This is a genomic window from Nocardioides limicola (genome assembly GCF_016827675.1).
GTDB classification, from domain to species: Bacteria; Actinomycetota; Actinomycetes; order Propionibacteriales; family Nocardioidaceae; genus Nocardioides; species Nocardioides limicola.
The window spans coordinates 55,288-110,573 of sequence record NZ_JAERJA010000012.1 but is presented as its reverse complement, the minus strand read 5'-3'; the positions used below and the strand labels follow the sequence as shown (position 1 = coordinate 110,573).

59 protein-coding genes (1 of these 59 running past the window's edge) are annotated in these 55,286 nt (G+C 70.3%); 33 read left to right on the top strand and 26 right to left on the bottom strand.

The genetic code is table 11. The features are described from left to right. The first annotated feature begins 60 nt into the window (after window positions 1-60). Window positions 61-345, top strand: coding sequence for a GIY-YIG nuclease family protein (locus JKG67_RS16395; RefSeq protein WP_203338417.1), 285 nt, complete (start codon window positions 61-63; stop codon window positions 343-345). Between the two features lie 140 nt (window positions 346-485). On the opposite strand, the gene JKG67_RS16390 is transcribed toward JKG67_RS16395, so the two are convergent. Next, entirely contained in the window at window positions 486-1,415 is a 930-nt protein-coding gene (locus JKG67_RS16390) for an LCP family protein (protein WP_203338416.1), read from the bottom strand. Beyond that, a complete protein-coding gene (locus JKG67_RS16385; protein WP_203338415.1) occupies window positions 1,412-2,011 on the bottom strand; it encodes a hypothetical protein in 600 nt (199 codons plus the stop codon). Before JKG67_RS16385 ends, JKG67_RS16390 begins: the two co-directional genes overlap by 4 nt. Before the next feature lie 217 nt (window positions 2,012-2,228). On the opposite strand from JKG67_RS16385, the gene JKG67_RS16380 reads away from it, so the two are divergent. From JKG67_RS16380 to JKG67_RS16370, 3 genes are read left to right on the top strand one after another with little or no spacing between them, the layout of a single operon-like run. Then, entirely contained in the window at window positions 2,229-5,906 is a 3,678-nt protein-coding gene (locus tag JKG67_RS16380) for a multifunctional oxoglutarate decarboxylase/oxoglutarate dehydrogenase thiamine pyrophosphate-binding subunit/dihydrolipoyllysine-residue succinyltransferase subunit (RefSeq protein ID WP_238998605.1), read from the top strand. Between the two features lie 10 nt (window positions 5,907-5,916). Continuing rightward, window positions 5,917-6,093, top strand: a complete 177-nt coding sequence (locus tag JKG67_RS16375; RefSeq protein WP_203338414.1) for a DUF6104 family protein — start codon at window positions 5,917-5,919, stop codon at window positions 6,091-6,093. Window positions 6,094-6,097: 4 nt separating this feature from the next. Next, window positions 6,098-6,700, top strand: coding sequence for an acetoacetate decarboxylase family protein (locus JKG67_RS16370; RefSeq protein ID WP_203338413.1), 603 nt, complete (start codon window positions 6,098-6,100; stop codon window positions 6,698-6,700). Window positions 6,701-6,718: 18 nt separating this feature from the next. Here the strand turns inward: JKG67_RS16370 and JKG67_RS16365 are convergent, their stop codons facing one another. The 4 genes from JKG67_RS16365 to JKG67_RS16350 form a co-directional block, all read right to left on the bottom strand. Then, window positions 6,719-7,159 (bottom strand): DUF6653 family protein, encoded by a 441-nt coding sequence (locus tag JKG67_RS16365; protein WP_203338412.1) that lies wholly within the window; start codon window positions 7,157-7,159, stop codon window positions 6,719-6,721. Window positions 7,160-7,229: 70 nt separating this feature from the next. Continuing rightward, complete coding sequence (locus tag JKG67_RS16360; RefSeq protein ID WP_203338411.1) at window positions 7,230-7,478, bottom strand: hypothetical protein; 249 nt, start codon at window positions 7,476-7,478, stop codon at window positions 7,230-7,232. Between the two features lie 48 nt (window positions 7,479-7,526). Further along, window positions 7,527-8,693, bottom strand: a complete 1,167-nt coding sequence (locus JKG67_RS16355; protein WP_203338410.1) for a fatty acid desaturase family protein — start codon at window positions 8,691-8,693, stop codon at window positions 7,527-7,529. Between the two features lie 18 nt (window positions 8,694-8,711). Further along, on the bottom strand, window positions 8,712-9,785 hold the full coding sequence (locus JKG67_RS16350; RefSeq protein WP_203338409.1) for a ferredoxin reductase: 1,074 nt from the start codon (window positions 9,783-9,785) through the stop codon (window positions 8,712-8,714). A 133-nt stretch (window positions 9,786-9,918) separates the two neighbouring features. Here JKG67_RS16350 and JKG67_RS16345 point away from each other — a divergent pair, with 133 nt between their 5' ends. Together JKG67_RS16345 and JKG67_RS16340 are read left to right on the top strand one after the other, a co-directional pair. Further along, on the top strand, window positions 9,919-10,548 hold the full coding sequence (locus JKG67_RS16345) for a TetR family transcriptional regulator (protein ID WP_203338408.1): 630 nt from the start codon (window positions 9,919-9,921) through the stop codon (window positions 10,546-10,548). Between the two features lie 73 nt (window positions 10,549-10,621). Continuing rightward, complete coding sequence (locus tag JKG67_RS16340; RefSeq protein WP_307816607.1) at window positions 10,622-11,671, top strand: alpha/beta fold hydrolase; 1,050 nt, start codon at window positions 10,622-10,624, stop codon at window positions 11,669-11,671. 50 nt (window positions 11,672-11,721) lie between these two features. On the opposite strand, the gene JKG67_RS16335 is transcribed toward JKG67_RS16340, so the two are convergent. From JKG67_RS16335 to JKG67_RS16325, 3 genes are all read right to left on the bottom strand, one after another. Next, the gene (locus JKG67_RS16335) at window positions 11,722-13,161 is read right to left on the bottom strand and encodes an MDR family MFS transporter (RefSeq protein WP_203338407.1); all 1,440 of its coding nucleotides are present in this window, start codon (window positions 13,159-13,161) and stop codon (window positions 11,722-11,724) included. Between the two features lie 127 nt (window positions 13,162-13,288). After that, window positions 13,289-13,972, bottom strand: coding sequence for an SDR family oxidoreductase (locus JKG67_RS16330; protein ID WP_203338406.1), 684 nt, complete (start codon window positions 13,970-13,972; stop codon window positions 13,289-13,291). Next, a complete protein-coding gene (locus JKG67_RS16325) occupies window positions 13,969-14,937 on the bottom strand; it encodes a zinc-binding dehydrogenase (RefSeq protein ID WP_203338405.1) in 969 nt (322 codons plus the stop codon). Before JKG67_RS16325 ends, JKG67_RS16330 begins: the two co-directional genes overlap by 4 nt. A gap of 84 nt (window positions 14,938-15,021) precedes the next feature. Between JKG67_RS16325 and JKG67_RS16320 the strand changes: the two genes are divergently transcribed. Genes JKG67_RS16320 through JKG67_RS19130 form a run of 4 tightly spaced genes read left to right on the top strand, consistent with a single transcriptional unit; the run spans window position 15,022 to window position 19,854 of the window. Continuing rightward, the gene (locus JKG67_RS16320; RefSeq protein WP_203338404.1) at window positions 15,022-15,606 is read left to right on the top strand and encodes an RNA polymerase sigma factor; all 585 of its coding nucleotides are present in this window, start codon (window positions 15,022-15,024) and stop codon (window positions 15,604-15,606) included. Then, window positions 15,599-16,030 carry a hypothetical protein gene (locus JKG67_RS16315; RefSeq protein WP_203338403.1) on the top strand — a complete coding sequence of 144 codons (432 nt, stop codon included), beginning with the start codon at window positions 15,599-15,601 and terminating at the stop codon, window positions 16,028-16,030. Before JKG67_RS16320 ends, JKG67_RS16315 begins: the two co-directional genes overlap by 8 nt. 3 nt (window positions 16,031-16,033) lie before the next feature. Continuing rightward, complete coding sequence (locus JKG67_RS16310; RefSeq protein WP_203338402.1) at window positions 16,034-17,476, top strand: S8 family peptidase; 1,443 nt, start codon at window positions 16,034-16,036, stop codon at window positions 17,474-17,476. 26 nt (window positions 17,477-17,502) lie between these two features. Beyond that, a complete protein-coding gene (locus tag JKG67_RS19130; protein ID WP_203338401.1) occupies window positions 17,503-19,854 on the top strand; it encodes a CHAT domain-containing protein in 2,352 nt (783 codons plus the stop codon). Between the two features lie 100 nt (window positions 19,855-19,954). Here the strand turns inward: JKG67_RS19130 and JKG67_RS16300 are convergent, their stop codons facing one another. The 3 genes from JKG67_RS16300 to JKG67_RS16290 all read right to left on the bottom strand — a co-directional run bounded on the left by JKG67_RS16300 (window position 19,955) and on the right by JKG67_RS16290 (window position 22,969). Further along, entirely contained in the window at window positions 19,955-21,226 is a 1,272-nt protein-coding gene (locus JKG67_RS16300; protein WP_203338400.1) for a S8 family serine peptidase, read from the bottom strand. Window positions 21,227-21,302: 76 nt separating this feature from the next. Further along, window positions 21,303-22,490, bottom strand: coding sequence for an NAD(P)-dependent malic enzyme (locus tag JKG67_RS16295; RefSeq protein ID WP_275403409.1), 1,188 nt, complete (start codon window positions 22,488-22,490; stop codon window positions 21,303-21,305). Between the two features lie 125 nt (window positions 22,491-22,615). Continuing rightward, window positions 22,616-22,969: a S24/S26 family peptidase gene (locus JKG67_RS16290; RefSeq protein WP_307816606.1), complete on the bottom strand. Its 354-nt coding sequence runs from the start codon at window positions 22,967-22,969 to the stop codon at window positions 22,616-22,618. Window positions 22,970-23,026: 57 nt separating this feature from the next. Between JKG67_RS16290 and sodN the strand changes: the two genes are divergently transcribed. Genes sodN through JKG67_RS16275 form a run of 3 tightly spaced genes read left to right on the top strand, consistent with a single transcriptional unit; the run spans window position 23,027 to window position 24,568 of the window. Beyond that, window positions 23,027-23,428: a superoxide dismutase, Ni gene (sodN, locus tag JKG67_RS16285; protein WP_203338398.1), complete on the top strand. Its 402-nt coding sequence runs from the start codon at window positions 23,027-23,029 to the stop codon at window positions 23,426-23,428. A 15-nt stretch (window positions 23,429-23,443) separates the two neighbouring features. Beyond that, window positions 23,444-23,824, top strand: a complete 381-nt coding sequence (locus tag JKG67_RS16280; RefSeq protein WP_203338397.1) for a hypothetical protein — start codon at window positions 23,444-23,446, stop codon at window positions 23,822-23,824. Between the two features lie 6 nt (window positions 23,825-23,830). Beyond that, window positions 23,831-24,568: a SigB/SigF/SigG family RNA polymerase sigma factor gene (locus tag JKG67_RS16275; protein ID WP_203338396.1), complete on the top strand. Its 738-nt coding sequence runs from the start codon at window positions 23,831-23,833 to the stop codon at window positions 24,566-24,568. 12 nt (window positions 24,569-24,580) lie between these two features. Here the strand turns inward: JKG67_RS16275 and JKG67_RS16270 are convergent, their stop codons facing one another. Further along, a complete protein-coding gene (locus JKG67_RS16270; RefSeq protein WP_203338395.1) occupies window positions 24,581-24,973 on the bottom strand; it encodes a hypothetical protein in 393 nt (130 codons plus the stop codon). 251 nt (window positions 24,974-25,224) lie between these two features. Here JKG67_RS16270 and JKG67_RS16265 point away from each other — a divergent pair, with 251 nt between their 5' ends. Continuing rightward, the gene (locus JKG67_RS16265) at window positions 25,225-25,476 is read left to right on the top strand and encodes a WhiB family transcriptional regulator (RefSeq protein WP_203338394.1); all 252 of its coding nucleotides are present in this window, start codon (window positions 25,225-25,227) and stop codon (window positions 25,474-25,476) included. Between the two features lie 21 nt (window positions 25,477-25,497). Here JKG67_RS16265 and JKG67_RS16260 read toward each other — a convergent pair whose 3' ends face one another. After that, window positions 25,498-26,970 carry a sensor histidine kinase gene (locus JKG67_RS16260; RefSeq protein WP_203338393.1) on the bottom strand — a complete coding sequence of 491 codons (1,473 nt, stop codon included), beginning with the start codon at window positions 26,968-26,970 and terminating at the stop codon, window positions 25,498-25,500. 33 nt (window positions 26,971-27,003) lie between these two features. Here JKG67_RS16260 and JKG67_RS16255 point away from each other — a divergent pair, with 33 nt between their 5' ends. The 4 genes from JKG67_RS16255 (at window position 27,004) to JKG67_RS19275 (ending at window position 30,140) form a co-directional block, all read left to right on the top strand. After that, window positions 27,004-27,846: a DUF2785 domain-containing protein gene (locus JKG67_RS16255; RefSeq protein WP_203338392.1), complete on the top strand. Its 843-nt coding sequence runs from the start codon at window positions 27,004-27,006 to the stop codon at window positions 27,844-27,846. 46 nt (window positions 27,847-27,892) lie between these two features. Continuing rightward, on the top strand, window positions 27,893-29,581 hold the full coding sequence (locus JKG67_RS16250; protein ID WP_203338391.1) for an acetolactate synthase: 1,689 nt from the start codon (window positions 27,893-27,895) through the stop codon (window positions 29,579-29,581). Between the two features lie 20 nt (window positions 29,582-29,601). Next, a complete protein-coding gene (locus JKG67_RS16245; protein ID WP_307816605.1) occupies window positions 29,602-29,952 on the top strand; it encodes a thioesterase family protein in 351 nt (116 codons plus the stop codon). Between the two features lie 113 nt (window positions 29,953-30,065). Then, the gene (locus JKG67_RS19275) at window positions 30,066-30,140 is read left to right on the top strand and encodes a 50S ribosomal protein bL37 (protein WP_370291352.1); all 75 of its coding nucleotides are present in this window, start codon (window positions 30,066-30,068) and stop codon (window positions 30,138-30,140) included. A 56-nt stretch (window positions 30,141-30,196) separates the two neighbouring features. Here the strand turns inward: JKG67_RS19275 and rsrA are convergent, their stop codons facing one another. From rsrA to JKG67_RS16220, 5 genes are all read right to left on the bottom strand, one after another. Beyond that, on the bottom strand, window positions 30,197-30,451 hold the full coding sequence (gene rsrA, locus JKG67_RS16240) for a mycothiol system anti-sigma-R factor (protein ID WP_307816604.1): 255 nt from the start codon (window positions 30,449-30,451) through the stop codon (window positions 30,197-30,199). Further along, on the bottom strand, window positions 30,448-31,086 hold the full coding sequence (locus JKG67_RS16235; protein WP_203338389.1) for a sigma-70 family RNA polymerase sigma factor: 639 nt from the start codon (window positions 31,084-31,086) through the stop codon (window positions 30,448-30,450). Before JKG67_RS16235 ends, rsrA begins: the two co-directional genes overlap by 4 nt. Before the next feature lie 84 nt (window positions 31,087-31,170). After that, entirely contained in the window at window positions 31,171-31,818 is a 648-nt protein-coding gene (locus JKG67_RS16230; RefSeq protein WP_307816603.1) for an alpha/beta hydrolase family protein, read from the bottom strand. A 265-nt stretch (window positions 31,819-32,083) separates the two neighbouring features. Continuing rightward, window positions 32,084-32,851, bottom strand: coding sequence for an SOS response-associated peptidase (locus tag JKG67_RS16225; RefSeq protein ID WP_203338388.1), 768 nt, complete (start codon window positions 32,849-32,851; stop codon window positions 32,084-32,086). Between the two features lie 17 nt (window positions 32,852-32,868). Beyond that, a complete protein-coding gene (locus tag JKG67_RS16220; RefSeq protein WP_238998577.1) occupies window positions 32,869-33,405 on the bottom strand; it encodes a hypothetical protein in 537 nt (178 codons plus the stop codon). A gap of 388 nt (window positions 33,406-33,793) precedes the next feature. On the opposite strand from JKG67_RS16220, the gene JKG67_RS16215 reads away from it, so the two are divergent. The 6 genes from JKG67_RS16215 to JKG67_RS16190 all read left to right on the top strand — a co-directional run bounded on the left by JKG67_RS16215 (window position 33,794) and on the right by JKG67_RS16190 (window position 39,567). Next, window positions 33,794-35,353 carry a sigma-70 family RNA polymerase sigma factor gene (locus JKG67_RS16215; protein ID WP_203338386.1) on the top strand — a complete coding sequence of 520 codons (1,560 nt, stop codon included), beginning with the start codon at window positions 33,794-33,796 and terminating at the stop codon, window positions 35,351-35,353. A gap of 57 nt (window positions 35,354-35,410) precedes the next feature. Next, window positions 35,411-36,724: a 3-phosphoshikimate 1-carboxyvinyltransferase gene (gene aroA, locus JKG67_RS16210; protein WP_203338385.1), complete on the top strand. Its 1,314-nt coding sequence runs from the start codon at window positions 35,411-35,413 to the stop codon at window positions 36,722-36,724. A gap of 4 nt (window positions 36,725-36,728) precedes the next feature. Beyond that, the gene (gene rsgA, locus JKG67_RS16205) at window positions 36,729-37,718 is read left to right on the top strand and encodes a ribosome small subunit-dependent GTPase A (protein WP_203338384.1); all 990 of its coding nucleotides are present in this window, start codon (window positions 36,729-36,731) and stop codon (window positions 37,716-37,718) included. An 88-nt stretch (window positions 37,719-37,806) separates the two neighbouring features. Then, window positions 37,807-38,673 carry an inositol monophosphatase family protein gene (locus JKG67_RS16200; protein ID WP_203338383.1) on the top strand — a complete coding sequence of 289 codons (867 nt, stop codon included), beginning with the start codon at window positions 37,807-37,809 and terminating at the stop codon, window positions 38,671-38,673. Between the two features lie 81 nt (window positions 38,674-38,754). Next, a complete protein-coding gene (locus JKG67_RS16195) occupies window positions 38,755-39,186 on the top strand; it encodes a CBS domain-containing protein (protein WP_203338382.1) in 432 nt (143 codons plus the stop codon). A gap of 12 nt (window positions 39,187-39,198) precedes the next feature. Continuing rightward, window positions 39,199-39,567 carry an FKBP-type peptidyl-prolyl cis-trans isomerase gene (locus tag JKG67_RS16190; RefSeq protein WP_203338381.1) on the top strand — a complete coding sequence of 123 codons (369 nt, stop codon included), beginning with the start codon at window positions 39,199-39,201 and terminating at the stop codon, window positions 39,565-39,567. A gap of 20 nt (window positions 39,568-39,587) precedes the next feature. On the opposite strand, the gene JKG67_RS16185 is transcribed toward JKG67_RS16190, so the two are convergent. Together JKG67_RS16185 and JKG67_RS16180 are read right to left on the bottom strand one after the other, a co-directional pair. Beyond that, on the bottom strand, window positions 39,588-39,833 hold the full coding sequence (locus JKG67_RS16185; protein WP_203338380.1) for an RNA-binding S4 domain-containing protein: 246 nt from the start codon (window positions 39,831-39,833) through the stop codon (window positions 39,588-39,590). Window positions 39,834-39,847: 14 nt separating this feature from the next. Next, the gene (locus tag JKG67_RS16180) at window positions 39,848-41,125 is read right to left on the bottom strand and encodes a DUF445 domain-containing protein (protein WP_307816602.1); all 1,278 of its coding nucleotides are present in this window, start codon (window positions 41,123-41,125) and stop codon (window positions 39,848-39,850) included. 60 nt (window positions 41,126-41,185) lie between these two features. On the opposite strand from JKG67_RS16180, the gene JKG67_RS16175 reads away from it, so the two are divergent. From JKG67_RS16175 to JKG67_RS16150, 6 genes are all read left to right on the top strand, one after another. Further along, window positions 41,186-41,584 carry an FAD synthase family protein gene (locus JKG67_RS16175; protein WP_203338379.1) on the top strand — a complete coding sequence of 133 codons (399 nt, stop codon included), beginning with the start codon at window positions 41,186-41,188 and terminating at the stop codon, window positions 41,582-41,584. Between the two features lie 109 nt (window positions 41,585-41,693). After that, window positions 41,694-43,241, top strand: a complete 1,548-nt coding sequence (locus tag JKG67_RS16170; protein ID WP_203338378.1) for an MXAN_6640 family putative metalloprotease — start codon at window positions 41,694-41,696, stop codon at window positions 43,239-43,241. A 128-nt stretch (window positions 43,242-43,369) separates the two neighbouring features. Beyond that, a complete protein-coding gene (locus JKG67_RS16165) occupies window positions 43,370-46,420 on the top strand; it encodes an MMPL family transporter (protein WP_203338377.1) in 3,051 nt (1,016 codons plus the stop codon). Next, complete coding sequence (locus JKG67_RS16160; protein WP_203338376.1) at window positions 46,417-47,064, top strand: TetR/AcrR family transcriptional regulator; 648 nt, start codon at window positions 46,417-46,419, stop codon at window positions 47,062-47,064. Before JKG67_RS16165 ends, JKG67_RS16160 begins: the two co-directional genes overlap by 4 nt. A 129-nt stretch (window positions 47,065-47,193) precedes the next feature. Further along, a complete protein-coding gene (locus JKG67_RS16155) occupies window positions 47,194-47,769 on the top strand; it encodes a TetR/AcrR family transcriptional regulator (RefSeq protein WP_203338375.1) in 576 nt (191 codons plus the stop codon). After that, window positions 47,762-48,091: an MGMT family protein gene (locus tag JKG67_RS16150; RefSeq protein WP_203338374.1), complete on the top strand. Its 330-nt coding sequence runs from the start codon at window positions 47,762-47,764 to the stop codon at window positions 48,089-48,091. Before JKG67_RS16155 ends, JKG67_RS16150 begins: the two co-directional genes overlap by 8 nt. On the opposite strand, the gene JKG67_RS16145 is transcribed toward JKG67_RS16150, so the two are convergent. The 3 genes from JKG67_RS16145 to JKG67_RS16135 all read right to left on the bottom strand — a co-directional run bounded on the left by JKG67_RS16145 (window position 48,060) and on the right by JKG67_RS16135 (window position 50,777). Then, the gene (locus JKG67_RS16145) at window positions 48,060-49,007 is read right to left on the bottom strand and encodes an alpha/beta fold hydrolase (protein WP_203338373.1); all 948 of its coding nucleotides are present in this window, start codon (window positions 49,005-49,007) and stop codon (window positions 48,060-48,062) included. The genes JKG67_RS16150 and JKG67_RS16145 overlap by 32 nt on opposite strands. Further along, window positions 49,004-49,729, bottom strand: a complete 726-nt coding sequence (locus tag JKG67_RS16140; protein ID WP_203338372.1) for an acyltransferase — start codon at window positions 49,727-49,729, stop codon at window positions 49,004-49,006. Before JKG67_RS16140 ends, JKG67_RS16145 begins: the two co-directional genes overlap by 4 nt. Window positions 49,730-49,799: 70 nt before the next feature. Further along, the gene (locus JKG67_RS16135) at window positions 49,800-50,777 is read right to left on the bottom strand and encodes an alpha/beta hydrolase (protein WP_203338371.1); all 978 of its coding nucleotides are present in this window, start codon (window positions 50,775-50,777) and stop codon (window positions 49,800-49,802) included. A gap of 87 nt (window positions 50,778-50,864) precedes the next feature. On the opposite strand from JKG67_RS16135, the gene JKG67_RS16130 reads away from it, so the two are divergent. Next, window positions 50,865-51,272, top strand: coding sequence for a cyclic nucleotide-binding domain-containing protein (locus JKG67_RS16130; RefSeq protein WP_203338370.1), 408 nt, complete (start codon window positions 50,865-50,867; stop codon window positions 51,270-51,272). Here the strand turns inward: JKG67_RS16130 and JKG67_RS16125 are convergent. After that, the gene (locus JKG67_RS16125; RefSeq protein ID WP_203338369.1) at window positions 51,262-52,698 is read right to left on the bottom strand and encodes an MFS transporter; all 1,437 of its coding nucleotides are present in this window, start codon (window positions 52,696-52,698) and stop codon (window positions 51,262-51,264) included. The genes JKG67_RS16130 and JKG67_RS16125 overlap by 11 nt on opposite strands. Before the next feature lie 105 nt (window positions 52,699-52,803). Here JKG67_RS16125 and JKG67_RS16120 point away from each other — a divergent pair, with 105 nt between their 5' ends. Continuing rightward, the gene (locus JKG67_RS16120; protein WP_203338368.1) at window positions 52,804-53,163 is read left to right on the top strand and encodes an ArsR/SmtB family transcription factor; all 360 of its coding nucleotides are present in this window, start codon (window positions 52,804-52,806) and stop codon (window positions 53,161-53,163) included. 17 nt (window positions 53,164-53,180) lie between these two features. Next, a complete protein-coding gene (locus JKG67_RS16115) occupies window positions 53,181-54,161 on the top strand; it encodes an SRPBCC family protein (protein ID WP_203338367.1) in 981 nt (326 codons plus the stop codon). Between the two features lie 3 nt (window positions 54,162-54,164). On the opposite strand, the gene JKG67_RS16110 is transcribed toward JKG67_RS16115, so the two are convergent. After that, window positions 54,165-55,286: the 3' portion of a S9 family peptidase gene (locus tag JKG67_RS16110; protein ID WP_203338366.1), read on the bottom strand. It continues 993 nt past the right edge of the window; 1,122 of the gene's 2,115 nt are visible here — the last part of the coding sequence; the start codon falls outside the window, past its right edge — the gene reads right to left on this strand; the stop codon is at window positions 54,165-54,167.

Genomic DNA, 55,286 nt, shown 5'->3' with positions numbered 1-55,286 from the left:
ATCGAGACCCCCTGTGGATATCCCGGCGCCGATGTCGCCGGCCTGCCCGAGCATCGCCTTATGGCATTCACCTACATCCTGCGATGCGCGGACGAGTCCTACTACGTCGGCAGCACACGTGACCTCCAGCGGCGCCTCTGGCAACACCAGCAAGGCCTCGGCTCGGCGTACACGAAGCGACGTTGCCCCGTCGAACTGGTGTGGCACGCCGAGTTCGAGCACATCGGGGCGGCGTACACCCTGGAGAAGCAGATCCAGACGTGGAGCCGCGCGAAGCGAGAAGCACTCATCCGGGGCGCGATCGACGAACTCCCCCGACTGTCCCGGAAGAAGTTCCCCGGGTGACCTGTCGCCGTGGCCTCGATACACCGCCTCGTCCCTCGGCGGCACTCGACCACCGAGGGCGGGGCGGCACTCGACCACCGAGGGAGAGCGCCAGCGAGCGTATCGAGACCCCGAGCGGTACGGCTTCGGCGCTGTGCGGGTCAGCAGCGGGAGATGACGGCGCTCTCCCGGGCCTCGTTGCCCCAGCGGCGGGCGGTGGCGACGTCGGCGAACACCACGCTGGCCGCACCCGCCATCCCAGTGCGGCCCGGCACCACACAGGCACTGAGCTTGCCCGGATCGACCTGGGCCACGGCCTGAGCGAGCCGGTAGAGCTCGGCCGGAGACAGGTCGGTGTGCATGTTGCGCATCACCGACAGCACGCCGCGCTCGATGAACCCGGGACGGTGCGCCTGGTTGTGGATCCGCCGGTGGATGCCCTGCAACGCCAACTGCTGGTTGCGTGACCGGTCGAAGTCACCGTCGGGCAGCGACTTGCGGATGCGAACGAAGATGTGGGCCGCCTCCCCGTCAAGGCGCACCTCACCGCGGGGGAAGCCGTTGGGGTAGAGCTCCGGCCGCAGGTTCGAGTCGGCGAACGCGTGCACCGACCGCACTCGGATGCCCCCGATCGCATCCACCATCCGGTGGAAGCCGCCGAATCCGGTCACGAAGACGTAATCGGGCTGGATGCCGATCATGTCCCCCACGGTGCGGCCGATCAGCTGCGGCCCACCGAAGTAGAGCGCCGCATTCACCCGGTTGGTGCCCCGGCCGGGGATCGGCACCCAGGAGTCCCGCGGAATGCCGATCGTGGTGGCGGCCCCGGTGCGGGTGTTGATGCCGACCAGTTGGATCGCGTCGCCTCGGGCGCGGTTGCGCGCCTCGCCCTCCCGGGCGTCGGAGCCGATGCCGAGGATCCAGATCGTGTCGGCGGCGTCGATGCCCCGGGCGCTCTCGGTGCGCACCAGTTGGTAGTCGGCCGGCTGCACGCTCGAGTCCGGCACCAGCACCGCCGCCAAGGTCAGCACCAGTCCCAGGGCCAGCGCCCGGGCCGCAGTCCGGGTGGTACGCCGTACGCCGCCTGTCATGACCGCTCCTTCGTCACGTCGAAACCGATGATCCGCCAGTCCCCACCGACCCGGATCAGGAAGAGCCGGCCCGCCACCGAGAAGTCCCCGGTCACCTCGCCCTCGGTGCTGAAGTCCAACTGGATCCTCGCCGTCGCGGCGGCGGCACGGCCGTTGCCGCTGAGCATGTCCACCAGCACCCGGCGCCGCTCGACCTCGATCCGTTCGATCTGGGGGCCGATGTCGGCGTTGGTCATCAGGTCCATGGACCGGCCGGCGAGTCGTGCCGCCTTGCGGGTGAACCCGGGGAACGCGTCGTCGTAGTGGCTGCGCGGCAGGTCGCCACCGACGTACGCGGCCTCGAACCAGGCGTCCACCACGTCGGCGACCTCGGTGACGGTACGACGGCGCTGACGCTGCGGCAGGTCGCCGGCCACCTGCCCGACCCGGGACACCAGCTCGACGGACTCGCTCGGGGTCTCCTCCGCGCCCGGCCGCTCAGGCTCCGGAGCCGGCTCGTCGTCGCTGGAGCAGGCGGAGAGGCTGAGGACGAGCACCAGCGCTGCCGCCAGGCCGGCGCGGCCCCGCACTCGTCGCGGCGTCGTTCTCCCATTCATCGGACCTCCAGAAATCCCCGGAACTGTGACGCACCACCATGCCCGACATCTGACCCCGACTCCTGCATTTGCCAGCGTGTGGGACTAGCCTGTGACGAGCACCCGTCCCGCGCACGATCTGGAAGAGGCGAACCACGTGTCGCAGTCCTCAACGCAGACCCCAGGATCACCTGACCCGACATCGGACTTCGGAGCCAACGAGTGGCTCGTGGACGAGATGTTCGAGCGCTATCAGCGCGATCCGAACAGCGTTGATGCGACGTGGCAACGATACTTCGCCGACCGGGACCGCACCCCTGCTCAGTCGACCCAGTCGGCCGCGGCACCCGCAGCTCAGACGAACAGCCAGCCCGCGTCCAGCGCCGGTCAGACCGACTCCAGCCAGGCCGACTCCAGCCAGGCCGACTCCAGCCAGGCCAGCTCCGTCCAGCCGAAGGCGACGCCGCGACCCGCCGCAGCCGCGGCTGAACCGGCCACCGGCGGCGCCAAGCCGGTGGCGAAGGAGAAGAAGGTCGCGCCGCCTCGCGAGGTCAGCGACGAACCGACGCACACGGTGCTGCGAGGCATCGCCGCGGCGACGGCGAAGAACATGGACACCTCGCTGACGGTGCCCACCGCCACCTCTGTCCGTTCGGTGCCGGTCAAGTTGCTGTGGGACAACCGGATCGTCATCAACAGCCACCTCAAGCGGGCCCGCGGCGGCAAGGTCTCCTTCACCCACCTGATCGGGTACGCGCTGGTCAAGGCATTGAAGTCGATGCCGGAGATGAACAACTCCTACGACGAGGTCGACGGCAAGCCGACGATGGTGACCCCGGCGCACATCAACCTCGGTCTGGCCATCGACCAGCAGAAGCCCGACGGCACCCGACAGCTCGTCGCCCCCTCCATCAAGGGCTGCGAGACGATGGACTTCGCCGCCTTCTGGACGGCGTACGAGGAGATGATCCGCAAGGCCAAGGACAACAAGCTGACGATGGAGGACTACGGCGGCACCACCGTCAGCCTCACCAACGTCGGCGGCCTCGGCACCGTGCACTCGGTGCCGCGGTTGATGCGCGGCCAGGCGGCGATCATCGGCGTGGGCGCGATGGAGTACCCGGCCGCCTGGCAGGGCGCCTCCGAGGACGCGATCACCCGCAACGGCATCTCCAAGGTCATGTCGATGACGTCGACGTACGACCACCGTGTGATCCAGGGCGCCCAGTCCGGTGAGTTCCTCAAGCGGGTGCACCAGTTGCTGCTCGGCGAGGACGGCTTCTACGACGGGATCTTCAAGTCCCTGCGGATCCCGTACGAGCCGATCCGGTGGTCGAACGACATCGCCACCAACCACGACGACGAGATCAGCAAGCAGGCCCGGATCCTGGAGCTGATCCACGCCTACCGGGTGCGTGGCCACCTGATGGCCGACACCGACCCGCTGGAGTACAAGCAGCGCAGCCACCCCGACCTGCGGGTGGAGTCCCACGGGTTGACCCTGTGGGACCTGGACCGCGAGTTCGCCACCGGCTCGTTCGGGGGCGAAGGCCGCCGGTTCATGAAGCTGCGACACATCCTGGGGATCCTGCGTGACTCCTACTGCCGGACCATCGGCATCGAGTACATGCACATCATGGACCCGGAGAAGCGCCGCTGGATCCAGGAGCGGGTCGAGCAGCCGCACACCAAGCCGCCCCGCGAGGAGCAGCTGCGGATCCTGAAGAAGTTGAACCAGGCCGAGGCGTTCGAGACGTTCCTGCAGACCAAGTTCGTCGGCCAGAAGCGATTCAGCCTCGAGGGCGGCGAGACCACCGTCCCGGTGCTCGACGAGATCTGCTCGGCGGCCAGCGAGGCCGGCATCGACGAGGTCTGCATCGGGATGGCGCACCGTGGCCGGCTGAACGTGCTGGCCAACATCGTCGGCAAGAAGTACTCGCAGATCTTCCGGGAGTTCGAGGGCAACATCGACCCCCGCACCGTCCAGGGATCCGGCGACGTGAAGTACCACCTCGGCGCCGAGGGCGAGTTCGTCGGCACCACCGGCAAGTCGATCAAGGTGTCCGTGGCGGCCAACCCGTCGCACCTGGAGGCCGTCGACCCGGTGCTGGAGGGGATCGCCCGCGCCAAGCAGGACGTGCTCAACCAGGGCGTCGCCTACCCGGTGCTGCCACTGCTGGTGCACGGCGACGCCGCTTTCGCCGGTCAGGGCGTGGTCGCCGAGACCCTGAACCTCTCCCAGTTGCGCGGCTACCGCACCGGCGGCACCGTGCACGTGGTGGTCAACAACCAGGTGGGCTTCACCACCTCCCCCGGCTCGTCGCGGTCCTCGCTGTACTGCACCGACGTGGCGCGGATGGTGCAGGCACCGATCTTCCACGTCAACGGCGATGACCCCGAGGCCTGCATCCGGGTGGCGCGGCTGGCGTTCGAGTACCGGCAGGCGTTCAACACCGACGTGGTGATCGACCTGGTCTGCTACCGCCGCCGCGGACACAACGAGGGCGACGACCCGTCGTACACGCAGCCGTTGATGTACGACCTCATCGAGCAGAAGCGTTCGGTGCGCAAGCTCTACACCGAGTCCCTGATCGGCCGCGGCGACATCACCATCGACGAGGCCGAGCAGGTCATGCGCGACTACCAGGAGCAGTTGGAGCGGGTGTTCACCGAGGTCCGCGAGGCCAACGAGGCGCCGACCAGCTGGACCACCGTGCCCGACTACCCCGAGAAGCCCGCCTCAGAGTTCACCACCGCGGTCTCCCCGGAGACACTCAAGCGGATCTCGGACGCCTACGTGACGCCGCCGGACGGCTTCACCGTGCACCCGAAGGTGATGCCACAGCTGCAGCGCCGGGCGAACGCGATCACCGACGGCCCGATCGACTGGGGTACCGGTGAGATCCTCGCCTTCGGCTCGCTGCTGATGGACGGACGTCCGGTGCGGTTGGCAGGCCAGGACTCCCGCCGGGGCACCTTCGTGCAGCGGTTCGCGACGATCATCGACCGGCTGAACGCCGACGAGTGGACGCCGCTGTCGCACCTCACCGAGGACCAGGCCAAGTTCCACATCTACGACTCGCTGCTCAGCGAGTACGCCGCCCTCGGCTTCGAGTACGGCTACTCGGTGGCCCGCCCGGAGGCGCTGGTGCTGTGGGAGGCCCAGTTCGGCGACTTCGTCAACGGCGCCCAGACCATCATCGACGAGTTCATCTCCTCCGGTGAGACCAAGTGGCGCCAGCAGTCGGGCGTGGTGCTGCTGCTCCCGCACGGCTACGAAGGCCAGGGCCCGGACCACTCCTCCGCCCGGATCGAGCGGTTCCTGACGTTGGCGGCCGACGAAGCCTTCGTGGTGGCCCAGCCGTCCACCCCGGCCTCGCACTTCCACCTGCTGCGGCGCCACAGCCTCGGCGAGGAGCACAAGCCGCTGATCATCTTCACTCCGAAGTCGATGCTCAAGCGCAAGGAGGCGGCCTCCCAGCCGTCCGACTTCACCCACGGTGACTTCCGTCCGTTCATCGGCGACGCCGAGGCGGACCCGGACAGCGTCGACACGCTGCTGCTCTGCTCGGGTCGGGTCACCTGGGACCTGATGGTCGAGCGCGGCAAGCACGACGACGCGGCCCGGTTCGCGATCGGCCGCGTGGAGCAGCTCTACCCGCAGCCGCTCGACGCGATCAAGGCCGAGATCGCGAAGTACCCGAACCTGAAGGCGATCCGCTGGGTGCAGGACGAGCCCGCGAACATGGGTCCGTGGCCGCACTACCAGCTCAACGTGTGGCCCGAGGTCAACGGCGACATCGTCGTACAGCGGGTCACCCGCCCGGCGTCGTCGTCGCCGTCGGTGGGCACCGTGAAGCGCCACCTCGAGGAGCAGAAGGGCCTGATGGCCGAGGCGTTCGGGCCGCTGGCCTGACCGGAGCGGCATGTACTACACCGACCGCGGGATCGAGGAGCTCAACCAGCGTCGGGGTGACGAAGAGGTCACCCTGGCCTGGCTGGCCGACCGCCTCATCGAGTTCACCGACGTGCACCCCGAGTTCGAGGTGCCCATCGAACGCCTGGCCACCTGGCTGGCCCGGCTCGACGACCCCGAGGACTGATCGCGTGACCGCCTATCCCCCGGCACCCTGGCTGATGCACGGCTCGATGTGGCTCTCGGTCTTCCGGCTGCCGGTCGCTGCGGACGAGCGGCATCCGGCCGGGATCTACGGCGCCGCGCTGGTCGACTATGTCTCCCCCAGCCCGTTGGAGTACGGCGAGTTGCTGGTCGCCCGGGCGGGCAGGCGGGGCCGCAAGCGGGTGGTCACCATCACCGACATCTGGGTGGACTCACCGGCATCGCTGGCCGGGGGTCGAGAACTGTGGGCGATTCCGAAGGAGTTGTGCGACTTCGAGCAGGAACGCCGCTCCCGCGGGCCCCTCACCCAAGCGTCGTGGTCCGCCGTCGCCCACGGTGAACCGATCGTGACCGCCGAGTTCTCCGACGTCTCCAAGTTGGCCCTCCGGACACCCTTCAAGGGCTATGTCGAGCAGCCGGGCATCCCCGAGCATCCCGAACTCGCCCACGTGGTGATGGGTGGCTCCGCCAAGGCCCTGCCCTGCCGCGCCCAGTGGACCTTCACCCCGGACGGGCCGTTGGGCTTCCTCGGCTCGGCCCGGCAGTTGGGCTCCTTCCGGATGACCAACTTCCGACTTCGCTTCGAGTAGGGACGCCGCCTGCCAGCGTCACGGTCGGGATGGTCGACCCACGCCACCATGGCGGTCGTAGTAGCGGGCCATCAGTTCCCAATACACCATCAGCAGCCCCATCTCCAGTGCCGTCGCTGCTGCGGCCGGTCCGGCACGGCGCCGATGTGCGGCGACCATCGCGACCAGCAGGGCGGCGGTTGCGGCGACGTTGACCGCCATCGCGACGTCCATCGGCCGCTCGTCGATCCACTGCTCCTCACCAAGAGCCGCCCGGGTCGCCCATGACCGGTCGTCCGCGGGTTCGCTGAACACCACCGGGTTGATTGCCATCCACAGGCCGACCAAGGCGGCGTCGCGGTGGCTGCGTCGCCACACGGGGACAAGCACGAGCGGTGTGCTCGCCCACCTCGTCCACATGCTCCACGGATTGCTGTGCCGCGCGAACACCACTCGCTTGAGCTTCCGCCAGTCCGGCATCGACGGCTCCTTCCGTCCGACGTGGAAGACAGTCAAGCACGTGGGGAGTTGCCGTTCGGACTCTGCGAACCTAGGCGTCGTCGGCCGCGCGGGTCGGTTCGACCTCGTGGTCCTGGCCCGCACGGCGGGCAGCGTCGGAGATCTCGAAGACCTCCGTGGCCAGGTCGCCCACCGCGCCCACCACGTCCTTCACGGCGCCGGTAAGGATCCCCGCCACCTCGCCCACGGTGCCGATGCCTGCCTCGAGCACGCTCTGCGCGGCGTCCTTGCGGATCTCGACCTTGCTGAGGCGGTCCGTGCCGCCAGCGTTCTCGCTCATGTGTCCAGTGTCGGCGACAAGACAGGCTCGGGCAACGTGAGTCTCCTCTCAGGCGGCCCGGACCGGGGCGCTTGACGCGGAGCGCGTCTGCGGCTCGGTCGCTGCTTCAGCCTTGGTCGGCAGCGCGAGCCGGAAGATCTTCCGGGCCACCGACCAGAGCTGGACGGGCAGCGAGCCCTTGTTGTACTGCAAGCCGTAGCGCTCGCAGATCTCCTGCACCTCGACCGAGATCTCGGGGTACCGGCGAGCCGGAATGTCGGGGAACAGGTGGTGCTCGATCTGGTGGGACAGGTTGCCGCTCATCACGTGCATCAGCTTGCCGCCGGTGATGTTCGCCGAACCGAGCAGCTGGCGGTAGTACCACTGACCGCGGGACTCGTTCTCGGTCTCTTCGATCGAGAACGTCGCCACACCGGCCGGGAAGTGACCACAGAAGATGATGTTGAAGGTCCAGATGTTGCGGATCAGGTTGGCAACCGCGTTGCCGGCCAGGGTGCTCAGGAAGAACGGGCCGGTCAGCAGCGGGAAGAGCACGTAGTCCTTGAGGATCTGCTTGCCCATCTTCTTGCGGAGCCGGCGGAAGATCGGCGCGTTCTCGCCCTTCCACAGGTGGCGGCGACCCGCGAGGATCTCGTCGGCCTCGAGGTCATGGAGCGCCACGCCCCACTCGAAGAAGACCATCAGCAAGAAGGCGTAGACCGGGTTGCCCAGGTAGTAGGGGCGCCACTTCTGGTCCTCGTCCATGCGCAGGATGCCGTACCCGATGTCGCGGTCCTTGCCGACGATGTTGGTGTACGTGTGGTGCATGTAGTTGTGGCCGTACTTCCAGTTCTCGGCCGGAGCCATGGTGTCCCAGTCGAACATCCGGGAGTTCAGGGCCGGGTCGCCCATCCAGTCGTACTGGCCGTGCATGACGTTGTGGCCGATCTCCATGTTGTCGAGGATCTTCGACACGGAGAGGGAGGCGACGGCGGCGGGCCACAGCGGCGGGAGGTAGAACATCACCCGGCCGGCGACCTCGAAGCCGCGCTGGTACTTCACGACCTTGCGGATGTACGCCGCGTCCTCGTCGCCGAGGTCGGCGATCACGCGCTGCCGGATGGCGTCCATCTCGTCACCGAACGCGTCCAGCTGCTCCGCGGTCAGGGTGTAGGTCGAACTGAGTTCGGAGTCGGTCGCGGCCTTGACGGGCGGCCTCTCGATGCTGACAGTCATGATGATGTCCTTTCTGGATCAGAGTTCGACTGCGCAGTCGCCCTCAGGCGTGCTCACGCAGATGCGGATGTCTTCGTCGGGGAGCGAGGAGGTCTCACCGGTCAGCACGTTGCGCACGGTCCCCTCCTTCTTGGTGGCGGTGCAGGAGAAGCAGATGCCCATCCGGCAGCCGAAGGCCGGGGTGAGCCCCGCTGCCTCGGCCTGCTCCAGGAGGGTGGTGCCGGAGTTGGCGGCGCTGGTCCCGGTCCGGGTGAAGGTGATGTCACCCTCGGTCGATCCGTTCGACACGGCGGGCGCCTTGAAGTACTCGACCCGGAGCTTGTCGGAGCCCTCGTAGGCCGCCTGCACCTTCTCGATGAGACCGGCCGGGCCGACGGCAAAGGTGTCGACGTCACGGAAGCCGGGGACGAGGCGCTCGAGCTCCATCGGGGTGAAGAAGCGGCCGCCGGTCTCGGGGTAGACCAGGTGCAGGTCGATCCCGTAGCCCGAGGTGGCCACCTGGGCGAGCTCGTCGCGGAAGATCTGGTGCTCCGGGGACTGCGCGTAGTGCAGGAACGTGACCCGGCCCCGGTGGGTGCGCCGCTGCAGGGTGCGCAGCATCGACATCAGCGGGGTGATCCCGGACCCGCCGGAGATCATCAGCACGTGCTCGGGCATCTGCTCGGGAAGGGTGAACTCGCCCTGGGCCTGGGAGAGATGAAGGATGGTGCCCAGCGGCGCCTCTTCGGCCAGGTAGGAGGAGACGATGCCGTCGGGGTTGGCGCGCAGGGTGATGGTGAACTGGTCGCCGCGGCCACTGGCGGCTGAGGAGACGCTGAAGACGCGAGTGGTGCGCGTGCCGGCGATCTCGACGCCGAGCTGGACGTGCTGTCCGGCCTGGTGGCCGGCCCAGTTGCCGGTCGGCTGGATGGTCAGCGTGGCGACCGGAGGCGCACCGGGCACGTCCACCTCGAGGGTGCGGTCGATCAGCCGCCCCCGAACGTCGTGGGCTGCCCACATGGGGTTGACGAGTTCGAGGTAGCGGTCGACGCCGTGCGGCGAGGTGAGGGCCGCGACTGCGCGTGATCGCAGCAGGGTGTTGACGAGAGCCATCAGAACGGATCCTTTCAGTGAACATCCGTACACCCAATACTCTGACGAAGGCACCCCGCTGCGGTCAAGCCATTCCGAGGTGACGTCGACCACGTTCAGTGAACACCCGTGCACCATCCCTTAGGATTGCTCCATGGAGATGTCCCGCGCCGAGCGCAAGGAGCACACCCGGAGAGCGATCCTCGACTCGGCGCTGGCGCTGAGTGAGGAGTCCAGCCTGGTCGGGCTCTCGCTGCGCCAGGTGGCCAAGGAGGTGGGCGTGGTGCCCACCGCCTTCTATCGCCACTTCGACTCCCTCGACGCCCTGGGGCTGGCCCTGGTCGAGGAGTCGTTCGGCTCTCTGCGCCACCTGCTGGCCGACGCCCGCCGGCTCCCCCCGGACACCTCTCCGGGGAACCTGTTGCGGGTGATCGTGGACGCCTCGGTGGCGGCCCTGACCGAGCAGGTCCCCCGCCAGGCCTCACACTTCCGCTTCATCGCCCGGGAGCGGGTCGCCGGTCCCACCACGGTGCGCGCCGCCGTACGTCACGAGATCGAACTGATCGAACGCGAGCTCGCCACGGACCTGGCCCGGCTCCCCGGCGCCGAGCGTTGGTCCAGCGAGGACCTGAGGATCCTGACGAACCTGCTGGTCACCGCGATGATCAGCCATGCCGAAGCCCTGGCTGCCGCCACTCGGCCCGAGGAGCGCCGCCGGATCGGGGATGTGGCGAGGCGGCAACTGAAGATGGTGTTCGTCGGCGCGCTGCAGTGGCAGTCCTAGACGCGCGGACGCCGGCGTCACCTTCGTCACGTTCCATGGACGCCGAGTTCGGCGACCCGCGACGATGGCGCCCGTGATCACTGCACCCCCGCTGCCGACGCTGGCCACAGCCGCCCGCAACGCCGTCGCGATCTCCCCCTTCGGCTCCGGGGTCGAGTCGTACCCGGGCCTGCCCGCCAAGATCGTGTACGACGGGCCGCACCGGCAGCTGCGCCGGTTCTACCGAGCCAGTCCGGCCAGCCGTCGACGTCCGGTGCTGCTGGTGCCGCCGTTGGCCGTCTCCACGGCCTGCTTCGACCTGCGGCCGGGCCAGAGCCTGGCGGCTCACCTGCTCGACGGCGGCCGGGAGGTGTACGTGGTCGACTACGGCACGATCTCGTTCGCTGACCGCGCGATGGGGTTCGAGGCCTGGATCGACGACATCCTGCCCAGCACCGTGCAACGGGTCTCCGACGCCCACGGCGGCGAGAGCGTGGACCTGATCGGCTGGTCGCTCGGTGGCACCCTGAGCCTGCTCACCGCAGCCGCCCACCCGGAGTTGCCGATCGCCTCACTGACCGCGTTCGGCACTCCGATCGACTACTCCCTGATCCCGGCAGTGCAGCCGCTGATCGTCGCCGACCGTCTCCTCGGCACCCGCACGGTGACCGCGGCGACCGCGCTGATGGGCGGCGTACCGGGTCCGCTGGTGCAGGCCATCTATCGCGGGATGGCGCCGATGCGTGAGCTGACGAAGCCACTCTTCCTGGCCCGCAACCTGCACGACACCGAGGCCCTGGCCAGGACCGAGGCCGTCGACGGCTTCATCGGCTCGATGCCCGGATACCCGGGACGCGCCTACCACCAGATCCATTCTCGGCTGATGGTCCGCAACGAGCTCACCAGCGGCACCGTGCGACTGAGCCGGGGTCGTGCCGTGTCCCTGTCCGAGATCGCCACCCGCGTGCTCTTCGTGGGCAGCCGCACCGACAACATCGCCAACGGCCCGGCCGTCGAGGCGGGCACCGAGGTGGTGCCCGGAGCCCGGTACGCCGCCGCCGACGGGTTGAGCCACTTGGGTCTGATCGCGGGAGTGGATGCCCCGACCACGAGCTGGCCCCACCTGGACGACTTCCTCGACTGAGGCCGGTCGCGCTCACCCGATCCGGGTGGACCTGGAGATGTCCGCCGTACTCAGGCCCGGTCGTTGAGCTGGCTCGGGTTGCGCCCCGGCAACACCAGCGCTATCGCCACCACGACCAGCGAGATGACGGCACCGACCGTGAAGGCGGCCTTGATCCCGCTCAGTTGCGCCAACTCCTCGGCGACGCCGTCGGCGCGCAACGCCGCGGCCTGGACAGTCATGACGGTGACCGCGAGCGCGGTGCCGAACGCCGCCGCCACCTGCTGCAGGGTGCCCAGCATCGAACTGCCGTGTGAGTAGAGGTGGGGTGGCAGGGCACCCAGCCCGAGCGTGAAGGCGGGGGTGAACAGCGCCGCCAGGCTGATCATGAAGACCATGTGCAGGGCGAGCAGCAGCCAGTACGGCATCGTCATCGACAGCTGGCTGAACCCGATCATCGACACCACGATGGCGATCGACGCGGGGATCACCAGGGGTCGGCCCCCGAAGCGGTCGAAGAGACGGCCGACGGTCGGACCGAGCAGCCCCATCGCAAGTCCGCCGGGCATCACCAGCAGGCCGGTCTGCAGCGGCGACAGGTCGCGGATGTTCTGCAGATAGAGCGGGAGCAGGATCATCGCCCCCAGCATCCCCATGAACGCCAGCGACATCAGCACCAGGGCACGCAGGTAGGTGGAGCTGCGGAGCACCCGCAGGTCCATCAACGGGCCACGGCTGCGCTGCAGCCTGAGTTGGCGGAGCACGAACACCCCGATCAGTGCCAGACCGGCCACGACCGTCGCCGACGGGCGCAGTGATCCGGCGCCTTCGCTGAAGAGGGTGAGCCCATAGACCAACCCGCCGAATCCAGCCGCCGCGACGAGCACGCTGAGCCAGTCGACGTTCCCGGCCTGCTGCTCGCCGATGTTCTGCAGCCGGCGCAGGCCGAGCCAGGTGACGGCACCGGCGATCGGCAACACCACCACGAAGAGCATCCGCCAGGAGCCGAACTGGAGCACCACCCCGGAGACGGTCGGGCCGAGCGCCGGAGCCACCGCGATCGCCATCGTCACGTTGCCCATCACCCGGCCCCGGTCGCTCTCGGGGACGACCGTCATCAGCGTGGTCATCAGCAGCGGCATCATCACCGCGGTGCCCGCTGCTTGGACGACACGCCCGAGCAGGAGTACCTCGAACGTGGGCGCCACGGCAGCCAACGCCGTGCCGAGCAGGAAGACCGTCATCGCGGTGGCGAAGGCCTGCCGGGTGCTGAACCGCTGCAGGAACCAGCCGGTGATGGGGATCACCGCAGCCATGGTCAGCATGAACACGGTGGAGACCCACTGGGCGGTGGCCTCGTCGACCTGCCAGTACTCCATCAGGCGAGGCACGGCGTTCATCATGATCGTCTCGTTGAGGATCACTACGAAGGTCGCCAGCACCAGCAACTTGACGACGGCCGGGGTCCGTCCGGTTGCGGCGCCTGGCTCGACGGTGAGCTCGGCAGTCATGACACCTCACAGGTCAGATCAGGGGGTGGCGCGCCGGGCGACTCCCCCGACAACCGACTCAACTGGTCGGCTACTGCAACTATTCCCGAGGTCGCCGCCGAACTCATCCCCTTTTTCGGGGCCCGGATCAGCGAGGTCTGATCTGGATCTCCGGCACCACCGCGTCGTCGGGCAGGTCCAGCACCGCGAGGATCTGAGCCGCCACTGTGCCCGGTTGCACCCAGGCGGACGCGTCGTAGTCCCGCTCCTCCTGCTCGTGCACCTTCTGCTGCATCGGGGTGGCCACCCGACCGGGGTACACCGAGGTGACTCGGACGCCCTGCTGCTGCTCCTCCGCACGCAACGCGTCGGCGATCGCCTTCACAGCGTGCTTCGACGCGGCGTACGCCGACCAGTGCGGGTGGGCGTGCAGCCCGGCGCCGGAGTTGACGAAGACGACGGACCCCTGAGCGGCGCGCAGCGCTGGCAGACAGGCCCGGCTGATCAGCGCCGGGGCGACCGCGTTCACGGCCACCTGGTGGATCAGGTCGGCGGCGGTCAGGTCCTCGACCGGGGCGAGGTCGACGACGCCGGCGCAGTGCACCAGCGAGTCCAACCGCGCGGGCAGCTCCAGCGTCGACAACACCTGCTCCAGCGCCACCGGGTCGGCCAGATCACCGACCAGGATGTCGGCTCCCGGGTGCCGGCCGGCGAGCACCTCGGCCCGCTCGGCGTCCCTGGCCCAGAGCAGCAGGTCGTCGCCGCGACCGTGCAGCAGGTCGACCAGCGCCCGGCCGATGCCGGAGCCTGCGCCGGTGACCAGGTGCCTCATCGGGTGAACACGACCTTGCCGAACAACTCTCCCCCGACCATCGCCGTGAACCCGTCCCGGGCCTGATCCATCGGCAGCTCCCGGTCGATCAACGGCCGGGTGCCGGTGGCGTCGAGGAACTGCACCAGCGAGGCGAGTTCTGCCCGGGTGCCCATGGTGGACCCGATCACCTTGAGTTGCAGGAAGAAGATCCGGGTGAGTTCGGCATCGTCGAGGTTCGGACCTGAGGTGGCGCCGCTGGTCACGATCGCGCCGCCCGGCCGCAGCGACCTGATCGAGTGCGACCAGGTGGCCCGGCCGACCGTCTCCATCACCGCATCCACCTTGATCGGCAGCCTCGCCCCCGACTCGAAGACCTCATGTGCCCCGATCTCCAGGGCCCGGGCCCGCTTGCCCTCGTCACGGCTGGTGGCCAGCACCCGGAGCCCCGCTGCCCGACCCAACACGATCAGCGCGGTGGCCACGCCACCGCCGGCACCCTGGACGAGCACCGAGTCGCCGGCCTTGAGTTGACCCTGGGTGAAGAGCATCCGGTACGCCGTGAGCCACGCGGTGGGCAGACAGGCCGCCTCGGCGAACGACATCGACGCCGGCTTCGGCACCACGTTGCGACGGGGCACCGCCACCTTCTCGGCGAAGGTGCCCTGATGCCGCTCCGACAGCAGCGAGCGGCGGGGATCCAGGGTCTCGTCGCCCGACCAGTCCGGGTCGGAGATGACCGCGTGCACCACCACCTCGTTGCCGTCCTCGTCGTACCCGGCGGCGTCGCAGCCGAGGATCATCGGCAACTGCTCGGACTTCAGCCCGACCCCACGCAACGACCACAGGTCGTGGTGGTTGAGCGAGGCCGCCTTCACGGTCACGGTGGTCCAGCCGTCGGGGGCCACCGGGTCGGGGCGATCCCCCAGCACCAGGCCACTCAGCGGGTCGTCGGAGGAGAAGGAGTCGGCGTACACAGCGAACATGGCACTGACCCTAGCGCCCGCCTCGAGAACCCGATGTATCAGAAACCCTGTACGCGACTCCATGAAGTTGTGAAGACTGGACACATGACCCAGCAGCGCTCGTCCGAGCGGCTCTGGAGCGAGGCAGCCGAGCTGTTCTCGCGCTGGCGCGACGGCGAACCCGCTGCGATCGACGAACTCGTCCGCCTGCTGACGCCGGTGCTGTGGCAGATCGCCCGGTCGCAGCGGCTCGACGAGGAGCGGGCCTCCGACGTGGTGCAGAGCACCTGGCTGGCGCTGGTCCGGCACCCCGAGTCGGTTCGGGACCCCGGTGCCATCGGGGGCTGGCTCGCCACCACCACCCGCCGCGAAGCGTGGCGGGTGGCCCGCGGAACCGACGACGAACTACCCACCCTGGACATCCCCAGCCAGCGCACCCGTTCGGCCGAGGACGAGGCGGCCACCCGCTGGGAGGCCAGGGCTCTGTGGGATGCGGTGGGTCAACTGTCGGAGCGCTGCCAGCGGCTGCTCCGCGTCGCCGCGTTCCTCGACCGCCCCAACTATGCCCAACTCGCCGCCGACCTCGGGATGCCGGTCGGCAGCATCGGCCCGACCCGCGGCCGCTGCCTGGCCAGGCTGCGCACCCTGCTGCGCGGCGAGGGATTCGACCAAGGAGGCGACCATGCCTGAGATCGACGACGGCGCGATGCTCGCCGAACTGCGGGCGATGTGGGAGCGCACCGACCCGATGCCCGCCCATCTGCCCGACCGGATCATCGCCGCCATCGCCGCGGAGGATCTCGACGTCGAACTGCTCACGCTGACCGCCTCGGAGTCGCTGGCGGTCCGGGGGGGTGCCTCCCAGGTGCTCGAGTGCGAGACCGACGACCTGACCATGGTGGTGCGGCTCTCCGAAGCTCCCGACGGCAGCCGCCGCGTGGATGGCTGGACCGAGGGGGTCCAGGAGGTGCAGCTGTTGACCAGCGCCGGCACCCGGTCCACCGAGGTGAGCCGGGCAGGAAGATTCGAGTTCACCCAGGTGCCTGCGGGGCCGGTGCGGCTCCGGCTGCGCGGCGACCACCGAGGTTTCGTGACTACCGAGTTCGAGGTGTGATCAGTGAAGGACCGCAAGCGTGCCGATTGGCGCCAACAGTTCGACCAGCCGGCGTACCGGGTCAGCAGCACTGACGCCGGCCGGGGGTGGTTCCCGACGGCGTACGTCGCGGACACCCTGCTGATGCCGATCGGCGACGGGGTCGACGAGGAGCTGCGCGAGGTGGGGAGACTGGCCGGCGAACGCGGGTGGAAGATCCACGACGACAAGGCGGTGCGCTTCGCCGGGCCCCACCCCCCGCGACGCACCCACGCCGGGCCGGGTGAGTCCGCCGGGATCGCGGGGGTACGCCGGCTTCGGCTCACCCGGGCCCGTGCCCACCTCGGGCACGACCCCGACGCCTTCCTGCTGCTGCGGGCCTGGCGCGAACGCGGCGGCGGGTCGGCCATCGGCCTCAACCACGTGCTGACACTCGGTCCGCTGATGAGCACGAACCCGCTGATGAGCACGAATCCCCTCATGAGCACCAACCCGCTGATGAGCACCAACCCCCTGATGAGCACCAATCCGGCCGCCAGCTATGCGGTCCCCGGCCTGGGCGGGAAGCAGCCTGTCAATGTGGCCGTGGAGCCTCCGGCCCGCCAGAAGCTGTCGGGGCGACGGGTCACGGTGGCCGTTCTGGACACCGGCTGCGCGGAGCATCCGTGGCTCGATGAGGTCGTCACCCGGCCACAACTCAACGGCACTGAGATCGGGTTGGTGGGCGGCGTCGACGCCGAACGGGTGCCCGATGTCGGCGACCCGATCGACGGGGCCGCCGAACCGGCGGCCGGGCACGGCACCTTCATCGCCGGCTTGATCCGTCAGATCGCCCCGCAGGCCGAGGTGCTGGCGGTGCGGGTCTGCGAGGGCGACGGGGTGATCGACGAGTTCACCCTGATCGAGACCGTGATGCAGTTGGTGGAGTACCAACGCCAGGGGCAGCCGATCGACGTGGTGAACCTGTCACTGAGCTATGTGCACGAGACCGCGGACGACACCGCGTACAGCGAAGCGCTATCGCAGTCGCTGCGACTGCTGCGCGCCGAAGGCACCATGATCGTGGTCTCGGCCGGCAACGCCGCGACCCGTCGTCCGCACTATCCCGCCGCCTTCGCGGACGACCCGGATACGGCCGGGCTGGCGCCCTTGATCTCGGTCGGCGCCACCAATCCCAACGGCACCGTCGCCGCGTTCAGCAACGAGGGAACCTGGGTGAAGTCATGGCAGCCGGGTGCGGCGTTGTTGAGCACCCACCCGATGGTCAACACCGGCGCCGAGCCGCTGATGCGTCACGGGCGCCGGGAGACCCTCGACCCGGACGACTTCTCCGGCGGCTTCGCGGTCTGGAGCGGTACGTCGTTCGCCGCCCCGGTGTTGGCAGCGCGGCTGGCGGCGAAGCTGGAGCCTGCGACCGACCCCGCCGACAGGATCGCCCGCGCCCAGGAGGCACTCGCCCACGGGTGAGGTGAGCCGATCGCTACGCTGAGGGCGTGGCCGAGACTCCCACCGCAACCCAGTTGCATGCCCGGGCCAAGGAGTTGGCCAACGCCGGCAACCTGCCGGCCGCCGAGGCGCTGCTCAACGAGGCGCTGACGCTGGCCATCGGGGCGGCCGAACTCTCCTTGGTCGACGGGACGCTGGCCTACCTGGAGGCCGAGCAGGGCCGCGTCGCGGACGCCGAACAACGTTGCCTGGACGCGCTGAAGCGCCACGGACTGTCGGCCATCAGCGTCGCCGTGCTCCGCGGCCAACTCGGCTTCGTCCGATGGATCGAGGGTCGGACCGCGGAGGCCGTCGACCTGTTCACCGAGGCCATCGACGGGCTCGGCGCCGCCACCGATCCGGACCAGCGGACCACCCTGCTGGCCAACCGTGGCACGGCCCGGATGGAGTTGGCTGACTTCGAAGGAGCCTGGGCCGACCTGACCGCTGCCCTGGACGGCAGCGACCCGGTGGTGGTCGCCAAGTGCCGGCACAATCTCGGGTACCTGCACCTCTTGCGCGGCGACCTCGTCGAAGCACTCCAGCAGATGAACGAGGCCCGGAAGGTGCTGGCCACGCTGGGGCCGGCGGTGACCGCCACCGTCGACATCGACCGCGCCGAGGCGCTCGGCGCCGCTGCCCTGCCCGGCGAGGCGATCGGCCTCCTTCGTGCGGTCCGTCGACGCCTCGACGGCAGTGACCTGTGGCGGATCCAGGCTGATGTGGAAGCTCGCCTCGCCAGTCTGCTGTCCGGACCCGAGGCCATCGCGCTCGCCGAGGCGGCCGCACAGCGCTACGCCGAGCACGGCAACAACGTCGACGCGGACCTCGCCCGCGCCACCGCCCTCCACCTCGAGGCCAGGTCCGCACCCACGCCACCGCACCAGACGCTGACGGAGGTGGCGGAGAGACTGGCCGAGGCCGGTCGGGCGGACGCGGCCCGGGCGCTGCGGGTGCGCGCGGCAGGGCTGCGCGGCGAGTTCCCGGAGCCGGTCCCGGACACGGCGCCGCTGGCCACCCACCTGTTGGCCGGCGAGGTCGCTGCCCGAGTGGCCCTGGGCCGCCACGACCTCGCCGAGGCGCTCCACCGGGCCGGCAGTGCCCTCGACGAACTGGAGACCTGGCAACGCAGCATCGGCAGCCTGGAACTCCAGTCCTCCACCCAACGCCACGGCGAGCAGGTCATCCGGCTCGGACAACAGGCAGCGTTGGCCTCGGCCGACCCCGAGGCCCTCCTGCAGTGGTCCGAGCGGGCCCGCGAGCTCGTCGCCCGCAGTGTGCCGGAGCGACCACCCGAGGAGCTCGGTGACCGGCTTGCCGCGCTGCGACATCTGGGCCCCGACGGGGATCCGGCGGCCAGGGCTCGACTCATCGAGGAGATCCGGCACGGTCGCTGGCAGGCGGGCGGCTCGGTGTCCCCTGCGAAGACGCTGACGCTGTCGGCCCTCAGATCGGCGCTGGGATCGGCCCGGTTCGTGAGCATCCTGGAAGTCGACCGCGCCGTGATCGCGCTGTCCGTGGCCACCGACTCGGTCGAGGTGCACCACCTCGGTGACTGGGATGAGTTGAGGCACCGCCTCGGTGGGCTGCACGCCGATCTGACCATGGCCGCACGGCACGACCTCGCGGTGATCCGGGCGGGCCTGGCCGAGCGTCTCGACGGCATCGACTCCGTGCTGGCCCCAGCCTGGGCGGGTGCGCAGCACCTGGTGTTGACGGTCCCCGACGAACTGTCGCGGATGCCGTGGGGGCAGTTGGGGAGTCTGGCCGGGGTTGCGGTCTCATTGCCGACCTCGGCCACCTCGTGGGTGCGCGCGGCGCAGACCGCCCCCCGCTCGCTCGACGCCCGCACCGTGCTGGTCGGCCCGGGGACCCGGACCGGGCTGGACGAGGCCAAGGGCGTCCACGATGCCTGGCGGTCCGCGGCCCCTGGTGGAGCCACCGTCCACGACGACGCCACCTGCCCGGCCGCGGCCTCGCTGGCCGCGCGCAGCGACCTGCTGCACCTGTGTGCGCACGGGCACGATCGCGACGCCCACCCGCTGCTGGCCTCGGTGCAACTGGCCGATGGCGCGTGGTTCGGCCATGACGTGGAACTGCTGGCCAGCACCCCCGACCTGGTGGTGCTGTCGGCATGCGGCGTCGGTGGTGGCTCGCTGGGGATGGCCCGTGCCTGGCTCCATGCCGGCGCCCGGCACGTGATCGCCGCGCCCGCCGACATCTCCGAGGATGCTGCGGCCGAGCGCTTCCCGAGGCTGCACGCGCGGCTGGCTGCCGGGGTCTCCCCTGCGCTGGCCGTCGCCGAGACGTTCGGGGCCGGAGCGCTCGACTGCGCCGTGCAGTGCTACGGCCCCTCCTGAGTACGCCGCGGCCCGGCACCCCCCGTATTCGGTGCCGGGCCGCGGTCGGTCTCAGTTGGTCGGCCCCCCCGGGGCTGACCGGGTTCGGGGCCGACCCGGTTCAGGGTCGGATCGGGACGGGCTGGATCGGGATGGGCTGGAGCACCATCCGGCTCACCGGCACCTGGACGTTGCCGTAGCCGACCGCCATCGGCGGCAGCGGTGACAACGACTGGGTGGTGAGCATCAGTTCGTTCCACAGGGCCAGTCCCCGTTTGCCCGTCTTCTGCGCCAGCATCGCGGCCACCCCCGCGGCGTGCGGGGTCGCCATCGAGGTGCCGGTCTTGAACCCGTAGGAGCCCTTGTTGGTCGGCACCGCCGAGTAGACCTGCACACCCGGCGCGGCGACGTTGACCTCACCACCGGCACCGTTCAGGCCGAAGCAGGAGAACGAGGCCACGTTGAGGCTCTGGTCCAGTGCCGCGACCGAGAGCACCGAGGGCGCGTTCGCCGGGGAGCCGACCGGCTTGCCGTTGCCGCTGTTGCCGGCGGCGGCGACGATCAGGACGTTGTTGTTCAACGCCCTCAGGGCCGCCTCCTCGTAGTAGGTGTGCGGCAACTGGCCCGGCTGCACCGACGACCCGAGGGACATCGAGATCACCGTGGCCTTCTTGTCGATCGCCCAGTTGATCCCGGCCAGCACCTGCCCCGAGGTGCCGCCACCGGAGTCCGCGAGGACCTTGCCGATGAGCAGTTTGGCGCCATGCGCCACCCCGTAGCGGCGGCCCTGGGTGGGCACCCGCGGCCCGGCTGCCGTGCCGGCACAGTGGGTGCCGTGGCTGTGCCCGTCCTGCACCGTCTGGTTGGGGATGAAGCTCCGGGTGTCCACGATCCGGCCGCCCTGGAAGTCGGGGTGCTGCAGGTCGATGCCCGTGTCCAGGACCGCGATCGTGGTGCCCTGCCCGGACCAGGGTGCCGTGTGCAGCACCGGCGGCATCGCCCGTACGGCGTACAGGCCCCAACTGGCGGTGCTGGTGTCGCCGTAGGTGGCGGCCGCCTCGACGTCGCCGTCGCCGATCGTGACGAACGGGTTGACCGTCGCGGTGCTGCGCTGAGCCGCGTCGACGTGGTCCATGATCGTCACGTACTCCTCGGGCTCCACCGCGATCACCGGACTGGACGGATCCTCGACGGCCGAGCGCAGCAACGCCAGGTGCGCCTCGTCGGCCTCGACGATCGCCATGTTGAGGTGATCGAGCACCTCGCAGTCGGAGTCGCCGCTGGCCTCCGCCACCTGCTGCAGGGCGGCGCTGCCGGCATGCCCGGCAACCGTGACGATGTAACGACCGGTGGGCCCGGTCGGCAGTTCTTCGGTGCTCTCTTCCAGTGACATGGGAGTTCTCCTCGCTGAGGGATTACGTCACTGCTCAGGAGCAGACTTCACCGATGCTGATACAGGCGAGGAGAGGTCAGATCTTGGCGACACCGTCGCGGCGGGCTGCCGCGGCGACGGCGGTCGCCACGGCCGGCGCCACTCTGGGGTCGAACGGGTCCGGGATGATCCGGTCCTCGGTCAACCCGTCGCCCACCAGGTCGGCCAGGGCGTCTGCCGCAGCCACCTTCATCGACTCGGTGATCGCGGTGGCCTGGACGTCGAAGGCCCCTCGGAAGATCCCGGGGAAGGCCAGCACGTTGTTGATCTGATTGGGGAAGTCCGACCGTCCGGTGGCCACGACGCGCGCGTACTTGTGGGCGATGTCGGGATGTACCTCCGGCGTCGGGTTGGCCAGCCCGAAGACGATCGCCTCGGGTGCCATCGACGCGACGTACTCCTCAGGCACGGTGCCGCCGGAGACGCCGATGTAGACGTCGGCGCCGGCGAGGACGTCGGCCAACGTGCCGGATCGGCCGGTGACATCCGCGGTGATCTCGGCCAGTCCGCGCTTCACCGGCGTGAGGTCGCCGCGCTCGGAGTTCAGCACACCCTTGCGGTCGGTGACCGCGAGGTCCCCGATACCGGCCTCCAGCAGGATCTTGGCGACCGCGACACCGGCCGCACCGGCACCGGAGATCACCACCCGGGTGGTCGCCGGGTCCCGTCCGGTCAGCCGCAGCGCGTTCTTCAGCGCCGCGAGCGCCACCACGGCAGTGCCGTGCTGGTCGTCGTGGAAGACCGGGATCGACAGTCGCTCCTTGAGCCGGTCCTCGATCTCGAAGCAGCGGGGTGCGGAGATGTCCTCGAGGTTGATGCCGCCGAAGCTGGGCGCCAGCCTGGCCACCGTCTCGACGATCTCGTCGGTGTCGGTGGTGTCCAGGCAGATCGGCACCGCATCCACGCCGCCGAACTGCTTGAAGAGGACGGCCTTGCCCTCCATCACCGGCATCGCTGCGGCAGGCCCGATGTCACCCAGGCCCAGCACGGCTGTGCCGTCGGTGACCACGGCCACGGTGTTGGGCACCCAGGTGTAGTGCTGGGTCATCGACGGGTCGGCGGCGATCTCCTCGCAGACCCGGGCAACCCCGGGCGTGTAGGCCAGCGCCAGGTCGTGGGCATCGGTGAGCGGCACTCGGGCCACCGTCTCGAGCTTGCCGCCGACGTGCAGGTCGAAGACCGGGTCTCCCTGGTAGGGGTGCGAAGGGTCGCCGGGCGTGGGCAGTTCGTCACCAGAGCCCGTCTGGGCAGGATCTGTCGCAGCCACGTCCCTCACACTCTCCACCTTCACAACTCGTCAAGTCTGGCACAGGTTAGCCACTGCGGTCTCCGGGGCGGCTGTGGTGCGGGTCACTCCCGGTGGCGCCAGCGCGGCGGCCAGACCCTGGCCCGGACCACAGCCAGCACCGCATCGTCGCCGACCGGCCCCCGGTGGCGCGAGTCGACACCGTCCACGGCATTGTCGCTCAGCAGCCACCAGCCCGGCACCCCGGTCCGGGTGTCTCGTCGCTCCACCGCTCGTTTCACCGCCACCGTGCCATCGCCCAGGCGCGCCACCACGACATCCCCCGGACTGACCTCGACACCCCACCTGACCAGCAGCCGGTCACCGTCGCGCAGCCCTGGCTGCATCGAGCGGCCGCGCACCACCGCGATCCCCCAGGTTGACGCCCGGGTCCGCCCCTGCACCCATCTGCCTCGCACGCGGAGTAGTGTCTCACTCGCCACTGTGTCCATCGGTTTGATGAAGGAGTTGCGCCAATGTTCGCCCGACTGTTCGCCCCCGCCATCGAGGTCTCCGCCCACTGTGATCTGCCGTGTGGCGTCTATGACCCCGCTCAGGCCCGGATCGAGGCCGAGTCGATCAAGGCCCTGATCGCCAAGGTCGCCGACAACGACGACCCGGACTTCCGCACCCGCGCGGTGATGATCAAGGAGCAGCGCTCCGAAGAGGTCAAGAAGCACCTGTGGATCCTGTGGACCGACTACTTCAAGCCCCCGCACTTCGAGAAGTACCCGCACCTGCACACGCTGATCAACGAGGCCACCAAGCTGGCCGGCGCCGGCGGCACCAAGGGGACCCTGGACGCCGAGGTCGCCGACCAGTTGTTGGCCAAGATCGACGAGATCGCCGAGATCTTCTGGGCGACGAAGCAGGGCTGAGTCCCTCCCTCGACGATGGACGCGGAGCTTCGAGTACCGGCCGACGGCGCCTTCGTGGCGGTGGTGCGCACCACCGCCACGGGGCTCGCCGCCCGTCTCGACTTCACCATCGACGAACTCGAGGACCTGCGGATGGCGGTCGGCGAGGCGTGTGCTCTGGTGTTGCCCGAGGCGGTGCCCGGCGCCGCCTTGGACTGCCACTTCGCGCTCGCACCCGGCCGGTTCACGATGACGGTCTCAGTGGCCGCCACGGCGCCCGAGTTGGACCGTGACGGCTTCGCCTGGCAGGTCCTGGACGCGCTGGCCGACGATGTGGTCACCGAGATCACCGACGACCGGTTCTCGGTGTCGTTGACCCTGCGCGCGTCACTGGCCGACACGCCCGTGGACCACTGACGGGCGATGTCGGATCGCGAGCGCGTGCAGGCGCTGGTCGCTGCACTGCCCGCCGCCGTCGATGAGTCCGAACGGCTCGCCCTGCGCAACGAGATCGTCGAACTCTCGATGCCCCTGGTGCGGCACTGCGCCGGCCAGTTCTCGGGACGGGGCGAGCCGATGGAGGACCTGATCCAGGTCGGAGTGCTGGCGCTGATCCAGGCCGTCGATCGCTACGACGCCGGGCACGGCGCCGCGTTCTCCACCTACGCCGTCCCGACCGTCCTGGGGGAGCTCAAGAAGCACTTCCGGGACAAGGGCTGGGCGGTCCGGGTGCCCCGGCGCCTGCAGGAGCTCCGCGAGCAGATCTCGCGCTCGCGCAGCGAACTCTCCCTGGCCCTGGGCCGCTCCCCGACACCGGCGGAACTCGCTGCCGCCGTCGGCGTCAGCGTCGAGGAGATCCTGGAAGGACTCGAATCCGCTCAGGCCTACCGCAGCCAGTCGCTGCACGGCGCGGACGACGACGAGCCCGGCCTGGACCAGACCCTGCCCTCCGACGCCGACGACTACGACCTGGTCGAGTTGCGTGAGTCGATCAAGCCGCTGCTCAAGAAGCTGCCGGCCAGGGAGAAGCAGGTGCTGTTGCTCCGGTTCTTCGGCAACAGGTCACAACGCGAGATCGCCGAGGAGATCGGGGTCTCGCAGATGCATGTCTCCCGGGTGCTGACCCGGACCTTGGAGTCGCTGCGAGCCGAACTCGGCTGAACTCGGCTGAACTCAGCCTGCGGACTCGTCCTCGGAGTCGCGCAGGGCGGCCAGCGTGCTCGGCCACAGGATCAGCACCAGCATGGTGACCGACACCGCGGCGAGCACCCAGGCGACCTGACTGGTCCCGCCGCCGCGGAAACTCCACGCGACGCCCAGGTGCAGCAACTGCGCCAGCACGATCGGGCTGCGCGCCCACACCACCAGCCTGGACAGCCCCCACCCGCAGGCGACCAGCCCGGCCCCGTAGCCGGCGAAGAAGATGCCGGTGGTCAGGCCGACCTCGGGTCGGCTGCCGCTGGTCGCCGCCAGTTCGAGGACGCCGTAGCCGATGAGGACGACGCCCTGCAGCACCGCCAGTGCGGCGGCGAGCAGGAGCGGGCGTGGGAGGCGCGTTTGGGTCACCCAGGGATGCTATCCAGACGACGGTTTCAGACCCGTCGACGGTGCCCCGGAGACGAATGTGACGAATGCGACGTGCCTGGGGGGGTTGTCACGAGGCCGATCTCTTGCCACCCTGTTCCGTGCAAGTCCCCGCACGTAGGTCGACCCTGCCCTCCGACGTTCGAGGGTGGGTGTGATTTGCGGAGTGGGGTTCCGGCGTGCCCGGCCACCCCTCGGGCAGCCCGACGACAAGGAAGCGAGTCCCCCAAGCCATGGATTGGCGCCATCGTTCCGAATGCCTCGACGAGGATCCGGAGCTGTTCTTCCCGATCGGCAACACCGGTCCGGCCATTCTCCAGATCGAGGAGGCCAAGCAGGTGTGCCGTCGCTGCGAGGTGCGCGAGCAGTGTCTCGCGTGGGCGCTGGAGGCTGGCCAGGACCACGGCGTGTGGGGTGGTCTGAGCGAGGACGAGCGGCGGGCGCTGAAGCGTCGCAACGCACGGGCGCGGGTGCGCACCGCCTGACCGGCGCGGCCCTGTGAGGGGTCAGTCGGACTCGCCCAGCGGGATGTCGATCTCGGCGCGGGTCCCCCCGGAGGCGGCCGACCCGAGGGCCAGCTGACCGCCAAGCTCGGACTCGACGAGGGTCCGCACGATCGAGAGCCCCAGACTCACCGAGGTGTCGAGGTCGAAACCTTCGGGAAGCCCCTGGCCGTCGTCGGTGATCCGCACGTGCAGTCGGCCGACGAGGGTGTCGGCCTCGACCAGGATCTGACCGTCGGCATCGTCGGTGAGCGGCCAGCCGTGCTCGACGGCGTTCTGGAGCAGTTCGGTGAGCACCATCGCCAGCGGCGTGGCCACCTCGGCCGGGAGCACCCCGAACGAGCCGCGGCGCAGCACCCGTGCCCGGCTGGCGCCGACGTCGGTGACCATCCGACCCAGCCGATCGGCGATGCTGTCGAACTCGACGTGCTCCTCGTCGGTCTGGCTCAACGTCTCGTGCACCAGGGCGATCGAGCCGACCCGGCTGACCGCCTCCTCGAGCGCATGCCTGGCGCTGGGCTCGGTGACTCGCCGGGCCTGCAGCCGGAGCAGGGCCGCCACCGTCTGCAGGTTGTTCTTGACCCGATGGTGGATCTCCCGGATCGTCGCATCCTTGGTGATCAACTCTCGGTCCCGGCGGCGCAGTTCGGTGACGTCCCGAAGCAGGATCAACGCACCCACATGCTCCCCCGCGGGTCGCAGCGGGATGGACCGCAGCACCAGGGTGACGCTGCCGCCGCCGAGTTCGGTGTCCCGGTGCACCCGGCCCCCGAGCACCGCGCTCAACGTCTCCTCGTCGGTGCGCCGGCGGGGCGGGACCAGGGCCCGGGTGACGTCGGCGAGCAGGTCGCCGGTGAGGTCGTCGGAGTGGCCGAGGCGGTGATAGACCGAGGTCGCGTTCGGACTCGCGTAGACGACCCGGCCGCCGGCGTCGACGCGGATGAATCCGTCGCCCACCCGGGGCGTGTCGGCATGGTCGCTGCGCTGGCCCGGCACCGGGAAGGCGCCGCGGGAGATCATCCGGGTCAGATCGTCGGCCGCTTGGAGGTAGGACAACTCCAACCGGCTCGGGGTGCGGAACCCGATCAGGTTGGTGGTCCGGGCGATGACCGCGATGACCGTGTCGGCGCGGCGCACCGGGATCGCCTCCACCCGCACCGGGACGTCGTCGCGCCACTCCGGGTCACCGTCACGCACCAGCCGCCCGGTGCTCCACGCCTGGTCCACCATCGGCCGTCGACCCGTCGGCAGGAAGGTGCCGATCAGATCATCCACGAACGCGGTCGGGCCGGTGGTGGGACGTTTCTGGGCCCCTGCCCAGAAGCCACGCCCGTCCTGATCAGGCAACCAGAGCACCAGATCGGCGAAGGAGAGGTCGGCGATGATCTGCCAGTCGGCGAGCAACGACTGCAGCCAGGCGACGTCGTCGGGCTGCAGCGTGGTGTGGCCCGCCACCACATCGGTCAGGGTCGGCACCCGGCCAGCGTAGAGGGCTGGCAGGATTGCCTCATGACAACCTCGGGGTTCTGGCAGCAGGTGCAGGCCGACGGCCTGCGCGTCCCCGCTCAACGCCCGCTCGACGACCTGACCGCCGAACTCACCGCGATGCTCGGGTCCCCGGACCCGGAGACCCGGGACGGGTTGGCCTATCCGGCGCTGGCCACCTGGATCCACCGGGGTGTGTACGACGATCTGCTGCGCGGCCTCGGCGACGGCATCGCCACCGGACTGCTGACCGGCCTGGGTGAGTCGGGCACCGACTCGGTGTTCCGGCGCAGCTGGTCGGCGCTGGTGCTCGGTGAGTGCCTGGCCCGGGACAACGAGGTGCTCCGCCTCGAGGCGGCCACGGTGCTCCGGTGGGGTGATCACCTGGCCACCTGGCTGCTGCGGGAGCAGGACCTGCGCGGCTACGTCCCCGGTCAAGGGTGGGCGCACGCGATCGCGCACGGCGCCGACGCGTTGAGTCAACTGGCCAGATCCCGCCATCTCGAGCAACCCGAACTCACCGCGATCCTGGACGTGGTGGCCGACCGGGTGACCGTCCCAGGGGCCCGGCTGAACTCCGGGGAGCCGGATCGTCTGGCGACCACGGTGATGGCTCTGTTGGGCCGCGACCTGCTGCCGCTGAGCCTGCTGGAGCCGTGGGTGAACCGGCTCCGTCTCGCCGCCACGGCCCGGGTCGCCGGCGACCGGGACCCCTACGACGCGACCGGGAACGCGGAGGCGTTCCTGCGGGCGCTGCACCTGCAGGTCGTGCTCTCCCCACAGGCCCCGTCGTTGCGCGCGGACCTGCTGCTGGTGCTGGTGGACGCGCTCCGGGCCAGCAACGCGCGTCACTTGATCGGCTACTGACCGCGACCGCACCAGCGGTGCGGCGGACTCCGGTAGGTTCGGGCGCATGAGTTCCGAGACCCTTCCCGAAACCGGATCCCACGCCGACGAGCTCACCGGACACTGCGGCCAGGTCGCCGTCGAGGTGGCCCGCAGTCACGGTGTGGAGACGATGTTCACGCTGTCGGGAGCGCACGTCTTCCCGATGTACGACGGGGCGGTGAAGGCCGAGCCGCCGATGCGGCTGGTGGACGTGCGGCACGAGCAGACCGCGGCCTTCGCGGCCGAGGCGACCGGGAAGCTGACCCGGACCCCGGGCCTGGCCGTGCTGACGGCCGGGCCGGGCGTCACCAACGGCGTCAGTGCGGTGGCCCAGGCCCAGTTCTCCGGCTCCCCGATGGTGGTGGTCGGCGGCCGCGCCCCGGCCGGCCGGTGGGGCAGCGGGAGCCTGCAGGAGCTCGACCATCCGCCGATCCTGGCGCCGGTCTCCAAGTTCGCCCGCACCATCGGTTCGTCCGCCGAGATCGCCGATGGGATGGACGCCGCGTTCGCGGCCGCTGGCGCCCCGCACCGTGGTCCCGCCTTCGTGGACGTGCCGATGGACTCGTTCTTCGACACCGTCACCGTGCCCACCCCGATCGCGGCGGCCACCGAGGTGATCGAGCCCGACCCCGACGCGTTGGCCGAGATCGCCGAACTCCTCAGCGAGGCCAGGCATCCGGTGCTGGTGCTGGGCACCGACGTGTGGGCCGACCGCGCAGAAGAGGCTGCGTTGCGGCTGGTGGAGGCGTTCGGCATCCCCACCCTGACCAACGGGATGGGCCGCGGCCTGCTGCCGGGCGGGCACCCGCTGCTGGTCACCAAGGCGCGAGGTCAGGCGTTGAGTTCGGCAGACCTGGTGGTGGTGGTCGGCACACCACTGGACTTCCGGCTCGGCTACGGCGTCTTCGGCGGCAAGGACGGCGGTCCGACCGCCCAGGTCGTCCACATCGCCGACTCCCCCGGCCAGGTGTCGCGGCACGCAGCCCTGGCCGGCTCCGCGTTCGGGGACCTGACCCGATGCCTGGACGGCCTGCGGACGGCCGTGGAGGCGCTGGTGCGCCGCCCTGACTGGGCAGCCTGGTCGGCGTCGCTGACCGACGCGGTGAAGGTCGCCACCGAGCGTGACGCGATGCTGCTCGCCGCGGAGGCCGACCCGATCCATCCGGCGCGCATCTACGGTGAGCTGGCGCCCCGGCTCGCCGACGACGCGGTGGTGATCGGTGACGGCGGCGACTTCGTCAGTTTCGCCGGCAAGTTCGTGGAGCCGGCCCGCCCCGGCTGCTGGCTCGACCCGGGCCCCTACGGGTGCCTCGGAGCCGGCCTCGGAGCAGCCATCGCGGCCCGGATCGCCCGCCCCTCGGCCCAGGTGGTGCTGCTGCTCGGCGACGGCGCGGCCGGGTTCTCGCTGATGGACGTGGACACCCTGGTCCGGCACCGGCTGCCGGTGGTGATGGTGGTCGGGAACAACTCGGCCTGGGGGCTGGAGAAGGGGCCGATGCAGCTGATCTACGGCTACGACGTGGCAGCGGACCTCGCGCAGCGCACGGCGTACCACGAGGTCGTGAAGGCGCTGGGCGGCGCCGGCGAGATGGTGACCGATCCGGCCGGGATCGGTCCCGCCCTCGACCGGGCGTTCGCTTCCGGCGTGCCGTATCTGATCAACGTGATCACCGACGTGGAGGCGGCCTACCCACGCAACACCCTGGGGATCTGAGGGCGTCGATGAGGTTCACGGTGACCGACGCGGACACTGCGATCGCGGTGGGTTCGGGCTCGCTGCCGGTGTTGGGGACCCCCCGACTGCTGGCCTGGTGTGAGGCGGCCACCTGCGCTGCCCTCGACGCGGTGCTGCCCGAGGGGGCCACCTCGGTGGGCACCCGGATGCAGGTGGAGCACCTGGCGGCCTCAGCGGTGGGCCGTGACCTCGACGTGGTCGCCGAGGAGACGTACGCCGACGGGCGGCTGCACCGCTTCACCGTCACCGCGCGGCACGTCGGCGGTGACGACGACAGTCGCCTGGTCGGCACTGCCGAGGTGACTCGGGTGGTGGTGGACGCCGAAAGCTTCCTGTCCCGGCTGGGCTGAGTCCGGCGCAGCAGGGGTGCGTCGGGGGTGATTTCGCGGGCCCGCGACCGCCATGGGAGACTGGGTGGCCGTGCCGCGCCTCCGGTGTGGCGTGGACCGATGAGGAGGACACCATGGGCAAGACCGGCCGCAAGCGGCGCGCGCGCCGCAAGAAGGGCGCGAACCACGGCAAGCGTCCCAACACCTGACGCAGCAGTGCACTGACGTGACCCCCGTACCCACCCGGTGCGGGGGTTTGCGCTTCTCAGCCCTCGCTGATCCGCAGTTGGACGTGGTGGATCTCGAGCATCACCTTGGCACGCAGGTCCTCAGGCGCCTTCTCCGCGCAGGAGCGGGCGACGAGTTGCTTGACGGTGCGCTCGAGGTCATGGGCATGTCGACAGGGTCCGCACTCCTCGAGGTGCCGGCGCACATCCGCGCACCCGGACGCATCGAGTTCATTGTCGAGCAGTCTGACGATCTGCTGGAGGTACTCCATGCACTCACGGTCGTCGTTCACGAGGTGGCCTCCTGGACGGTCGCCGCGGGCAGCAGGTCGTGCTCGCGCACGTAGTCGGCCAGCATGTCCCGCAACTGGCGCCGGCCACGGTGCAGGCGCGACATCACGGTGCCGATCGGGGTGTCCATGATCTCGGCGATCTCCTTGTAGGGAAATCCCTCCACGTCCGCGAGATAGACAGCGAGCCGGAACTCCTCGGGCAGACGCTGCAGCGCCTCCTTCACCTCGGAGTCGGGCAAGTGCTCGAGCGCCTCGGCCTCGGCTGACTTCAGCCCGCCGGGCGTGTGTGACTCGGCCCGGTGCAGTTGCCAGTCCTCGACGTCTTCGGCCATGGACTGCTGCGGCTGCCGCTGCTTCTTGCGGTAGGAGTTGATGAAGGTGTTGGTCAGGATCCGGTACAGCCAGGCCTTGAGGTTGGTGCCGGGTCGGTACTGGTGGAAGGACGAGTACGCCTTGGCGAACGTCTCCTGCACGAGGTCCTCGGCATCGGCCGGGTTGCGGGTCATCCGCATCGCCGCCGAGTAGAGCTGGTCGAGGTAGGGCAGGGCGTCGCGTTCGAACCTGGCCGCGCGGTCGGCGGGGCTCTCGGTGGTCACGTCGACATCGGGTGAGTCGAGGTTGGGTGAGTCGCTCATCGTCCCCCAGCGTACGTGCAACACGCCGTCGTCGCTGCTGACGGGGTGCGCTGCGGTGAGTGTGTCCACACCTGCTCGAACGCGTCAGGCGTCCGGGTCATTCCCCATCACGTCGCGCATCATCCACTCCAGGGTCGCCTCGACGATGATGGCCAGCGCCTGGTCCTGGGTGATTTCGGCACTCTTGGGCACCCGGAAGCTGTGGTCGGCGCCGGGCACGACCGCCAGGTCGACTCCGCGCGGGAACTCCTCGGGCCGACCGAACGGGTCTCGCTCGCCCTGGATCACCATGGTCGGCACCCGGGCAGCGGTGAGTTCGTCCAGGCGCGACTTCTCCGGCTTGCCCGGCGGGTGCAACGGGAAGGCCAGGGCCAGCGCGCCGGCCGCCCCCAGTGCCCGGGCGCACCGGACCGCGGACCGGGCTCCTGCCGAGCGGCCACCGACCACCAGCGGAGTCCGGGTGCGGATCCGGTTCGCGGCCGCGATCAGCCCCTCGTCGAGGGTGCCTGGTGCGCTGGCGACCTTCTTGCCGGCCACCCGCCACGGCTGCTCGAACCGGAGCACGGTGATCCCCAACCGGGGCAGGTTGGTGGCCAGCGCCTCCAGATCCGGGGTGTCGATGCCGTTGCCGGCGCCATGGCTGAGCAGCAGTGTCGTCTCCGGCCGCCGGGCGCGATTGACCACCAGTCGTCCGTCGCCGTGCGGGGTGTCGATGATCATCTCCTGGGGCACGGCACCATCCTCGCGGACTCGGGACCTCTCCGGTAGAGGTGGGCTCCGCTACGCGATCGTTCTGCGCAGCCTGGCGTAGGACCCGCGGCGCTGGTACAGAACGCCCTTCTCGACGAGCAGGTTCACGCCCTTCGCTGCGGTAGCGGGGTTGATGCGGGAGAAGGCAGCGAGCTCGCTGGTTGGCGGAGCGCGCTCCTCTTCTCCGAGAGCGCCGCCGACGATCTGTTCATCGGTGCAGCCCCTCAACCGCGAAGGGCCACCGGCCTCACGGACTCGGGACCTCTCCGGCAGAGGTGGGCTCGGCGGGCATTGGTTCGACCAGTTCCGGACCGTTGTTGCGGACGTTGCCGACCGCGGTGGAGACCGGGTAGGCCACCAGTCGGCCGGGAGCGGCCGGACTGAGCAGCGCCAGCGCGTCGGCGGCCGAGGTCAGCCGCGGGTCCAGCCAGGCACTGCGGGCCTCGGGGTCGAGCATCATCGGCATCCGGTCGTGGATCCGACCGAGGTCGTCGGTGGCCTCGGTGGTGATCACGGTCGAGGTCCACCGGAAGGCGGCCGGGTCGCCCTCGGCGCGGGTGGGGTCCCGCCAGATCTCATACAGCCCGGCCATCGCCAGGGTGCCGGAGTCGCTGGGACGGATGAAGAACGGTTGCTTGACCGGCTTGCCGCGGGCATCGGTGCGGTCGGTGGCATACCACTCGTAGTAGCCGTCAGCGGGCAACAAGCAGCGACGTACGCCGAGCGCCTTGCGGAACGCGGGCTTCTCGGCGAGCGTCTCGACACGCGCGTTGATCAGCCGGGAGCCGATCGACGGGTCCTTCGCCCACGACGGCACCAGCCCCCAGGTGAGCACCCGCAGCTGCCGCTCCGGCTCCTCCGCTGCCCGGGGTGGCCGCTCCAGGACGGCGTACACCTCCTTGGTCGGCGCGACGTTGTAGTCGGCGGCCAGCGGTGCGGCGATGCGAGGCTGATCGACCTCGAACTCCTCGATCAGATCCTCGGGTCGCCGACTCGATGCGTACCGCCCACACATGCGCCCCAGCATAGGGCTCAGGTGCGGGCGAGCTCCTCGACCAGAAGTCCGGCACCGACGTCCGTGGAGGGCAGGCCCTCGATCCAGACCCGGACGTTGCGGTCACCGAGCATCCGACGCAACAGCGCGACCCGGCGACCGAGCATCTCGTCACGCTCGGTGAGCACCAGGACGCGACTGTTCCCGCCCCGGGCGACGGTCTCGGGGCCGGCGAAGACGGTGCGCGCCAGGTGCCCGACGCGGGCCGCGTGCAGCGCGTGCGAGATCGGATCGTCGGCCGGCGCCGCCAGATCCTCGATCACGACGATCGCGTGACCACGTGCGCCAGCCGGCTCTCGGAGCCCTCCCCGGTAGAGCTCCGAGAGCCGGCTGCGCAGGTGCGCCGTGCTGGACAGCCCGGTGACTGGGTCCTCGCACGACATCTGGTGGACAAGCGCCAACGTGACCTCACTCCAAGCCACGCTGAGCGCATGAGTGACGCCGAACTCGGGATCCGCTCCGGTCACCAGCTGCGTTGCCTCCCGCAACGTCGCCAGTGCCTCGTGGAGCGACATGCCGTCCTCGGCCAATCTCGTGCCCACCTCCGCGGCGGCCTCCGAAGGGTCTGATCCCGAGGCAAGGGCCTCCCCTACTGCCTCGAAGCCAGGCGGCAGTGCCGCCCGCTGCCTCGAGGACAGGTCCGTCCCTGCCTCGGGACCCCGGGAGGGGCGTTGTCGCGTTGCGAACAATCCCACTCTCCTGACCCCCTCGGTGTCCGTCTCGGTGATCCGTTGGTCCGCGGATCTACTGATGAGACCGACCTCAGCAGCCCCCATGACGCGAGTTCGGAGAAAGATTTCGATCGGGTCACGCCTCGGGTTTCCGACTCGTTTCGGTGCCGCATTCGCACGCGCGTGAGAAAATAGGGCGTGATTCAAGACCGACTGGATCGTTGAGGGCTGCGTGAGCACAGCCCTTCCCCGCCTCGATGGCCCCGCAGACGCCGAACTGATCTCGGCCGTGCGGGGTGGGGACCTCGACGCCTACGGCGACCTCTTCGCCCGTCACGTCGAGGCGGCGCGTCGGCTGGCCCGCCAACTGGTCTCCGCCGGGGACGTCGACGACCTGGTCTCGGATGCGTTCGCGAAGGTGCTCGGAGTGCTGCAGCGCGGGGGTGGTCCGGATGTGGCCTTCCGCGCCTACCTGCTGACCTCGGTCCGCCGCCTGCACATCGACAAGATCCGCGCCGGCAAGAAGCTGCACACCACCGACGACCTCGAGGCGTTCGACCCCGGCGTCCCGTTCCAGGACACCGCCATCGAGGGCTTCGAGAGTGCGGCGGCGGCGAAGGCGTTCGCCTCGCTCCCGGAACGCTGGCAGTTGGTCCTGTGGCACACCGAGGTCGAGGGGCACAAGCCGGCTGAGGTGGCCCCGCTGCTGGGGATGACCGCCAACTCGGTGGCGGCCCTGGCCTACCGGGCCCGTGAGGGGTTGCGGCAGGCGTTCCTGAACATGCACATCCAGGAGATGGAGGACGACACCTGCCGGTGGACCCATGACCATCTGGGGGCCTACGTCCGTGACGGGATCTCCCGCCGGGACGCCACCAAGGTCGAGGCGCACCTGGACGAGTGCCGCAAGTGCATGGCGATCTACCTCGAGTTGACCGAAGTGAACTCGAACCTGTCCGCCCTGCTGGCTCCGCTGCTGTTGGGCACCGCAGCCACCGGCTACCTGGCGGCCACCTCAGGGTTGGTGGCCAAGGGCGGGCTGCTGTTCCTGCTGGAGCGAGGCCGGGATGTGGTGCTCAGCAACGGCCCGACCAGTGCAGTGGCCGGCGTGGCTGCGGCGGCGGTGGTTGCGGGCGGCACCTTCGTGGCGCTCAACATCGGCGACGACGACGCCCCCGTCACCCAACCACCGGCCGCCACCAGTCCGCAGGCACCGGCGGAGCGCTCACCGACGGCCGACCCGGAGCCGGAGCCAGAACCAGAACCAGAGCCGGTGACCACGCCACCCCCGGCAGCGTCCCCGGCACCGACCACGCCGGCACCCACCACGCCGGCACCGACCACTCCGCCACCGACGGCCGCGCCCCCCACCCAGTCGCCGTCGCCCACCCCGTCACCGTCCCCGGAGCCGGAGCCCGAGCCGGAGCCCGAGCCCGAGCCTGAGCCTGAGCCCGAGCCCGTGTTCGTCGACCTGGGCGTCACCCTCCGCGACAGCGGCGGCCTGGTGACCGGCCTGCTGGTGGCTCGGGTGACCGCCACCGTCACCGGCCTGACCCCGGGGGTGACCGCCACCTTGACCGTCAGCCACGACGGGCAACGGCCGATCCGCCGAGCCCCCGACGGCTGCACGGTCTCGGGCACCGAGGCGACCTGCACGGTCACCGAGGACGGCGACTTCACCTTCGTCTTCGGCAACCTGCTCCGACTCACCACGGTGACCGCCACGGTGGCCCCCGACGGGGATGTCCAGGACCCGGATCCGAGCAACAACACCGCCACCCTCGCGGTGTGAGGCACGGCCGGGCCACCCCACTACGCTCCCCTACTCACCCCACTACCCTTGGACCTCGTGACCACCCCCCCGACCACCCCGCTGGCCGACCTCCCTGCCGACCTGCCTGCCAACCCCTGGCCGGCACCGCGCGCCCGGCAGCCCATCTCGGCGACCGTGTCGCTGCCCGGGTCCAAGTCGCTGGCCAACCGGGCGTTGCTGCTCGCCGCCCTGGCCGACGGCCCGTCAGTGGTACGCCGTGCCCTGCGGTCACGGGACACTCTGCTGATGGCAGCGGCACTCCGCGCGTTGGGCGCCGAGATCGACACCGAGGGCGATGACTGGCAGGTGACCCCGGCCACCTGGGACTCCGCAGCCGCCGAGATCGACTGTGGGCTGGCCGGCACCGTGATGCGGTTCGTGCCGCCGATCGCCGCGCTGAACCGGGGCCGGATCGGGTTCGACGGCGACCCACACATGCGCACCCGGCCGGTCGGGCAGATGCTCGAGGCGCTGCGCACCCTGGGTGTCACGATCGAGGATGCCGGCCGCGGCGCCCTGCCGTTCACCGTGCACGGCGCCGGGACCGTGCCCGGCGGCGTCGTCGTCATCGATGCCTCGTCGTCCTCCCAGTTCATCTCCGCGCTGCTGCTGGCCGGTGCCCGCTACGCCGACGGTGTCGACGTACGCCACGACGGCAAGCCGGTGCCCTCCCTGCCGCACATCGAGATGACGGTGGCGATGCTGCGGGAGCGGGGGGTGCAGGTGACCGAGGAGGCGAACCGGTGGCGGGTGGCGCCCGGCCCGATCGCGGCCCTGGACACCGTCATCGAGCCGGACCTGTCCAACGCCGCCCCCTTCCTGGCACTGGCTGCGGTCTCCGGTGGCACCGTCACCGTCCGGGACTGGCCGGCCAGCACCACCCAGCCCGGTGACGAACTCCGCGACATCCTGGCCCGGATGGGCTGCACGGTCGACCGCACCGAGGCGGGCCTCCGGGTCGCGGGCAGCGGCCGACTCCAGGGCGTCGACCTCGACCTGCACGACATCGGGGAACTGACGCCGGCGATCGCCGCGCTCTGTGCGGTGGCCGAGACCCCCTCCCGACTGCGGGGTGTGGCCCACATCCGCGGCCACGAGACCGACCGGTTGGCTGCGCTGGCCACCGAACTCACCGCCCTGGGGGCCGCTGTCACCGAGCACCCGGACGGACTCGACATCGCGCCGGCACCGCTGCACGGGGGCATCTTCCACACCTACGCCGACCATCGGATGGCGCATGCCGGCGTGATCCTGGCGGCAGCCGTCGACGACGTACTGGTGGAGGACATCGGCACCACCTCGAAGACGTTCCCGGACTTCGCGGACGCCTGGTCGAGGCTGTGGAACTGATGCCATGACCCATCGGTACACCGACCAGGACCCGGAGCACTACGAGCGCCCCCGGCGGCGGACCCGTCCGCGCACCAAGGAGCGGCCCGAGCACACCGACGCCGTGGATGCGCTGGTGCTGACCGTCGACCGTGGCCGGTTCACGCTCCGCATCGGTGACCGGAAGGTGATGGCCGTGAAGGCCAGGCCGCTGGGTCGCAAGGGCGTGGTGGTCGGAGATCGGGTCCGGGTGGTCGGCGACACCAGCGGCGAGGACGGCACGCTGGCGCGGATCGTCACGGTCACTCCCCGCACCACGGTGCTGCGGCGCAGCGCCGACGACGACGACCCGGTGGAGCGGGTGCTGGTCTCCAACGCAGAGCAGCTGGTGGTGGTGACCGCGCTGGCCGACCCCGAGCCCCGCCCCCGGCTGATCGACCGTGCCCTGGTGGCCGCCTATGACTCCGGTCTGCGACCGCTGCTGTGCCTGACCAAGGCGGATCTGGCCGACCCGGAGACCTTGCTGTCGACGTACCGGTCGCTCGGCGTTCCGTGGGTGGTGACCCAGCGCGGCGGCGACCTCAGCGAGGTGCGGGAGCACCTGACCGGGCGCATCAGCGTGCTCGTCGGCCACAGCGGCGTGGGCAAGTCGACGCTGGTGAATGCCTTGGTCCCCGACGCCGACCGGGAGGTGGGCCATGTCAATGCGGTCACCGGCCGCGGCCGGCACACCTCCACCTCGGCGCTGATGCTGCCGCTGCCGGGCGGCGGATGGATCATCGACACCCCCGGGATCCGCTCCTTCGGGCTGGCTCACGTGGACCCGGACACCCTGATCGAGGCGTTCCCGGACCTGGACGAGATGACCGAGGAGTGCCCGCGGGGGTGCAGCCACGGCCGTGGGGAGCCCGAGTGCGGCCTGGACACCGCGCTGGCTGCGGGCACCACCGACCCGGACCGGGTCGAGTCGTTCCGGCGGCTGCTGGAAGCCCGCGAACGCACCCCCGGCGACTGAGCGCCGGGCGGGGCGCAGCCCGACCGGCGAGGACGCCGAGGCCCCGCGGTCGAGCCGGTCGAGACCGGGTACCCCTACCCTTGGCAGCATGCCCACCGACTACACCGACGACCTGCGACTGGCCCACCTGTTGGCCGACGACGCGGACTCGTTGACCCAGGCCCGGTTCAAGGCCCTGGACCTGCACGTGATGAGCAAGCCCGACCTGACGCCGGTCAGCGACGCCGACCAGTCCGTGGAGGACGCCATCCGGCGCACCCTGTCCCGGGTCCGTTCCCGGGACGCGGTGGTCGGCGAGGAGACGGGCAGCACCGGGCACAGCCAGCGCCAATGGATCATCGACCCGATCGACGGCACCAAGAACTTCGTGCGCGGGGTGCCGGTCTGGGCCACCCTGATCGCACTGGCCGTGGACGGCGAGGTGGTCCTCGGTGTGGTCTCCGCTCCCCAACTGCAGAAGCGCTGGTGGGCGGCGTCGGGCAGCGGCACCTGGACCGGCCGGTCGCTGTTGAAGGCGGAGCGCTGCCAGGTCTCCGACGTACGCCGTCTCGAGGACGCCTCGCTCTCCTACAGTTCCCTGTCCGGCTGGGAGGAGCGGGGTCGGCTCGAGGACTTCCTGGCGTTGTCCCGACGCTGCTGGCGAACCCGTGGCTTCGGCGACTTCTGGTCCTACATGCTGCTGGCCGAGGGGGCGGTGGACCTGGCCTGCGAACCGGAGCTCGAGCTCTACGACATGGCCGCGCTGGACGTGATCGTCCGGGAGGCCGGCGGGCAGTTCACCTCCCTGGCCGGTGACCCGGGTCCGTGGGGCGGCAACGCGCTGGCCAGCAACGGGCATCTGCACGAGGCAGCGCTGGCGTTCCTGGGCACCGGCCGCCACAGCGCCGACGACCCCGACGACCGCCCCGAGCCGCCGGGCTCGGTGACCGACATGAGCGCCCACCGGCGACGCTGAGCAGACATCGCCCTCGTGCACGCCCGCTGCGGTGTAGCGTTGATGTGACGTAGTGCACATGAGGAGATCGAGGAGGCCTGGATGCGAATCCGTGACGTGCTCAAGGGCAAGGACCACCGCAAGACGGTGACGGTCCGTCCCGAGGCCACCGTCCGAGAGTTGGTGGGTCTGCTCGCCGAGCACAACGTCGGCGCCCTGATCGTCAGCGCCGACGGCGACACTGTCGACGGCATCGCCAGCGAGCGGGACGTGGTGCGCCGGTTGGTCAACGACTCGGACCTGCTGGATCGGTCGGTGTCGGCGATCATGACCACGGTGGTGCAGACCTGCACCCCCGACGACGCGGTCGACGCGCTGATGGCGCAGATGACCAAGCATCGGATCCGGCACGTCCCGGTGGTCGAGGACGGGCGACTCACTGGCATCATCAGCATCGGCGATGTGGTCAAGCACCGCATCGGCGAACTGGAGTTCGAGCGCGATCAGCTCGACCATTACGTGCACCAGACCTGAGAAGGAAGCCTCATGCAGAAGCCCGAGATCGAGTTCCCCGACCCCACCCCGCCGACCGATCTCGTGGTCACCGAGGTGACCGTCGGGGACGGCGCCGAGGCCACCGCCGGCTCGACCGTGTCGGTGCACTACGTGGGCGTGGCGCACTCGACCGGCGAGGAGTTCGACGCCTCCTACAACCGAGGCACCCCGCTGCAGTTCCGCCTCGGCGTCGGTCAGGTCATCTCCGGCTGGGACACCGGCGTCCAGGGCATGAAGGTGGGCGGCCGGCGTCAGCTGGTGATCCCCCCGCACCTGGGCTACGGCGACCGGGGCGCCGGCGGCGTGATCAAGCCGGGCGAGACGCTGATCTTCGTGGTGGACCTGCTCGCCGTCAGCTGAGCAGCCTCACCAGACCGGGCTCACCAGGGCAGGTCGTCGTACGCCGACTCGTCGGCGACCCGGGCGGCCTGCCCGGCCAGTCCCACCACGTCGCCGACCTGCAACTGGCGACCCCGACGGGTCTCCGGTTCCCCGTTGACGGTGACCATGCCGTCCGCGATCACCGGCTTGGCCTCGGCACCGGACTCCACCAGGTTGGCCAGTTTGAGGAACTGTCCCAACCGGATCGAGTCGGTGTTGATCGCCACGTCCACCGGTTCGCTCATGGCACCAGTCTCCCTCAGTGGCCCAGGAAGAGCAGGCTCAGGCCGTGGATGATCACGCCGACCAGGCCGCCGACCAGGGTGCCGTTGATCCGGATGAACTGCAGGTCGCGTCCGACGTGCAGTTCGATCCGCTCGGCGGCCTCCCGGCCGTCCCAGCGCTCGATGGTGGCTCCGATGACGGAGGCGAACTCGGTGCCGTAGCGCTCGACCACGAACCAGGCCAGGTCACTGGCGGCACTGTCGAGCGTGTCCCGAAGCTCCGGGTCCACGTCGAGTCGCTCCGCGAAGGCGGTCAGCTCGGTCCGGACGCGGGCCCGGACTGCGCCCTCGGGGTCGGCCAGCGAGGCGAGCAGCGACCGGCGCAGCGCCTGCCACAACGCGACTGCACTGGCCGCCACCTGCGGGTGGTCCAGGAGCCGCTCCTTGAACGCTTCGGCGCGGGCCCGGGTGGCGTCGTCGAAGAGCAGGTCGTGGCCGAGTTGGGCGAGCAGCGAGTCGAACGCGGTGCGGGCATGGTGCTGCGGGTCGTCGCGGATGTCGGCGAGCCACCGGAGGGCCTCGGTGTGGATCTTGGTGGTGACCGCCTCGTTCAGCCACGGCGGCGCCCATCGCGGCGCCCGCTCGCTGAGCACCTCGCCGAAGCGCACCGGGTTGTGCAGCAACCACCGGTGCAGCTCCTCCAGTCCGAGGTCGACGATCGGCCGGTGCAGGTCGTCGCGGACCATCTCGGTGACCAGGCTGCCCAGCACCGGGGCCAGCGGCTCCTCCCGGAACCGGGGCAACAACGCCTCCGACACCAGGTCGGAGACGTGCTCGTCGGTGACCTTGCCGAGGCCCGTGGACACGATCTCGGCGGCCTCGGCGACCACTCGGTCGACATGGCGGGGGTCGGCCAGCCAGTCGGCGATCCGCCGGGAGATGCCGGCATTGCTGACCCGGTCCCGGACCACCTCCTCGGAGAGGAAGTGCTCACCGACGAATGACTGCAGGCCCTCCCCCAGCTCCGCCTTCCGGCGCGGCACCAGGGCGGTGTGCGGGATCGGCAGGCCGAGCGGGTGTTTGAACAGCGCGGTCACCGCGAACCAGTCCGCGATCGCGCCGATCATCGCCGCCTCGGCTCCGGAGTTGACGAAGCCCACCCAGCCGTCGTCGTACGGCTTGGTGAGCACGTAGACGACGGCGGCGAGCAGCAGCAGGGCGACGGCGAAGGTGCGCATCCGTCGCAGGCCGGCGCGCCGCTCGGCGTCGGTGGGTGGTGGGGGGCGTCGGCTGGGGGCAACTGTGGTGGCCACGGGTGCGATTGTGCCCCATCGGAGTGGGCGATCCGGGCGGCTCGTGGGAGGATGCGCGCCATGTCTGGACGCACGGTGATCACCTTCGGAACCTTCGACGTCTTCCACGTCGGCCACCTGCGGATCATCGAACGGGCCGCCGAACTCGGCGGCCGCCTGGTGGTCGGGGTCTCCGCCGACGCGCTCAACATCTCCAAGAAGGGCCGGGCGCCGGTGTTCAGCCAGGCCGAGCGGCTGGCGATCGTGGCCGCCCTCAAGCCCGTGGACGCGGTCTTCGTCGAGGAGTCGCTGGAGGCCAAGCGGGACTACCTGATCGAGCACGGGGCCGACGTACTGGTGATGGGCGACGACTGGGCCGGACGCTTCGACGAGTTCAGTGACATCTGCGAGGTGGTCTATCTGCCCCGCACCCCGGCGATCTCCACCACGGCACTGATCGAGAAGATCTCCGGGTCCTGACTCGCCCCCGGTGTGCCTGTCGGGTTAGGCTCGCAGTCCGAGCCTCTCCTGCACCGGCCCGACCAATCGGGGGCTCGGCGGTCGGGCACAACTCTGTGGAGTCTTCCTGATGCGTCGCACCGCCGTCACGGTGATGTTGCTCCTGGTCGCCACCCTGCTCCCCGCAGGCGCCGCTACCGCCGATCCGAAGGGTCCGGGGCCATTACCGGACCAGGCCTCAGCGCAGGCGACCGCCGCGCTGACGGCGGTCAAGGAGGCGCTGGCCGGCAAGGGCAAGGCGGACCCCAAGGGGCTGTCGACGCTGCTGCTGGATCTGGAGATGGCCTCCGCTGATCTCACTCCCGAGCAGCAACTGGAAGCCGAGCGCCTCACGCCACGAGTCGACGGCGGAGGCGGAAGTGCCACTGTCAACGGTCGCCAGAAGACCACGCTTGAAGGCCTCTGTTCAGGTGCCGTGTGCGTGTGGCGGTTCGACGATCAGGATCACCCCCATCATTCAACGTTGGCCTACGCAGAACAGGCGCTCCTCGAGGCTAACAAGGTCTTGAATCGGGCAGACGCCATGAACTACCGGGCGCCTCGCGTCGTGTCGAGCGACCGCGTCCACTCGGACCCCTTCGTTACAAACTGGCCTATCGCGGGCGGGCGCCTCAACATTGCCCTGGTCAACCTCGGCGCCAACGGCTATTACGGGTACTGCACACCCGTGCAGGGTACGGTGACCCGCCGACACGGGACTGCACCCGCCTTCTGCGCTATCGACAACGACATGGCCGAGTTCACCCTCCAGACCCCGCTCAACAACGTTCGGGTCACCTTGGCCCACGAGTTGTTCCACGCCGTTCAGTACGCCTACGACTACGGTGCCGACAAGTGGCTGATGGAGGCGACCGCCACCTGGTTCGAGGAGCGCTTCGCTCCCGACGTCAAGGACAACCGGCAGTTCCTCCCGCTCGGCCAGGCAGCCCGGCCCCTGAAGCCGCTGGACCGCTTCGGTCCCCAGTCCTACGGGAACTGGGCGTTCTTCGAGTTCCTCTCCCAGAAGCACGGCAACGGGGTCGTCCGCCAGGTCTGGAACCAGACCGCCCAGGGACGTCATTCGATCCGGGCGCTGCAGCGGGTGCTCAATCGGGGCAAGCGGGGCGGGCTGGCCCGCAACTACGCTCACTTCGGCTCGGTGAACCGGCGGCCGCGGTCGTTCTACGCCGACCACGGCACCTTCCCCACCGCCCCGGTCCAGGCCACCCGAAGGATGGCGGCCCGCACCCAGAAGAGCCGGAACGCCCGCTACTCCACCAAGGTGAACCAACTCACCTCCAAGACGGCCGTGTTCAACATCCGCCGCAAGGGCATCAACAGCAGGAAGTGGCGCCTGGTGGTGAACGTGAGCGGCCCCGCCCGCGCCACCAACCCGGGGGCGCACGCCCTGATCGTGATGCGCAACGGCAACATCCGGCACCGCCAGATCAACCTGAACAGGTTCGGGAACGGCCGAGTCGCGATCGGGATGCGGCGCGGCAAGGTCGCCCGAGTGTTCGTCACCGTGGCCAACGGCTCCTCGCGGTTCACCTGCGACAGGGGCACCCTCCGGGCCTGCCAGGGCAGGCCTCGGGACAACGGGAAGGCGTTCGCGGTGCACGCGCAACTGCGCCGCTGACCCACTCCCCCGACTCCGACGCCGGGCCGGCGTTCTGCACAGCCGGCCCGGCGTTGTCGTGCCCGGACCCGGGCGTGTGACCGAGCACACGATGCGCTTTATTGGTCGACCAACCTAGAATCTCCGCCGTGGACAGTGGCAACTTCTTCAGCGCCTGGGGCCGAGCCGTCGTCCGAGGGCGGGTCCTCACCCTGGTGGCCTGGATCGTGGTGGCGGGCGCACTGGTCGCCACCGTCCCCTCCCTCGAGGCGGTGATCGCCCGCGCGTCCCAGCCAGTGATCCCCGACGACGCCGTCTCGGTGCAGACCTTCAAGGAGATGGACACCGCCTTCGGCGGCACCGGGGCGCAGAGCGTCACCTTCGTCGTCTTCGTCAGCCCCGACGGGCTGGGCGAGGCGGATCGGGACTACTACCGTCGCGTCGTACGACGACTGGAGCGGCGCGGCGACGGAGTCACCGGTGTCCAGGACGTCACCTCGCGACCGGAGCTGGCCGACACGATGACCAGCGAGGACGGCCGGGCGATGTACCTGCCGGTCGGACTCGCCGGCGGCATCGGCTCCCCCGAGGCCACCGACCAGGTCGCCCAGATCCGCGAGCTCGCGGCCGGCCCGAACCGGCCGGCCGGTCTGAGCACCTACGTCACCGGCACCCCGGCCACCATCGCCGACCTGCAGACCGAGGCGGTCAGTTCGGTGGACCGGATCACCATCGTCACCCTGGTCGGCATCGCGTTGATCCTGTTGCTGATGTACCGGTCGATGGTGACCGCGGCGATCGCCCTGATCACCATCGGCATCGCGCTGGCCGTCTCCCGGCAGGTGACCGCGTTCTTCGGGCTGCACGTCTTCGACGTGTCCACCTTCACCTCGGTCTTCCTCACCGGCGTGGTGCTCGGTGCGGGCACCGACTTCTCGATCTTCCTGATCGGTCGCTACCACGAGGAGCGCAGCGCCGGCCGCGATCCGTTCGAGGCTGTCCGGGTGGCCACCCGGAGGGTGGGAGCGGTGATCGCGGCGTCCGGAGGCACCACGATCGCGGCCAGCCTGGCGATGACCCTGGCCGACCTGGGCATCTTCCGCACCTCCGGGCCAGCGATCGCGATCAGCGTCGCGGTGACCCTGTTGACCGCGCTCACCGTCACTCCGGCCCTGCTGGCGCTGGCCGGTGCCCGTGGCTGGGCCGAGGCCCCGGCCCGGTCGTTCTCCGGCCGCATCTGGCACGGCGCGGGGAACCTGGTCGCCACCCGCCCGGTCGCCGTACTCACGCTCGGACTGCTGTTGCTCGGCTCGCTGGCCGCCTTCTATCCGACCATGAAGGTCAGCTTCGACGAGCGGGCCGTCCAGCCGGCCGATACCGACAGCAACGTCGGCTACCGGGCACTGGCACAACACTTCCCGGCCAGCGAGATCCTGCAGGACTTCGTGCTGATCAAGGCCGACCGCGATCTGCGCAACCCACGGGACCTGGCCGCCCTGGAACAGGCGGCCGCCTCGGTGGCCCGGATCGAGGGGGTGCACTCGGTCCGTGGGGTCACCCGACCCACCGGCAGCCCGCTGGACGAGGCGTCGCTCGGCCACCAGACCGGGGAGGTCGGCCGACAGCTCGGCAGCGCCGCCGCCGAACTCGAGGCCGGCGACACCGAACGGTTGACCGACGGGGCCGCGACGGTGGCCGTCGGCGCCGGCGACCTGGCCGGCGGAGCCACGCTGGTGGCCGAAGGGACCCGGCAGGCCGCCGACGCCATCGACCGATTCCTGGCCGGCATCGAGGAGGGCCGATCGGGGCTGGGCGACGCCATCGCCGGGGCAGAGACGGCCGGCAGCGGCTCGGCGGAACTGGCCGACGGGGCAGCACAGTTGGCCGATGCCCTCACGCTGGCGCACGATCAGACCAAGGTCGCCGTCGACGGTCTGGGCACCGCCCACCAGGCACTGTCACGCAGCCTCGGCTGCGGCCTGGATCCGGTCTGTGTGGCCGCCCGTGACGGCATCGCCGAGATCCACGTCGCCCAGCGTGACCAGTTGCTCCCCGGACTGCTGCGGGCCGCAACCGCGGCCAGGCAGATCGCCGACGGGAACACCGCCCTGGCCGAGGGATTGTCCGACCTGGCCGACGGACTGCGTGACGCCCGCGCCGGCGTCGCCGCACTCGCCGCGGCGCACCAGGAGTTCGGCGGCCGCCTCGACGAGTTGGCCGACGGCGCCGCAGCGGTGGCCGACGGCGCGGACGAGCTGGCCGACGGCGCGGCCGCGGTCAGCGACGGCACGGGTGACCTGGTGGTCGCCACCCAGGAGATCACCGACGGCCTCCGGCAGGCCGCCGACTTCCTGCTCGACACCTCGCGCACCGCCCGGGATCCTGCGATCGGCGGCTTCCACCTGCCCGCCGCCGCGCTCGACGACCCGCGGATGGCCCTGGCCCTGGGGTTCTACCTCTCCGACGACGGCCGGACCGCCCGGTTGATCGTGCTCAGCGACACCGACCCGTTCGGTCCCGAGGCGATGGCCCGGTCCGGACAGATCCGGGACACCGCCGAGACCGCGCTCCGGGGCACAAGGCTGGAGGGCGCCCCCGTGGCGATGACCGGCACCGCCTCGGCCAACGCCGACCTGGACCGGCTCGCCGCACGCGACTTCTGGCTGGTGGCCGGCGTCGCCCTCACCGCGGTCTGGCTGATCCTGATGATGTTGCTCCGCAGCGTCGTTGCGCCGGCGTACCTGCTGGCGTCGGTGGTGATCTCCTACGCCGCTGCCATGGGGCTCAGCGTGCTGGTCTGGCAGCACCTGCTCGGCCACCCGCTGGAGTGGAGCGTGCCGGCGATCGCGTTCGTGATCCTGATCGCGGTCGGAGCGGACTACAACATGCTCCTGGTGTCACGGATCCGGGAGGAGTTCCCGGCGGGCGCTCGTCTGGGTGTCGCCCGGGCAGTGACCGCCACCGGTGGCATGATCACCTCGGCAGGGGTGATCTTCGCGGTCAGCTTCCTGGCGATGATGACCGGGTCGGTCACCACCCTGGCGCAGATCGGCTTCACCATCGGCGCCGGACTGCTGCTGGACACCCTGGTGGTGCGGACGCTGGTGGTGCCGTCGATCGCCGCCCTGCTCGGGCGGTGGAACTGGTGGCCCTCCCGGTCCGCGTTCACCGCGAACCGGACGGAGGCGCTGGCGAGATGAGCGACACGCGACGGGGTCGACCCCCCAAGGCCGATCGCCGTCCGCAGATCATGGCGGCGGCTCAGGAGGTGCTCGGCGAGCGCGGCTACGCGAACACCTCGATGAAGCAGATCGCCGAGGCGGCCGGCATCGCGCCGGGGCTGCTGACCTACTACTTCCCGACCAAGCAGGAGTTGCTGCTGGCGGTCGTCGAGGCACTGGAGGTGGAGATCGTCGGCCGGTGGCGGAACGCACCGATCACCGACGACTCCCCCCTCGGCCGCATCGACGCCTACTTCGCCGAGTCGATCCGGATCTGGTCCAAGCAGCCGGAACTGTTCCGCATCTTCTACGACCTCACGACCCTGGCCGCGGTCGACGCCGAACTCGGCGAACGGCTGGCGCAGATGCTGCGCCGGCTGCGGGACGTGACCGCCGAGGAGTTCGCCCGGGTCTCCGCCGACCTGCCGACTCCCCCGCCCGAGGGCGTGGACCTGCCCGGCTCGATCACCGCCGGCTTCCACGGCGCCCTGTACGAGGCGCTGGCTCTGGGCGAGGACCCCACCGCGGCCCTGAACGGACTGCGGTTCATGACCCTCAGCGCCGCCGCGATGTCCTACGTCGCCGCCGGCCAACTCCCCCCCATCTCCTTCCCCCTCCCCTGACGAGGTGTGACATCTCGGCGGACGAGGTGTGACATCTCGGCGGACGAGGTGTGACATCCGGCCGCGCGAGGTGTGGAATCTCGGCACCCGAGGTGTTCACTCCGACCTGAGGTGGGCAACAATCCGCCCATGAGCCTGCGTCGTCAACAGATCCTGGACACCGCCGCCGGACTCTTCGCCGAGCGTGGCTTCCATGGCGTCTCGGTGAACGACATCGGCGGCGCGCTCGGGATCTCCGGCCCCGCCCTCTACAAGCACTTCGAGGGCAAAGGGGCGCTGCTGGCCGCCTGCCTGACCCAAGTCTCCGCCGAACTGCTGCGCGAAGGACGCTCCCGGGTGGCGGCCGCGGCAGACCCGGAGGCCGCCCTGGCCAGCCTGATCGAGTGGCACGCCGACTTCGCGGTGAGCCAACCCGCGCTGATCGTCGTACAGGAGCGGGAATGGGGCAACCTGGCCGCCGAGGCGCGCGACGAGGTGCGCCGCCAGCAACTCGCCTACATCGACCTGTGGACTGACACGTTGCGGGAGGTGCGCGCCAAGCACGGCGACACACTGCCCACCGCCGAGGGCAGGGCGGCGATCCAGGCGGTCTTCGGACTGCTCAACTCCACCCCGCACAGCGCCAGGATCTCGCGCCCCGCGATGCGAGCACTGTTGATCACGATGGCCCACGCGGCGTTGCGGCTGGCGGCCCCCGATGAGTGACTCCCTGGACGAGTTCACCGAGGCCGTGCTGAGCCTGGTGGAGCAGATCCCGCCCGGGCGGGTGATGACGTACGGCGTGATCGCGGCGCACCTGGGACGTGGCGGACCGCGTGGGGTCGGTGGGGTGATGGCCCGGGCCGGTCACGGGGTGCCCTGGTGGCGGGTGGTGCGTGCCAACGGCACCCTGCCGCCGCATCTGATGATCGATGCGCAGGAGCACTGGCACGTGGAGGGTGTCCCGTTGGTTCGCGGCGTCGTCGATGTCGACGCGGCCCTGTGGGAGCCGGCGACTACTCGACCGGTCGGCCCAGCCCCGGACTGACATTCCGCTGCACCTGGGAGAAGGCCAGCACGTGCCGGGCCACCGCCTCAGGTTGCTCCAGTTGCAGGAAGTGGCCGGCGTTCGGGACGGTCGCCACCGCACTTCCTTCGGGCAGGTGGGTGAGGACCCGCGTCGTCCAGCGAGGGTCCAGGCAACCGTCATCGGCGCCCTGCAGGTAGAGCAACGGCACCCGCGGGGCTCCCGTCCAGGTCGAGGCGTACGACGCATAGCGGGCGGGCGTTCGCCACGGCCGCAACTGAGCCCGGTAGTAGCCCAGAGCGGCAGCTCGGCATCGTCGGTTGGGCAACGCCGCAGCGAGGTGTGCCAGATCCTCGGTGGCGTCGTACCCCGGCGACCACCGGTCCCACAGGTGCGTGACCAGCCTGACGAACGCCCGCTCGGGCAGTCGGGGCAGCTGATTGAAGGCCAGGTACCAGCTGAGCCGGGCCTGACGGGGCAGCACCGCGAGCCAACTGCCGAGGTCTGACCGACCCGGTGTGAACGACGGGATCGGGGGGACGCTCATCGCCACGACCCGACCGAACGGGGAGTGCGGCGAGGCCGCCAGTCCGTTGGCGGTGATCGCGCCCCAGTCATGCCCCACGAGCAGTGCTCGGTGATCGCCTCCGAGGGCGGCGTGCAGTTCCACGACGTCGGAGATCAGTGCCGGGGCGTGATAGCTGCCGTCCCGCGGCAGCCCCGAGGGCCCGTAGCCACGGGTGGCGGGCGCGACGACCCGCCAGCCGTCCTCGGCCAACCCCGGCCCGAGGTGGCGCCAGGTGTGTGGCGTGTCGGGGAAGCCGTGAAGCAGCACCGCCAACGGTCGCGATTCGTCCGCCACCTCACCCCAGGTGAGGCAGGCCATCTCGAACTGGTCCAGCGAGACGTTCAACCGTCCGGGCACTGCGCCGGTCACGGCGTGTCGTCCTCGGTCCAGGCGACGCCATCGCGGATGACCCGCGCCGGCGTGCCGGCCACCGCCGCATGAGCGGGCACCTTCTGCCCGCGGACCAGGCTCCGCATCCCCACCACGGCGCCGTCGCCGATCTGGACATGGCCGGTGATGATCGCGTCCCGCCCCAGCCAGACATGCGTGCCGAACCGGATCTGGCCGCCGTACGGGTTGAGCCGGACGCCGGTGGCGGCGTCCTCGAGCCGATGCATGTCGTCGGTGGCGATGTAGACGTCGGCCGCCCACAACTGGTCCGGTGCGGCCACGATGGAGCCGCCGTTGCGAGCGTCCAGGATCGCGCAGCGGGTGGCCGCCAGCGCCCCGTTGAGGATGATCGCCGAGTTGCCGCCGCAGTAGAGATCGGTGGCGGTGTAGCTGGAGTCCGGGCCGAGGAAGACGGTCGCGCCGGACTCGCCCAAGTGCAGTTTCGCCATGTTCTCGACCGTGGACGCGATCACCACCAGGGCATCGGTGAACGGGATCAGGGCCATCCGCTCGATCAACTCCGGCGGGATGCACACGTCGGCATGGCGGTAGAGCGTGTTGCCCTGTTCGTGCCACCACCGTGGCAGTGGAGCGGTGATCTCGTGCAGGTCCAGAGAGGCCAGTACGTCGGGCTCGGCGCCGGCGCCGATCAGCCGCTCTCGATGGTCGGCACGCAACGACGCGCCGTGGGTCCAAGGCATGGCTGCGGAGTCTGTCACATCGGAGGATCCGGCGAAGGCCCAACTCGACGCGTAGGAGGCCCAACTCGACTCAACTGAGGGCGGTGCGGAGCGCGGCCACCTCCCGGGCCCGGAAGGCGATCATCGCCGCAGCGTCCCCGGCGACACCGTCGGCGCCGTGGTACATGCCTGGTTCCACGTCCAGTTCGACCGGCACCCCGGCCTCGGCCAGGGCCCGCGCATAGGCGGTGTCCTCGGCCAGGAACAGGTCGTCGCTGCCGACGCCGATCCACGCCGGCGGCAGCCCGGAGAGGTCGGCGGCCAGCGCCGGTGCGGCGTACGCCGGCAACTCGTCGAGGGCCCTCCCGCCCAGGTAGCAGCGCCAGGCGTAGGCGGTCGACCGGCCGGTCCACACCCACCGTTGCCGCCACCAGCGTCGTTCCCGAGTGCGGGGGTCCAACCCGGGGTAGCGCAGCAACTGGAAGCACGGCGCGACCCCGCCTCGCTCCCGGACCAGCAGGCAGGTGGAGGCGGCCAGCAGTCCCCCGGCGCTGGCGCCGGCGATCGCGATCCGGGACGCATCGATGCCCAGCGTCTCCGCCTGGTCGACCGCCCATCGCAGGGCCGCGTCGCAGTCCTCGACCGCAGCCGGGAACGGGTGCTCCGGGGCGAGTCGGTAGTCGACCGCGATCACCACCGCGCCGAGCTGCTCGGCCAGCCACCCGCAGTAGTCGTTGTTGCTCACCGCCGAGCCCATGAACATGCCGCCGCCGTGCAGCCAGAGCACCGCCCCGGTGGGCACGACCCGGCCGACGGGGTCGTGCACGACCACCGGCGGACCACCGGGCACCGTGTGCTCGGTGACTGTCACCCCGGGCCACGGCGTGGATGCGTTCTGGGCGGTGCGGCGATACAGCGCGAGCGTCCGCGGCCCGGTGATCGAGGGGTAGCTGAGGATCGCCGGGCGGCGCAGTGCGGGCGGCACCGCGCGGTAGGAGACGATCGTTCGGGCCACGGCGAGGGTACTGGCGAGGGTGAGAGCGGCGAAGGCCGCCCGGGCGGGGCGCATCGCCCGATCCTAGGGCCGTCGACGGGTGACCGGGCTCACCGCCGCGGGCACTATCGCATCGACGCCTGCAGCCCTACTCTCGAAATCATGAACCTCCACCGCAGGAACGCCAAGGAGGCGTTGATCGGCTCACTGCCGCTGTTTGCCGACTGCTCCGCGACCGACATTGCGGAGGTGGCCAGGCTGGCCGACGAGATCGACCTGCCCACCGGGCGGGTGCTCACCACCGAAGGCACCTCCGGCCGGGAGCTGATGATCCTGGTCGCGGGCCGGGCCGTGGTCCGCAAACATGACGAGGACGTGGCCACCCTCGGCCCCGGCGATCTGATCGGTGAGATCGCGATGGTCACCGAGGAGCCACGTACCGCCACCGTGGTCACCACCGAGCCCGCCCGGGTGCTGGTGCTGCCACGCCACCACGTGCAGCAACTGCTCGCCAAGGGGCCGATCCGCGACCGGGTGGAGCGCACCGCCGCCGACCGACTCAGCGACTGAGCGCGAGGCTTTCGCCCACCGGGTCGGCCCCGGCGCCGGAGGCCTGTGCGCGACGCGGGATCACCGCGGTGAGCAGTACGCCGAGCACCGCGGCCCCGGCGCCGATCAGGAAGCACGCCTGGAAGGCGCCCTGACTGGGCAGCAGGATGCCGTCGTGGTCGACGGTGCGGCTGGTCAGCACGGTCGCCATCACTGCTGCCGCGAGGGTGGTGCCGACCGAGCGCATCAACGCGTTGAGTCCGACCGCGGCTGCTGCGGCGCGGGGGTCCACGTTGTCCATGATCAGGCTGGGCATCGCGGCGTACCCGATGCCGACCCCGGCCGCGGTGATGCAGGAGGCGACCAGCAGTTGCCATGGGGCTGACATCATCACCAGCGCGGCCAGGTAGCCGGCGCCGAGAACCGCGCCGCCGATCATCAGCGCGATCCGGGGGCCGAGGCGATCGATCAGGCGCCCGGAGACCGGTGAGAAGAGCATCATCATCATGCCGGCCGGCGCCAGCCACAGGCCGGTGGCCAGCAGGGACTGATCGAGCCCGTGTCCGGTCCACGCGGGCAACTGCAGGAGTTGCGGCACCACGATCGAGGACGCCATCATCCCGAAGCCGACAGCGACCGCGGCCAGGTTGGTCATCAGCACCGGCAGCCTGGCACTGCTGCGCAGGTCCACGAGCGGCTCGTCGGCGCGCAGCTCGTACCACCCCCAGGCGAGCAGCACCAGCACACCGGCGACCAGGGTGCCCACGGTGCGGGCGTCAAGCCAGCCCCAGCTGGTCGCCCGGGTGATCCCGATCAGCACCGCGACCAGTCCGACTCCGAGTCCGAGTGCGCCCACAGCGTCGAAGTGTGGAGCGTGGTCGGGTCGGTGCCGCGGCACTACGGTGAGGGTGAGCAGCAGCACCACCGCGGCCAGCGCAGCGGTGAGCCAGAACATGTGGTGCCAGTCCCCGGTCTGGGCGATCCACGCCGATAGCGGCAGCCCCAGGGCGCCGCCGACGCCCAGGGTGGCGCTCATCGCCGCGATCGCGGTGGCGGCCTGGCCGGGCGCCGCGATCTGCCGGATCAGCGAGATGCCGACCGGGATGAAGCCCATCGCCAGACCCTGCAGGGCGCGGCCTGCCAGCATCGGGCCCAGGGTGCTGGCCCAGGCGCAGACCACGGAGCCGGCGACCAGGGTGCCGGCGCAGGCGGCGAGCACCACCTGTTTGCCGTACATGTCGGCCAGTCGGCCGGCGATCGGCATCGCCACCGCCCCGGCGAGCAGGGTCACCGTGACCACCCAGCCGGCGTGTGCTGCGGAGGTCGACAGCAAACGGGGAAGTTCGGACTGCAGCGGGATGACCATCGTCTGGGTCACCGAGGCAGCGAAACCGCCGGCGCACAGTGCGGCGATGGCGACCCGCGGTCGCAGGGCAGGTGGGGTCACGTGAGGCTCCTCGGGGGGTGTTGCGGGCACCCTACAGATGATTGCTGTTGCCAAGCAACTGCCCGGGGTTGACGCCCTCAAAGTAGGCGGATAACATACAACCAAATGGTTGTAGATATCTCTTCGGGTGACACCGAACTCAGTGACGACGAGGTGGACCGGATCTTCCGGGCCCTCGCCGACGCGACCCGCCGCGACATCCTGCGCCGGACACTGACCGGCGAGGCATCGGTCTCCACGCTGGCCGCGGCGTACGACATGTCCTTCGCCGCCGTGCAGAAGCACGTGGCTGTCCTGGAGGGAGCCGGCCTGGTGACCAAGGACCCTCGCGGCCGTGAACGGCTGGTCCGCGGCGAGCCGGAGACCATCCGGCGCGCCCAGCACCTGCTGCACCAGTTCCAGGCGATCTGGGAGTCCCGGATCAGCCGACTCGACGCCCTCCTCGCCGAACCACCCACCACCTGACCCTGAAGGAGCCCCCGATGCCCATCACCTCGGTCGATACCGACCCCGACGCCTTGACCCTGACCGTGGTCGCCGACTTCACCGCTCCCCTGGCACGCCTCTGGGACGCGTTCGCGGATCCACGCCAACTGGAGCGGTTCTGGGGTCCGCCGACCTACCCCGCGACCTTCACCCGGCACGACATGAGCGTCGGCGGCCAGTCGCACTACGCGATGACCGGCCCCGAGGGCGACGTGTCCCGCGGCTACTGGGAGTACGTCGCCGTGGACGCGCCGCACTCGTTCGAGGTGCGCGACGGCTTCGCCCACGCGGACGGTTCCCCCAACCGCGACCTCCCCTCGATGCGGGTGCTCTTCACCTTCGCAGCCACCGAGACCGGGTCCCGGACGGTGACCACCACCTACTTCAACTCGGTCGAGGACATGGAGAAGCTCGTCTCGATGGGGATGGTGGAGGGGCTGCAGTCGGCGATGGGTCAGATGGACGACGTGCTCGCCGACCTGACCTCCTTCGCCGCCGATCTGCCGACCGCGACCCAACTCCTCTCCGACACCCAGGTGCGCGTCTCCCGGGTGATCCGCGGGCCGGTCGCCGACGTCTGGCGGGCACACCACGACGCGGACCTGGTCAGCCGTTGGCTGCTCGGCCCGGACGGTTGGACGATGCCGGTCTGCGAGGTCTCCGAGACCGTCGGCGACAGCTACCGCTACGAGTGGGAGCAGGTCGACGGCGGAGCACGGTTCGGATTCACCGGAGAGGTGCTGGAGGTGGACGCCCCCCATCGCGCGGTGACCACCGAACGGATGCTCGGCACCGACGGCCCGAGCACCCGCAACGAGCTGACGCTGACTCCGGTCCAGGGCGGCACCCTGCTGACGCTGCTGATCAGCTACCCCGATGTGCAGCTCCGGGACACGGTGCTGGGCACCGGGATGACCGACGGGATGGAGGCCAGCTTCCAGCGTTTGGAGCGCGAGGTCCTGGCCCCGGTCGGCTGAGCCTCAGCCCAGCACCTCGGGCCACTCCCCTGCCTCCCCCAGCACGTGCTCGGCCAGGTAGGCGGTCACCACCTGGTACCAGACCTTGGCGTGCTGCGGACTGAGCACCCAGTGGTTCTCGTCGGGGAAGTACAGGAACCGGTGCACGGTGCTGCCGTCCTCGGCGGCCGGTAGGGCCGACTTGGTCAGCAGTTCCTGCCACAGACGCAGTCCCTCCCCGATCGGCACCCGGTAGTCCTTGTCACCGTGGATGACCAGGATCGGGGTGGCGATCTTGTCGACGAAGCGGTGCGGACTGTTCGCCAACGCCATCTCCGGGGTCATCTCCCGGCCCCAGTAGTACGCGTGGTCGGTGGTGGTGCCGAACCCGTCCATCTCCCACAGGCTGGCATGGGTGACGATCGCGTCGAACCGGTCGGTGTGCCCGGCCACCCAGTTGGCCATGTAGCCGCCGAACGACCCGCCCATCGCCGCGGTCCGGGTCTCATCGATCTCCGGTCGGGCCTCGACCGCGTCGGTGATCGCCATCAGGTCGGTGAAGGGCCGCTCCCCCCACCGGCCCCAGCCGCGCTGCACGAAGTCCCGCCCGTAGCCGGTGGACAGGGCCGGGTCCGGCAGCAGCACGGCGTACCCCTGAGCGACCAGCAGCCACGGGTTCCAGCGCCAGGACCAGTCGTTCCACGACCCGAGCGGTCCGCCGTGGATCCACAACAGCAACGGTGCCGGCGCCTCGTCCGAGGCGCCTGCGGGGACCGCCAGCCAGGCGCGCACCCGGACGCCGTCGTCGGCCTCGGTCTCCACCTCGGTCAGGGTTCCGGGCAGATCGGGTTCGGGCACCGGCCCGAGCAACCGGGCCGCCGGAACCGGTGCGTTGGACGCCCAGAACTCCGCCAGGTCGATCCGGACCGGCGTGTGCGGAGCGGCGTACGACGATCGCAGGGCGTAGGCGGTCGAGCCGTCGGGAGCGACACAGACACTGGAGAAGAGTGCGTCGTCGGCGGTGACCCGGTGCACGGTCTCGACATCGTCGAGACCCATCCAGAAGATCGGGCCGCGTCCGTCCGAGTCGGCAGTGATCAGGACGCCGCTGGAGTCGGGCAGCCAGGTGAACGAGGTGGGCCACCG

Excerpts from the sequence above, each read along its gene's own strand:
- JKG67_RS16395 (WP_203338417.1), top strand. The coding sequence starts at position 61 with ATGGCATTCACCTACATCCTGCGATGCGCGGACGAGTCCTACTACGTC.
- JKG67_RS16195 (WP_203338382.1), top strand. The coding sequence starts at position 38,755 with ATGCGAATCCGTGACGTGCTCAAGGGCAAGGACCACCGCAAGACGGTG.
- JKG67_RS16360 (WP_203338411.1), bottom strand. The coding sequence starts at position 7,478 with ATGAGCGAGAACGCTGGCGGCACGGACCGCCTCAGCAAGGTCGAGATC.
- JKG67_RS16200 (WP_203338383.1), top strand. The coding sequence starts at position 37,807 with ATGCCCACCGACTACACCGACGACCTGCGACTGGCCCACCTGTTGGCC.
- JKG67_RS16250 (WP_203338391.1), top strand. The coding sequence starts at position 27,893 with ATGAGTTCCGAGACCCTTCCCGAAACCGGATCCCACGCCGACGAGCTC.
- JKG67_RS16300 (WP_203338400.1), bottom strand. The coding sequence starts at position 21,226 with ATGTCACTGGAAGAGAGCACCGAAGAACTGCCGACCGGGCCCACCGGT.
- JKG67_RS16275 (WP_203338396.1), top strand. The coding sequence starts at position 23,831 with ATGTCGGATCGCGAGCGCGTGCAGGCGCTGGTCGCTGCACTGCCCGCC.
- JKG67_RS16130 (WP_203338370.1), top strand. The coding sequence starts at position 50,865 with ATGAACCTCCACCGCAGGAACGCCAAGGAGGCGTTGATCGGCTCACTG.
- sodN (WP_203338398.1), top strand. The coding sequence starts at position 23,027 with ATGTTCGCCCGACTGTTCGCCCCCGCCATCGAGGTCTCCGCCCACTGT.
- JKG67_RS16355 (WP_203338410.1), bottom strand. The coding sequence starts at position 8,693 with ATGACTGTCAGCATCGAGAGGCCGCCCGTCAAGGCCGCGACCGACTCC.
- JKG67_RS16315 (WP_203338403.1), top strand. The coding sequence starts at position 15,599 with ATGCCTGAGATCGACGACGGCGCGATGCTCGCCGAACTGCGGGCGATG.
- JKG67_RS16135 (WP_203338371.1), bottom strand. The coding sequence starts at position 50,777 with ATGCGCCCCGCCCGGGCGGCCTTCGCCGCTCTCACCCTCGCCAGTACC.
- JKG67_RS16115 (WP_203338367.1), top strand. The coding sequence starts at position 53,181 with ATGCCCATCACCTCGGTCGATACCGACCCCGACGCCTTGACCCTGACC.
- JKG67_RS16365 (WP_203338412.1), bottom strand. The coding sequence starts at position 7,159 with ATGCCGGACTGGCGGAAGCTCAAGCGAGTGGTGTTCGCGCGGCACAGC.
- JKG67_RS16175 (WP_203338379.1), top strand. The coding sequence starts at position 41,186 with ATGTCTGGACGCACGGTGATCACCTTCGGAACCTTCGACGTCTTCCAC.
- JKG67_RS16335 (WP_203338407.1), bottom strand. The coding sequence starts at position 13,161 with ATGACTGCCGAGCTCACCGTCGAGCCAGGCGCCGCAACCGGACGGACC.
- JKG67_RS16375 (WP_203338414.1), top strand. The coding sequence starts at position 5,917 with ATGTACTACACCGACCGCGGGATCGAGGAGCTCAACCAGCGTCGGGGT.
- JKG67_RS16160 (WP_203338376.1), top strand. The coding sequence starts at position 46,417 with ATGAGCGACACGCGACGGGGTCGACCCCCCAAGGCCGATCGCCGTCCG.
- JKG67_RS16220 (WP_238998577.1), bottom strand. The coding sequence starts at position 33,405 with ATGTCGCTCCACGAGGCACTGGCGACGTTGCGGGAGGCAACGCAGCTG.
- JKG67_RS16170 (WP_203338378.1), top strand. The coding sequence starts at position 41,694 with ATGCGTCGCACCGCCGTCACGGTGATGTTGCTCCTGGTCGCCACCCTG.
- JKG67_RS16225 (WP_203338388.1), bottom strand. The coding sequence starts at position 32,851 with ATGTGTGGGCGGTACGCATCGAGTCGGCGACCCGAGGATCTGATCGAG.
- JKG67_RS16255 (WP_203338392.1), top strand. The coding sequence starts at position 27,004 with ATGACAACCTCGGGGTTCTGGCAGCAGGTGCAGGCCGACGGCCTGCGC.
- JKG67_RS16330 (WP_203338406.1), bottom strand. The coding sequence starts at position 13,972 with ATGAGGCACCTGGTCACCGGCGCAGGCTCCGGCATCGGCCGGGCGCTG.
- JKG67_RS16280 (WP_203338397.1), top strand. The coding sequence starts at position 23,444 with ATGGACGCGGAGCTTCGAGTACCGGCCGACGGCGCCTTCGTGGCGGTG.
- JKG67_RS16155 (WP_203338375.1), top strand. The coding sequence starts at position 47,194 with ATGAGCCTGCGTCGTCAACAGATCCTGGACACCGCCGCCGGACTCTTC.
- JKG67_RS16390 (WP_203338416.1), bottom strand. The coding sequence starts at position 1,415 with ATGACAGGCGGCGTACGGCGTACCACCCGGACTGCGGCCCGGGCGCTG.
- JKG67_RS16350 (WP_203338409.1), bottom strand. The coding sequence starts at position 9,785 with ATGGCTCTCGTCAACACCCTGCTGCGATCACGCGCAGTCGCGGCCCTC.
- JKG67_RS16150 (WP_203338374.1), top strand. The coding sequence starts at position 47,762 with ATGAGTGACTCCCTGGACGAGTTCACCGAGGCCGTGCTGAGCCTGGTG.
- JKG67_RS16120 (WP_203338368.1), top strand. The coding sequence starts at position 52,804 with ATGGTTGTAGATATCTCTTCGGGTGACACCGAACTCAGTGACGACGAG.
- JKG67_RS16380 (WP_238998605.1), top strand. The coding sequence starts at position 2,229 with ATGTTCGAGCGCTATCAGCGCGATCCGAACAGCGTTGATGCGACGTGG.
- JKG67_RS16325 (WP_203338405.1), bottom strand. The coding sequence starts at position 14,937 with ATGTTCGCTGTGTACGCCGACTCCTTCTCCTCCGACGACCCGCTGAGT.
- JKG67_RS16265 (WP_203338394.1), top strand. The coding sequence starts at position 25,225 with ATGGATTGGCGCCATCGTTCCGAATGCCTCGACGAGGATCCGGAGCTG.
- JKG67_RS16320 (WP_203338404.1), top strand. The coding sequence starts at position 15,022 with ATGACCCAGCAGCGCTCGTCCGAGCGGCTCTGGAGCGAGGCAGCCGAG.
- rsgA (WP_203338384.1), top strand. The coding sequence starts at position 36,729 with ATGACCCATCGGTACACCGACCAGGACCCGGAGCACTACGAGCGCCCC.
- JKG67_RS16190 (WP_203338381.1), top strand. The coding sequence starts at position 39,199 with ATGCAGAAGCCCGAGATCGAGTTCCCCGACCCCACCCCGCCGACCGAT.
- JKG67_RS16140 (WP_203338372.1), bottom strand. The coding sequence starts at position 49,729 with ATGCCTTGGACCCACGGCGCGTCGTTGCGTGCCGACCATCGAGAGCGG.
- JKG67_RS16385 (WP_203338415.1), bottom strand. The coding sequence starts at position 2,011 with ATGAATGGGAGAACGACGCCGCGACGAGTGCGGGGCCGCGCCGGCCTG.
- JKG67_RS16235 (WP_203338389.1), bottom strand. The coding sequence starts at position 31,086 with ATGAGCGACTCACCCAACCTCGACTCACCCGATGTCGACGTGACCACC.
- JKG67_RS16345 (WP_203338408.1), top strand. The coding sequence starts at position 9,919 with ATGGAGATGTCCCGCGCCGAGCGCAAGGAGCACACCCGGAGAGCGATC.
- JKG67_RS16185 (WP_203338380.1), bottom strand. The coding sequence starts at position 39,833 with ATGAGCGAACCGGTGGACGTGGCGATCAACACCGACTCGATCCGGTTG.